This window comes from Saccharopolyspora sp. NPDC049426 (assembly GCF_040676935.1).
Lineage (GTDB): Bacteria > Actinomycetota > Actinomycetes > Mycobacteriales > Pseudonocardiaceae > Saccharopolyspora.
This window is the reverse complement of the sequence record NZ_JBFAPZ010000025.1, coordinates 1-46,776: the sequence shown is the minus strand read 5'-3', so window position 1 is coordinate 46,776 and position 46,776 is coordinate 1. Positions and strand designations below refer to the sequence as shown.

Here is a 46,776-nt window from a genome sequence, read left to right as displayed (position 1 = left end):
TTTCGCGCGAAATTCGAATGGCCCCGTGCCGCGAGAAGGGCCCGCGACGCGAGACGGGCGCTCGGCCGGGGTGGCCGAGCGCCCGTTCGGAGCGTGGTTCTGGCTGGTCAGTCGCGGAAGATGAGGAGCTTGAGCATGATGAAGTTGATCATCGTGCCGAGCCCCTGGGCGATGACCCAGAACAGCGTGAACTGCCATGCCTCCTGCGCGTTGAACAGCACGCACAGCAGCTGGTTGGAACCCATGTTCACGAAGAACGTCGTGGTGTAGAGCACGACGAAGGCGCCGGCCTTCGCGGTGGTGTTGCCCTGGCCCGCGCCCTGGAAGGTGAACTTGCGGTTGATCACGTAGGACGCCGTGGTGCCCAGGATGAACGAGATGGACTTCGACAACCAGATCGGCCAGCCGAGCACGCCCAGCAGCAGCGAGTAGGTGCCGAAGTCGATGACGGCGCAGCCGCCGCCGATGATGATGAAGCGCGCCAGCTGGTTGAACACGCCCAATTTCTTGGGCTCGGTGTTGGCTGCGGTATCGGCCACTGTCACAGGTTCACCCTTACGAAACGACGGCAGGACCAGACGCCCTCCGACCCCGCAGCTGGAGTTGCCGGGACCGTGGCACACACGTCCCCCGAGAGTGTAGCGATGACGCTTCGAGATCCGCTGGGGACCGCTCGTACCCGGCGGTAGAAGAACCCGATGCGCGGATAGACTCGGCTGGGTGGGATCGGTAAGGGACGAGCTTCAGACGCTGACCGGCTGGGGGCGCACGGCGCCCACCAGGGCTCACGTCGTCAGCACTCCGGACGTCGAGGCCATCGCCGACGCGGTCCGGAAGGCGGGCGAGCGAGGCGTCATCGCGCGCGGCCTGGGTCGCAGCTACGGCGACCCGTCTCAGAACGCGGGGGGCGCGGTCATCGACATGACCGCCCTGGACCGCGTGCACAAGATCGACGTCGACGAGGCCGTGGTGGACGTCGACGCAGGGGTTTCGCTGGACACCCTGATGCGCCGCCTCCTGCCGCACGGGCTGTGGATCCCGGTGCTGCCGGGCACCCGCCAGGTCACCGTCGGCGGTGCCATCGGATCCGACATCCACGGCAAGAACCACCACTCGCAGGGCAGCTTCGGCAGCCACGTGCTGTCGCTGGACCTGCTCACCGCGGACGGCCAGGTCCGCACGCTCAAGCCCGAGGGCGACACCTCGGAGCTGTTCTGGGCGACCGTCGGGGGCATGGGCCTGACCGGCATCATCGTCAGGGCCGCGGTGAAGCTCAAGCGCGTCGAGACCGCGTACTTCGTGGTCGACAACGTGCGGACGAAGAACCTGGACGAGCTGATCGAGCACTTCACCGACGGCTCCGACGCCAACTACGTGTACTCGGTGGCCTGGTTCGACTCGCTCGCCCGGGGCGACAGCCTGGGCCGCGCGCTGCTGACCCGGGGCAACTCGGCGAAGCTGGAGGACCTGCCGAAGAAGCTGCGCAAGGACCCGTTGAAGTTCAACGCGCCGCAGCTGATGACCGCCCCACCGATCTTCCCCAACGGGCTGGTCAACAAGTACACGATCACCGCGTTCAACGAGGTCTGGTACCGCAAGGCGCCGACCAAGTTCGGCGCGGTGCAGAACATCACCCAGTTCTTCCACCCGCTGGACCTGGTCGGCGAGTGGAACCGCATCTACGGCCCGAACGGCTTCCTGCAGTACCAGTTCATGGTGCCGTTCGGGCAGGAAACGATGTTCCGCCGGTCCATCGACAAGATCAGCGCCTCGGGCCACGTGTCGTTCCTGAACGTCCTCAAGACCTTCGGCCCGGGCAACGACGCCCCGATGTCCTTCCCCCGGGAAGGCTGGACGCTGACAGTCGACATCCCGATCACCCCGGGGCTGGACCGGCTCTGCCAGGAGCTTGACGAGATGGTCCTCGACGCAGGTGGCCGGTTGTACCTGGCCAAGGAGTCGCGGACCAATGCCGAGATGATCGAGAAGATGTACCCGCGAATCGACGAGTGGCGCAAGATCCGCGCTTCGGTCGACCCGCAGGGCATCTTCGTCTCCGACCTTTCGCGAAGGCTGGGCCTGTGACCGCAGCAATGGAGTACCGCACGCTGACCGGTTGGGCACGAACCGCACCGTCCCGGGTGCGCGTGCTCAGCACGACCGACGTCGACGCCATCGCCGAGGCGGTGCGCACCGCCGACGAGCGGGGCGTCATCGCCCGCGGCTTGGGCCGCAGCTACGGCGACGTCGCGCAGAACGCCGGTGGCGTGGTCGTCGACATGACCGCGCTCAACCGCGTTCACGACATCAACCCGGACACCGCCATCGTCGACGTCGACGCGGGCGTGAGCCTGGAAGAGCTGATGAAGGCCGCGCTGCCCTACGGCCTGTGGGTCCCGGTGCTGCCGGGCACCCGGCAGGTCACGGTGGGTGGCGCGATCGCCAACGACATCCACGGCAAGAACCACCACAGCGCGGGCAGCTTCGGCAACCACGTGGTGGCGATGGACCTGCTCACCGCCGACGGCGAGATCCGCACGATCACGCCCAACGGCCCGGACGCCGACCTGTTCTGGTCGACGGTGGCGGGCATCGGCCTGACCGGCATCATCCTGCGCGCTTCGATCCGGATGACCCGGACCGAGACCGCGTACTTCATCGCCGACGCCGACCGGACCGCGAACCTCGACGAGACGATCGAGCTGTTCAACGACGGCTCGGACGACAGGTACACCTACTCGTCGGCGTGGTTCGACTCGATGTCCACCGGGTCGAAGCTGGGTCGCGGCGCGTTCGGCCGCGGCTCGCTGGCCACGCTCGACCAGCTGCCGCCGAAGCTGCGGGCAGACCCGCTGAAGTTCGACGCGCCGCAGCTGCTGACGCTGCCGGACGTCTTCCCGCCGCGGCTGGCCAACAAGCTGACCTTCGGCACGATCGGCGAGCTGTACTACTGGAAGACGCCGAAGCGCGGCCGCGACCTGATCCAGAACCTGACGGCCTTCTACCACCCGCTGGACCTGATCGGCGAGTGGAGCCGGGCCTACGGTTCGCAGGGTTTCCTGCAGTACCAGTTCTCGCTCCCCTACGGCAAGGACGAGGACCTCAAGCGGATCATCCGCAAGGTGGCCCAGTCCGGCAACGTGTCGTTCCTCAACGTCATCAAGAAGATGGGCGAGGGCAACCGGTCCCCGCTGTCCTACCCGCACCCCGGCTGGCTGGTGTGCCTGGACTTCCCGATCGTCGACGGTCTGGGCAAGTTCTGCACCGAGCTGGACGAGGACGTGCTCTCCCTCGGCGGCCGGCTGTACACCGCCAAGGACTCGCGGACGTCCGCGGAGACCTTCCACCAGATGTACCCGCGGGTGGACGAGTTCAAGAAGATCCGCCAGACCATTGACCCCGAAGGCAAATTCGCCTCAGACATGAGCCGGAGGCTTGAGCTGTGATCGACGCTGTTGGCAACCCCCAATCCCTGCTGGTGCTCGGCGGCACCTCGGACATCGCGCTGACCACCGCGAAGCAGTACGCGCAGACCCGCGCGCTGCGCATCGTGCTGGCCGACCGCCCCGAGGAGTCCGAGCGCCTCGAAGCCGCTGCCGAGGAGCTGCGCAAGACCGGCAGCACGGTGTCGATCCTGCACTTCGACGCCCGCAAGCCGGAGACGCACGCCGAGGTCATCGACAAGGCGTTCGCCGACGGCGACGTCGACGTCACGCTGATCGCCTTCGGCATCCAGGGCGACAACGAGAAGGGCTGGACGGACTTCGAGGCCGCCCGCGCCGTCGCCGACATCAACTACGTCGCCCCGGTGGGCCTGGGCGTGCTGCTGGCCAACAAGCTCAAGAAGCAGGGCCACGGCAGCATCGCGGTGATGGCCTCCCCGGCCGGTGAGCGCGCTCGCCGCTCGAACTTCGTCTACGGCTCCTCCAAGGGCGGCCTGGACATCTTCTACACCGGTCTCACCTACGCGCTGGAGGAGCACGGTGTGAAGGTCACCGTGATCCGCCCGAACTTCGTGCACACGAAGCTCACCGCGGGCATGAAGCCGCCGCCCATGTCGCAGACCCCGGACCAGGTCGCCGCGGCGATCATCGACGGCGTCCGCAAGGGCAAGGAAGAGGTCTACGCGCCCGGCCAGATGCGCTGGGTCATGTTCGTGCTCAAGCACGTTCCGCGCTTCATCTTCAAGAAGCTGCCGTTCTAGGTTCCGGGGTCGGTTCGCCGCGCGGGTACCGCCCGGCGAACCGGCCCTGAGATCGAGCGCTTCGGCCGAACGGGGTCGTCGGGTGAATCCCGGCGGCCCCTTTCGCATTTCCCGGGTTGACCGCGGATCCCGCGGAGGTCCAGAATTCGATCTCGGCCGCCCGGTTTGTCCAGACCACTGGAACGGAATTCTCGATCGGGACAATTTTGCCGCGAACGGGCAACGTTTCGCCCTCTCGCAGCGATCTGTAACTGTGCGGGCGTCGCGACGCCCGCCGAGCTTCCAGACGCGCGGCGCGCATCGGGAAGCGCGGATGCCCGGAGAAGTGGGGTTCACCAGGCATCCGCGTCCGTGGGTCCTCCGCCTGCCCTCACTACCCGGGGGACCCACGGAACGTCCGCGAGCGGACTTCCATTGGACGCCCGGGGCGGTTCCGAGGTTTCTCCACCCACGCGGAATCGAAAGCGCAAAGGCACTTTTCGCCCGTTCGGCCTATCAAGGAAGAACTTCTCAGGACTGCGTGTGAACGACTGGACGCCCCCAGTAACCTGATCATTCGTGGACGACTTCGAGACGGCCATCGCCGAGTACTACCGGCTCGGTCCGGAGCGGGATCGCCTCAGCACCTGGGGTTACTTGGAGGCGCTGCGCACCGCCGAACTGCTGGGTCGACACCTGCCGCCTGCGCCGGGCATCATCTACGACATCGGCGGCGCCGAGGGCGCCTACGCCCTTCCGCTGGCCCGCGACGGCTACGCGGTGCACCTGGTCGACGCCTGGGCTCCGCACGTGACGGCCGCGGCCGAGGCGTCCGCCGCCCAGCCCGCCGCACCGCTGGCCGGCTGCACCGTCGGCGACGCGCGGGACCTCCCCTTCGCCGACGGCACCGCCGACGCGGTGCTGCTGCTCGGTCCCCTCTACCACCTGCTGGAACGCGCCGACCGATTGCGCGCGCTGCGCGAAGCGCAGCGGGTGCTCAAGCCGGGAGGCGTGCTGCTCGCGGCGGCGGTGTCGCGCTACGCGTCGACCTTCGACGGCGTGGCGATGGGCGACATCGTCAACCCGGACTTCCAGGAGCTCGTCCAGGGCGCGCTGCGCGACGGCCTGCACCGCAACACCAGGCCCGACGAGTTCCCGCACTGGTTCACCCTCACCTACTTCCACCGGCCCGCCGACCTGCGCGACGAGGTCGCCGACGCGGGTTTCCGGGCGATCGAGCTGGTGGCGGTGGAGAGCGTGGCGGCCTGGGCCGCCGACACCCGCCGGCTGAGCGAACCGGAGTACCGGGACGCGACGCTGCGGGCGATCCGCCGGGTCGAGTCGGCGCCCGAGCTGCTCGGGGCCAGCCCCCATCTCATGGCCGTCGCACGCAGGTCCCACTGACGTCTCTTCCCTGGAGTTCGGCGTGTCGGACAACCCGGAGCGCGGTGGATGTCGTGAAACTGCATGAAACTCAACGCGGTTCCCTCACCGGCATCGCCCCGACCACCCCGGGAGAACGAGCAGGGTGAAGTACCTGACGAGCACGGCACCGGTCGAAGCGCCCGCTGAACCGCGGGTCGACGACGTCCCTCGGCGTTCGCACCGGGGCAAGTGGCTGGCGCACGTGATCGCGCTGTGCCTGGGAGTCGCGGGACTGTGCTGCGCGATCGCGCTTCCGCTGGCGCCGGTGCTGCTCGACCGCACCGAGGTGCACTGGCCGGCGGCGACGGACGAGAACCCCACGACGACGGCGTTCATCACGCCCTACCGGCCCGCCGAGTTCCACGCGACCGTGCCCTGCGCGACCATGCGCGCCGCGCTGGGGGGCAACGGCTCGACGACGGTGCTCAGCACCCTTCCGCCGGGCAGCGACCGCGACGGGCTCGTGCTGTCCACCCAGGACGGACGTCCCCGGCTGCTGCTGGGTGAGCGCGAGGTGGAACTTCCCGCCGGGTCCTGCGGTCTGACGGTGCGCGGTGATGGCGCGGGCTCGGTCGTCGAACCCGCCGGACGTGCGCCGGTCACGCTTCCCGGCGTGCCCGCACCCGAGGTGTTCACCTTCGCGACCTCGTTGGAACCCGACCAGCTGCACGGGCTTTCGGTCACCGCGCGCACCTACTCGTGGGCCGACACCTCCCCCACCGAGACCAAGAGGAGCCTGATCGAGGCGGCGCTGCTGCTCGGACTGTGCTCGCTGCTGCTGCTGTTCGCCCACACCCCGCCCGCGCTGCGCGGGTTCCGCCCGAACCCGCTGCTGTGGCCGGTGGACGCCGGGGTCATCGCGGTGATCTGGGTGTGGCTCTTCGTCGGACCGCTCACCGACGACGACGGCTTCGCGATGATGACCGTCCGCAACTACGCCGAGACCGGCGACGTCGGCAACTACTACCGCTGGTTCAACGCCTCCGAGGCGCCGTTCACGCTGGTGCAGCACTTCATGCGCTGGTGGTCGGCCGACGGCCTGGAGCCGTTCTGGCTGCGGATGCCCAGCGCCGCAGCCGGTCTGCTGACTTGGCTGGTGGTCAGCCGCGGCATCGTCGCCCCGATCTGCCGGGGGCGCAGGCCGTTCCCGCTGCACCTGGTGACAGCGGTGTTCTTCCTCGCCTGCTGGCTGCCCTACGGTCTGGGAATCCGCCCGGAGCCGTTCCTGGCGCTGGGCACGTCGATCCTGGTCGCGTCGTTGCTGCGGGCCTCGCGCAGCAGCGCGCCGTTCGGCTGGCTGGGGGTGGCCGCGCTGGTGTGCGGGTTGACGCTGGCGATCACGCCGACCGGGGTCAGCGCGGTGCTGATGGTGCTGGTGTTCGCGCCGCGCATCTGGTCGCTGTTGATGCGTCCCGGAGCGCTGCCGCGCTGGGCAGTGGTACCGGTCCGCGTCGTGCTGCTGGCGAGCCTGGGCTCGGTCGGTCTGGTGGCGATGTTCGCCGACTCGTCCTGGAACGGGGTGCTCCACGCGACCGAGGTGCACGACGAGTTCGGGCCGAGCCTGGGCTGGTACCAGGAGATCGACCGCTACTCGAAGCTGCTCGGCACCAGCATGTGGGGCGTCGCCGGCAAGCGGCTCGTCGTGTTCCTGGTGATCACGGCCGTGCTGATCGCCGCAGCGTGCGCGATGCGCCGACTGCACCGCACCACGGCCGTGCCCGATCTGCCGGTGCTGCTGGGCTCGGTGGCCGCGGTGCTGGCCGCGCTGTGGCTGACGCCGTCGAAGTGGACGCACCACTTCGGTGCGCTGATCGGTGTCGGTCCGGCGCTGGTGGCGGTGACCGTGGTGCTGCTGGTGCGGGTAGGCGCGCTGGCCGACGGGCACCGGGAAGCCCGGTTGCTGGGCGTTTTCGGCACCGTGGCGGCGTCGGTGGCGGCGGGTCTGGCGTTCATGGGCCCGAACGCCTGGCCGTGGCAGTCGAACCTGGCGATGCCGTGGGCGGACACCCCGGTCCGGCCGGACCTGCCGCTGGACAGCCCCGTGCTGTGGATGCTCGTCGGGCTCGTCGCCGGGCTGCTGACGCTCGTCGGGCTGCTGATCCGGATGCGGCTGCGGTCCCGCGCCCTCGGCGGTCTGATGTGGACGGTCGCTCCCGTCTCGGTGCTCACCGGGTCGGCGCTGGCGATGGCGCTGGTGCTGCTGGGCTCGTTCCTGTCGGTGCCGGAGACGATGGGCGACCGCTTCTCGGTGGCCCGGATGAACCGGCTCAGCCACGAGGCGTCCAGCTGCGGGCTGGAGGACGAGGTGCAGGCGATGCCCATCGCCGAGCCCCTCGCCCCGATCGACCCCGACGACACCGGCGAGCTGGACGGGTTCACCACCGGCGGAGGTCTGCCGCAGGAGCCGGACCTGCGCCTGGAGAACCCCGGCGAGCCGCTGCGGCTCCCCGATCCCGACGATCCCGACGATCCGCGCGCCGACGAGCCCACCGCGCGCCGGGCCAGCGATTTCGCCTGGACCAGCCGGGACGGCGGTCCGCAGGACACCGGCACGCTGATCACCCCGTGGTTCGGCCTGCCGCAGGTGAACGCGCAGCAGGTCCTGTCGATGTGGGTGTCCGGCCGTCCCGAGCAGGGCAACTCGCTGACCTTGGAGTTCGCCGCCGGGAACCGTCCGCTGGGACGCGAGGTGCTCCGCGATCCGCCGCCGGTGGACCTGCCGTTCAAGGACCCGCGGCACGGCCGCGACGACGACTGGCGGGACTTCACCGCGTGGCGCTCGATGACCGTCGAGCCCGGTGACGTCCCGGCGGGCGCGGACCGAGTCCGGGTGCTGGCCACCGACCGCAGCACCGACCGGCAGGGCTGGTTGAGCCTCAGCGGCCCGGTGGTGCGCGACGTCGTCGGGCTGCGGCAGGCCCTGGACGCGCAGGGACCGCTGCTGATCGACTGGCCGATGAGCTTCGTGTTCCCCTGCCGGACCGACTACCCGCAGGTCGGCCACGGGGTCGCGGCGAGCCCCCGGATGCTGATCACGCCCCCTGAGGGCGAGGGCTCGATGGCCTACGACCCGACCCTCGGCGGGGTGTTCGCCGGGGTGCCGATGCTGTCGCAGCGCATGGAGCTGCCCACCCGGTTGCACGGAACGCCGGGCTACGACTGGGGTCACCTGCTCGTGGTCCGCTACGAACGCGAACGCGATTCCTACACCACGACTCGCCAGCGGGAACGCGTCCGCGGAGCCGACGGCGATGGGACCTACCCCTTCGAACAGGAGTGATCGTTTGTGCGAGTCACCGCCGGATGCCCGAAACTGACGTTCCCGGGACCGATTTGCGGCTGACCCGCTGAACACCGCTGAGCTGGGGGAACGTTGCTGGACGGGATCGAGCGAACCGCGGACGCCTCTCCTCCGATGCCCGCCGCGCCCACGCCGCGCCGCCGTCTCGCGAACGCCCTCGGCCTGGTGGTCGGCGTCCTGGCGGTGCTGGCCGCGGTCGCCGTGCCGTTCGCGCCGGTCGTCGGCGACCGGGTCACGGTCACCTGGCCGATGGCCGGGCAGTCGGCGGAGAGCACGCTCGCCTTCGTTGTCCCGTACCACCCGGACGAGGTACACGTGCGGGTCCCGTGCGAGGTCGTTCGCGCAGGTCAGGACCGCGGCGAGCCGACGACGCTGGTGTCCTCCCGCCCGCCCGGTCAGCCCACCGAGGGCTTCGCCGTCACCACCGCCCAGGACCACGTGATCGCCCTGGTCGCGGGGCGGGAGGCGTTGCGCGCGCCGATCGGGGAAGGCTGCGACGTCGCCATCGACGGTGGCCCGGCCGGGGCCACCGCCCGCATCGGCGACCAGACCGCCTCGGTGCCCTCCGGGATCCGCGACATCGTCGCGTTCACCACCCAGCTCTCCCCCGCCGAGGCGACCGGCACCGAGGTCCAGGTGGTCACCGCCAACTGGTTCGAAACATCCCCCACACAGGGCAAGCTGCGGCTCATCGCCGCCCAGCTGCTGCTGGTGGCGGCCGGTTTCGCGATCCTGGCGACGCTGGACCGCCGACGCCGCGGAGCGGTCGAACGCCCGGTCCCACGGCTGGCGCAGCGGCTGTCCGGCTACGTGATCGACCTGGGGCTGCTGGCCGTGCTCGCGGGCTGGTGGCTGCTGGGCCCGAACAGCCCGGACGACTCGTTCGCCTCGGTGACCGTGCAGAACGGGCTGCGCACCGGAGACATCGGCAACTACTACCGCTGGGAGAACGCCTCCGAATCACCGTTCACGCTGGTCCAGCAGCTGCTGATGCACGTCGCCGAGTGGAACCAGAACCCGCTGGCCATGCGCATACCCAGCATCCTCGCCGCCGTGCTCACCTGGCTGGTGCTCAGCCGGGGCGTGCTCGGCGCGGCCATCCCCGGACAGCACCACCGGCCGCTGGTCCGGGTCCTGGCCGCGGTGGCCTTCCTGTCCTGGTGGCTGCCGTTCGGGATGGGCGTGCGACCGGAGGCGTTCGAGGCGCTGGGGCTGACCGCCGTGCTGGCGGCGGTGCTGCAGGCCGCCCGCACCGAGCGGCGGGTGTGGCTGGGCGTGGCAGCGCTGGCGGCAGGGCTGTCGATCGCGGTCAACCCGATGGGCATCACGGCGATCGCCCCGTTCCTGGTGCTCGCGCCGCGCCTGTGGCGGATGGCCGGGGTCGGGCTGGCCGCGCTGCTGGCCGGGATCGCCTCGGTCGGCGTGGTGGCGATGTTCGCCGACCAGTCGCTGTTCGGCGCCGCGAAGGCCACCGACCTGCACAGCTACTACGGGCCGAACGTGTCGTGGTTCCAGGAGGTCATGCGCTGGCAGTACCTGCTCGGCTTCGACCTGCAGGGCGACGTCGCGCGCCGCGCCGCCGTCCTGCTCACCCTCGTCGTCGCGGCGTTCAGCGTCGTGGTGCTGCTGCGCCACCGGAGGGCCGGCCGTGCCGACGGCCTGCGCCTGGCGCACGTCCCGGCGGCATCGCTGCTGCTCAGCATGGCCTTGATGACCCTCACGCCGTCGAAGTGGACGCACTACTTCGGCGCGCTCGCCGGCGTCGGAGCGGCTACTGTGACCGCGGGCATCGTGCTGGTCGGCGTCGCCGCGGTCACCGCGAGCCGGGACCGGGTGGTGCTCGTCGCCGGTCTGGTGGGAACCGTGCTCGCCGGTGGCGCGGCCGCGCTCGTCTTCTCCGGCAAGAACAACTGGTTCCTGCACTCGCAGTACGGGGTGCCCTGGGGAGAAGGTCCGGTCCGGCCGCTGAACAACCCGCTGGTCTGGTTGCTGGTCGCCGGTCTGCTGATGGCCGCATCCGCGCTGTTCAGGAGAGGAGACGACCGGGTGCGGCGGGCGTTGATCCGCACACCCGCTCTGGTGTGCGTCACGGCGATGGGGGTGGCGGTGACGATCGTGCTCGGTTCCTTCGTGGCGGCGCCGATCAGGCAGGGCGACGCCTACTCGATCGGCGCGCAGGGCATCGCCGCCGCGCGCGGAGGCAGCTGCGGCATCGCCGACAAGATCGTCGTCACCCCGGACGTGGCGGGGCTGCGCGGTGGCGACGGCGCCGAGATGGCCGGGTTCACCGAGGGCACCGGTTTCGCACCGGGTTTCACCCCGCCCGCCGACGTCCCGGTGTGGGGGAGCCTGACCGGCGGTCAGATCAACACCGGCACGCTGACCACCGGCTGGTTCCCGCTGCCGGCGCTGGCCCCCGACCAGGAGCTCGCCTTCGGTGTGGCCGGGCGCAGCGGCGACGGCAACCGGGTCGCTCTGGAGTTCTCCGGGCCCGGCGGGACGCGCGAGGTCGTGCTCGACGACACCTGGATGGACTCCGACGAGCGCGAGGCCTACCCGACCGACCACGTCATCGAGGACGAGGCGCAGGACCACCCCGGCTGGCGGGACATGCACCTGTCCCCGGCGCAGATCCCGGCCGGCGCCGACCGGGTCCGCATCACCGCCAGCGACAGCACCACCGACCCCGCGGGTTGGGTCGCGGTCAGCGGACCGCGGATCCGGCAGGTCATCCCGCTGACGGAGTACATGCAGGACAAGGCCCCGACGTACGTGGACTGGTCGATGACCTGGAACGTGCCGTGCCTGCGGGACCTGCCGCAGGTCGGCAGCGGTCTCATCCAAGCCCCCGCGTACCTGATCACCCCGCCGAACTCGATGGGGTTCGGCGGCACCGCAGCGTTCGAACGCGGAATCGGCGGGGCGTTCGCCGGAGTTCGGGACGTCGGTGTTCAAGAAGAGATCCCGACAAGGCTCAACGGTTACGAGAAAACACCCGAATACTCCGAGTGGGGCCACCTCATCGAGGTGCAATACCCCTACCCGGGCAACCGATTCGACGTCCAACGCGTTGAAGCTCCACGGTGGGGTTGGCGAGGGGAGTGACCATGTCCGACACGATCCGCCACGAGGTCGGAATCCCGGTTCCGCAGCAGGCGCGGAACTCCGAGGCCGAATCACCGCAACTGATCTCGTACGTGCTGCCGGTCTACAACGAGGCCGAGGGGATCAAGCACTTCCACACCGAGCTCACCGACGCCGTCGCCACGCGACCCGAATTCGACTACGAGTTCGTCTACGTCAACGACGGTTCCGCCGACGGATCGCTGCGCGTCCTGCACGACATCGCGAAGAACGATTCCCGCGTGCGGGTCGTCGACTTCGCGCGCAACTTCGGCCACCAGATCGCCATCACCGCGGGCCTGGACTACGCCGCCGGAGAGGCGGTGATCGTGATGGACACCGACCTGCAGGACCCGCCTCGGGTCAGCCTGGAGATGATCGACGCGTGGCTGGCCGGCGCCGAGGTCGTGCAGGCGCGGCGGCGGTCCCGGCGCGACAGCCCGTTCAAGCGGGCCACCGCGCACACCTACTACCGGCTGCTGCGCAGCTGCTCCGACGTCGACATCCCGGTGGACACCGGCGATTTCCGGCTGCTCAACCGGCGCGCCGCCGAGGAGCTGCGGACGTTCCGGGAACGCAGCCGGTTCATCCGGGGCATGGTCGCCTCGATGGGGTTCAACCAGCAGGAACTGCTCTTCGACCGGGACGAGCGGGTCGCGGGCGAGACCAAGTACCCGATGCGCAAGATGCTGCGGCTGGCCGCCGACGGCGTCACCGGGTTCTCCACCGCCCCGCTCAAGCTGATCACCCGGATGGGGTTCGCGGCACTGGCCCTGGCGCTGCTGGGCATCATCTACTCGGTGACGCTGCGGCTCTTCTTCCCCGAAGTCACCGTCTCGGGGTGGACGATGCTGATGGTCGTGATGCTGTTCCTGGGCGGGCTGCAGATGCTGTCGCTGGGGGTCATCGGCAGCTACATCGGCCGCATCTACAGCGAAGTGCAACAACGCCCCCTCTACATCGTCCGGGATGTGATCCGGCATGACGAAGCTTGAGCCGCGTTCCCGGCTGATCAGCCGGGAACTGCTGCTCTACGCCGTGATCGGCGGCAGCGGCGTGCTGCTGGACTACCTGCTCTTCCTAGTGCTGTTCAACCACTTCGGGATGCACCACCAGCTGGCCAACGCCCTGAGCACGACTGCGGGGATCACCAACAACTTCGTGCTCAACTCGCTGTTCAACTTCCGCAAGACCGACCGGATCCTGGTGCGGTTCCTGCGCTTCTACGCGGTGGGCATCGCCGGGATCGTGCTGACGTTCCTGCTGCTGGCGGTGTTCTCCACGTGGCTCGGGATCGACGCGAACCTGGTCAAGCTCGCCAGCCTGCCGGTGGTCCTGCTGTTCCAGTACACGATCAACAAGAGGTGGAGTTTCGGATGAGAGTGGGGATCGTCGGCGCCGGTGCGACCGGGCTGACCGCGGCCTTCGACGCGGTGCGCGCCGGGCACGAGGTGACGGTGCTGGAAGCCTCCGCCGAGCTCGGCGGGCTCGCGGCGTCCATCGAGGTCGGCGGCACACCGCTGGAGCGCTTCTACCACCACAGCTTCCGCAGCGACGAGGCGATGATCGAGCTCATCGAGGACCTCGGGCTCAGCGACCGGCTGCGGTTCCACAAGCCGACCACCGGCGTGTACTTCAAGGGCCGGCTGCACGACTTCGGCACACCGGTGGAGATGCTGAAGTTCTCCGAGTTCTCGATGCTGGACCGGTTCCGGTTCGGCGCGTCCTCGGCCGCGCTGAAGGTGATCCGCAACGGCTCCCGGTTCAACGGGGTCCGCGCGCTGGACTGGATGCGGCGCTGGGCGGGGAAGAAGGTCACCTCGACCATCTGGGAACCGCTGCTGAAGGGCAAGTTCGGCGATCGCGCCGAGGAGATCTCGATGGCGTGGCTGTGGGCGCGGATCCACTGCCGCACGTTCGAACTCGGTTACGTCCACGGCGGTTTCGACCAGGTCTACCGGGCGCTGACCGACGCGGTGACCGAACGCGGCGGGAAGATCGAGTTCAGCAAGCCGGTCTCGTCCATCACCCAGCCGTCGGAGGCGGTTCAGGTGCGGACCTCGGACGGCAGCAGCTACGAGTTCGACCACCTCATCGTCACGGTCCCGCAGCCCGCGTTCGCCAAGGCCGCCGACATCGAATCCGACGACGTGCTGTGGCGGAACCAGTACCTGGGCGCGACCTGCTTCATCCTCGAGGTCGACCGCAGCGTCATCCCGTACTACTGGCTCAACATCAACGACCCGGAGTTCCCGTTCCTGGCGGTCGTGGAGCACACCAACATGGTCGACAAGCAGGAGTACGGCGGGAACCACGTCGTCTACGTGGGCAACTACGTGCCGCGCGACGACTGGCGCTTCACCACCGACCCGGCCGAGCTGCTGCGGAACTACATCCCCTGGCTCAAGCGGCTCAACCCGGAGTTCGACGAGTCCTGGATCAAGGAGTGGCACTTCTCCAAGGCCGGGTTCGCCCAGCCCATCGTCACCCCGACGTACCGCTCGCTGATCCCGCCGCACAAGACCCACATGCCCGGCGTCACGCTGGCCACGATGTCCCAGATCTACCCGCAGGACCGAGGCCAGTCCTACGCCATCGGCATGGCGCACGAGATCACCGAGAGCCTCGGCCTCCGCTGAGCACCAACACCGGAGTCGGACGCGCGCTCCGAGCCGACCACGGAGTGTGGCTCCCGGGTGGCCAGCCACGCGGCCGGGTGAAGAATTCAAATTTCGCGCGAAATTCGAACCCCGAACTCCCGAGTCGAACTTCGCGCGAAATTCGAAACTCGGGCGTCAGGCCTCGTTGAGGCCCGGGGTGCCGTCCGGGATGGTGAAGGTGGCGAGGTCTTCGACCGGGGCACCGGGCTTGGAGACGTAGGGCAGGACCTTGTAGGTCGCCGTCATCTCCGTTTCGGTGATCTTGGTGGAGATGTAGCCGCGCTGGTTGTTGTAGAGGCGGACGTGGGGGTTCTCGGCCAGGTAGGCCTTCTCCTTGTCCTTCAGCTCGGCCGAGCCGTCGCCGCCGCTGGTGATCGAGGTGGCCGTCAGCTCGGTGGCCACCACGTCCTCACCGTCGTGGATCTCGTTCGCCCAGTGGGTGTGGACGTCGCCGGTCAGCACCACCGGGTTGCGGGTCCCGGCCTGCTTCCAGCCCTCGATGACCCGCTGCCGGGAACCGACGTAGCCGTCCCAGGCGTCGGGGTTGTAGGCCTTGTCGTCCCCGTTGAGGTAGTCGATCTCGGCGAACATGACCTGCTGGCCCAGCACGTCCCAGCGGGCCCGCGACGAGCGCAGGCCCTGCAGCAGCCAGCGCTCCTGCTCGGCGCCGGTGAGGCTGCGCTTGGGGTCCAGCCGGGCCGGGTCCTGGGTCGGGAACTCGTCGTTGCCGACCTGGTCGTCGCGGTACTGGCGGGTGTCGAGCATGTGGAACGTCGCCAGCGAACCCCATTCGACCCGCCGGAACAGCCGCAGGTCGATGCCCTGCGGGACCTGGGCGCGGCGCAGCGGCATGTTCTCGTAGTACGCCTGGAAGGCGGCCTTGCGGCGCTCCAGGAAGTTCGGCTGCGGCTCGTCGGGGTGCTCGTAGACCTCGTCGGCCCAGTTGTTGTCCAGCTCGTGGTCGTCCCAGACCACGACCCACGGGGCCGCGGCGTGCGCGTGCTGCAGGTCGAGGTCGGCCTTGTACTGGGCGTGCCGCTGCCGGTAGTTGGCCAGAGTCTCGGTCTCCGGGCCGGCGTGATCGCGCGGGTTGCCGCCCGGCGCCACGTAATCGCCCGCCTGGTACTCGTACTGGTAGTCGCCCAGGTGCAGGATCAGGTCCGGACGCTCGTCGCCGAGGTGGCGGTAGGCGGTGAAGTAACCGTGCTCGTACTGCGAGCAGGAGGCGAAGGCCATCGACAGCTCGCCCATCGTGCCGGGCAGCGGCGCCGTCCGGGTGCGCCCCGCGGGCGAGACGGAGCCCTCCGCGCGGAACCGGTAGAAGTAGTCGCGGCCCGGCCGCAGGCCCTCCAGCTCGACATGCACGCTGTGGCCCATCTCGGGAGCGGCCGGAGCCTCACCCCGGCGCACCACGCGCGTGAAGAGCTCGTCCTCGGCGACCTCCCACTCCACCGGGATCGTCTTGGTCGGCATGCCGCCCATGCCGTCCTCGGCGAGCGGGTCGGCGGCCAGGCGCGTCCACAGCACGAAACCGTCCGGCAGCGGATCGCCGGAGGCCACGCCGAGGCTGAAGACCTCGCCCCTGCGGGCCGCACCGGCACCCGGCAACGACAGCGCGGACGGCGCCCCGGCGACGGTCAGCGCCGCGGCACCGGCGGCACCGCCGATCAGCACGCTGCGGCGGGAGAGCAACGAATCGGACTTGTCCATGAGCGTCGGGTCCTCCATCGATTCGGGAACTCCGACCACTCTCACCGGACCGGGTGAACGCGTCGGTGATCGACGATGAACAAACCGTGCAGAACGTCGAAGCCCCCGGCCACTCGGACCGGGGGCTTCGACGAAAGGCGCTGCCTACAGGTAGAACGCCAGGAACAGGCAGCCGGCGAGGATCACGCCGAGCACCATCAGGACCTTGTCCTTGAGGACCACTTCCTCCGGCTCACCGGCGACACCCTTGTCGATGTCCACCGCGTACCGCAGGATCGCGATCACCATCGGCACGATGGAGATCAGGCCCCAGCGCGACATCTCGAACTCGCGGATGTCGTAGGCCCACAGCGAGTAGGTCATGATCGTGATCGCGGCCGCGATGGCCCACACGAACCGCAGGTAGGACGGCGAGTACGCCTTCAGCGACTTGCGGATCTTCGCGCCGGTCTCGGCGGCCAGCTTCACCTCGGCGTAGCGCTTGCCCGCCACCATGAACAGCGAGCCGAACGCCACGATCAGGTAGAACCACTGGGTGATCACCAGGTTCGCCGCCGCACCACCGGCGATGGCGCGCAGCAGGAACCCGGAGGCCACGATGCACAGGTCGATCACCGGCTGGTGCTTGAGGCCGAAGCAGTAGCCCAGCTGCACCGCGATGTAGAGCGCCATCACCGCCAGCAGCTGCATGCTCGTCAGACCCGAGATCAGCAGCGAACCGCCCAGCAGCAGCACGCACACCACGTAGGCGATCGGCACCGGGATCAGGCCGGCCGCGATCGGGCGGTTGCGCTTGGTCGGGTGCTGCCGGTCCGCCTCGACGTCGATCGCGTCGTTGACGAAGTAGATGCCCGAAGCGGCCATCGAGAACACCACGAACGCGATCACCGCGTCGAGCAGGATGGCCGGGTCCAGGATCTCGCCCGCCGCGAACGGCACGGCCAGCACCAGGACGTTCTTCACCCACTGCTTCGGGCGAAGCTCCTTGATCAGACCGGTCGCCAGACCGGCAGGCGTGCCCGCCTTGGCGGTCACCTTCGCGTGGTAGGCGTCCGACGACTTGTCCTTCTCGTCGTCGGTCTTCTTCGCCTCCGGCTCCAGCACCTCGTCGCCGAACTCGGCGCCGATGGTGCCTTCCGCGTCGGACTCGACCTCGGTCTTCTTCGAGCCGTTGGAGGCCTCGGCGGTGTCGACTGCCTCGGCGGCCTCGGCCGTGTCAGTCGAAGCTTGCTTGTTGTCAGGCACGGTTCCTCCGCCGTCTCATGAACCGCCGGGTGACCAGTGCAACGGCACCGCCGAGCACCGAACCGGCGACCACATCGCTCGGGTAATGAACCCCCAGGACAAGTCGGCTGACCATCATGGGCGGCACGATCGCCGGGGTCAGCTTCTTGCCGGTCAACCCGCCGTAGAGCACCGCGGCGGCCGTCGTGGACGTCGCGTGCGAGGACGGGAAGCTCAGCTGGCTCGGCGTACCGACCAGCACCTGGATCTCGGGGTCTTTCGGACGCGGGCGGCGGACCACCCGCTTGACCGCGATCGACGCCGCGTGCGCGGCGGCGACCCCTGCCGCGGCGGTGACCCACTCACCGCGGCGCTTGCGGTCGACCAGCGCACCGACCGCGCCGATGGCCAGCCACCCTGCGGCGTGCTCACCGAACAGCGACATCGCGTGCGCCGTCTTGACGACCGCGGGCTTGGCCAACGCGCCCTGCACCTTGCGCAGCGCGATGGTCTCGGCCGTGACCTGCTCGTCCTGCTTGAGGTCGGTCACGTCCTCGGGGGCGATCAGCGTAGTCAGCTCTGCCACTTCGTCTCCGGGAAAGTCGGCGTCATTTGGGATCAAAGACTTGCTTCCAGGACTCAGCGCTGGTCAGCTCCGGCAGCGCGGCGCGGTACTCCTCGCGCAGCCGCGCCCACTCCTGGCCGAGCCGCTTGTAGTTGGCCAAGGACTCCAAGCCCAGCCGGCGGAACGTCTCCGGGTCGCGGCGGCGGAACGCCACCCCGCTGCCGTCGGCGTTGGACACAGTGGCGCTGTCCAGGTTGCCCAGCAGGAACCAGCGGGCGGCGGCGGCCGGAACGTTGAGCTGCGGCCGGTCCGACGCGTCGTGCGCGGGCTCCTTGAGGTTGTGCAGCAGCGCCTTGGACGCGCGCGCCGCGATCACCGCCGGGTTCACCGGCGGGTTGAGCAGGCCCTCGGCCATGATCGGGTCCGCGCTCGGCGGCGGGAACTCCCGCGCCGACGGGAGCGTCTTGGCGTCGTCGTAGTCCTTGCGCAGCTCGCGCACCTCGGGCAACGCCGTGCGCAGGCTGTCGAACAGGCCCGACGGGCCCTTCAGGAAGTCCTCGATGGCCTTCTGCTGGACCGCGACCGTGGAGTACTCCATCGACAGCAGGTGCCGCAGCGTGAGCTTGAGGCCCTGCTTGACGATGTTGTTCTTGACCTCTTCCGGGCTGTGCAGCGCGGCCAGGATCAGCCGGTTGCGGGTGTGGAAGTAGGCGGTCCAGTCCGTGGCGTCGTTCTTGTCGGTCCACGGCATGTGCCAGATCGCCGCACCCGGCAGCGTCACCGTCGGGTAGCCGTGGCCGCCCGCGCGCAGCGAGTACTCCGAGTCGTCGTGCTTGATGAACAGCGGCAGCGGCAGCCCGGTGCGCTCGATGATCTCGCGCGGGAACAGGCACATCCACCAGCCGTTGTAGGTGGAGTGGACGCGCTGGTGCAGCTTCTTGGTCTTGCGCAGCGGCTTCTTGGCGAAGTCGTGGTCGGTGACCGCGCCCGGCGCCGCGCGCCAGATGCCCTGGCCGAGGTCGACGACCTCGCCCATGGTGTGCAGCCGCGAGCGGGCCTGCAGGTTGAGCATCTGACCACCGACGATGACCGGGTGGGTGGCGGCGCGCGCGAAGGCGTTGGCCCGCAGCACACCGTCCGGCTCCAGGGCGATGTCATCGTCGATGACCATCACCTGGGCGGCGTTGGAGTTGTGGATGCCCTCGTACATGACCCGGCCGAAACCGCCGGACCCACCGAGGTTGTCCTGCTCGATGACGTGCAGCTTGTCGCCGATGGCCTTGGCGGCCTCGTCGAAGCCCTCGACCTCGTGGATCTTCTGCGGGCCCTGATCGGCCACGATGACCCGCTCCACCACGGCCATGACCTGCGGGTCTTCCCCGAGGGTCTTGAGCGCTTCGATGCACTCCGATGGCCGGATGGTGGTGGTGCCGACCACGACCTGCTGCTTGGGCATCGGCTGGTCGGTGGTCCACGCGGCGTCGCTGATCTCCAGCGCGACGTCGTTGGTGAACAGGTCGAACCAGATCCAGCCGCCGTCCTCGAACGGCTGCAGCGACACCTTGAACTCCAGCGACGTCCAGTCCTCGCTGGAGACCTTGGAGCCCTGCAGGTGAACGCTGTCGCCGTTGGACTTCGAGCGGTAGACGTCGAGCCGACCGGACCCCTTGACCTGCAGCCGCAGCACGATCTCGTCGATCTTGGTCCAACGCTTCCAATAACTGGCCGGGAAGGCGTTGAAGTAGGACGCGAGCGAGATCTTGCTGTGCGCGGGCACGCGCAGGTTGCGCCGGGAGACCACCGTGGCCGTGCTGGCCAGCGCCTCGGGTTCGTCGATGTAGAGCGGACGCACGTCCAGCGGGTCCTCGCCGCGCGGGAACACGATCCGCTGCAGCACCTGCTCGGGCGCCACGTCCGAGGTCCCGGCGCGCACCGAAGTGACGTCGCTGAGCTTGCTCTCCCCAGCGGCGTTGGGCTCTCGGGGGGTCCGGTCGGTCACGTCAGTCCTCCAGCGAGCCGTCCAGCGAACGGCCCTCGGTGAAGTATGGAGCGATCTTGTTGTCGAACATGCTCAGCGCCGAGCCGATGGCCATGTGCATGTCCAGGTACTTGTAGGTGCCCAGTCGACCACCGAAGATGACCTTGCGCTCCTTGGCCTCGTTCTTGGCCAGTTCGCGGTAGGCCTCCAGCTTGCGCCGGTCCTCCGGGGTGTTGATCGGGTAGTAGGGCTCGTCCCCGCTCTCCGCGGACCGCGAGTACTCGCGCACGACCACCGTCTTGTCCGTCGGGTAGTAGTCCCGCTCGGGGTGGAAGTGCCGGAACTCGTGGATCCGGGTGTAGGGGACTTCCTCGTCGGCGTAGTTCATCACCGACGTGCCCTGGAAGTCGCCGGTGCTGACGACCTCGGTCTCGAAGTCCAGGGTGCGCCAGCCCAGCTCGCCCTCGGCGTAGTCGAAGTACTGGTCCAGCGGACCGGTGTAGACGACCGGGACGTCGGTGGGCAGCTCACCGCGAACGTCGAAGAAGTCGGTCGCCAACCGGACCTCGATGTTCGGGTTCTCCGCCATCTTCTCCAACCACGCGGTGTAGCCCTCGACGGGCAGCCCCTCGAAGTCGTCGTTGAAGTAGCGGTTGTTGAGGTTGTAGCGAACCGGCAGCCGGCTGATGATCGCCGCGGGCAGCTCCTTGGGGTCGGTCTGCCACTGCTTGGCCGTGTAACCGCGCACGAATGCCTCGTACAGCGGGCGGCCGATCAGGGAGATCGCCTTCTCCTCAAGGTTCTGCGCGTCCGCGGTGTCGATCTCGGCCGCCTGCTCGGCGACCAGCGCCTTCGCCTCGTCCGGGGTGAACGCACGACCGAAGAACTGGGACAGCAGCCCCAAGTTCATCGGGAACGAGTAAATCTGCCCCTGGTGCTTGGTGAACACCCGGTGCTGATAGTTGGTGAATTCGGTGAACTGGTTTACGTAATCCCACACGCGTTTGTTCGAGGTGTGGAAAAGGTGCGCGCCGTAGCGATGCACCTCGATACCGGTTTCAGGCTCCGCCTCCGAGTAGGCGTTGCCCCCGATGTGGTCACGTCGGTCCAGCACCAGCACCCGCTTGTCCAGCTGGGTGGCGGCGCGCTCTGCGATCGTGAGGCCGAAGAATCCGGAACCAACAACGATCAGGTCATAGCCTGCGAAGCTCACAGTCGTCGAGGGTAGCTGTAGCGCGATGCCACCCCGAAACCGCGTTGACGTTATTGGCTACATATGACCACGAAGAGTGTCGATATCACTCCCCAAGACCGCCCATTCCTCGTTGTCCAGGCATTTCATCACTCGTCGGGGGTGACTGCCGCGACACCGGCGGCGACTATTCGTGGCTGTTAATACCCGTTAGGCGACCCGCCCGGCGAGTCGTGCGGGGGCTACCATCGCGCCGTATCGACGCGCCGGTGAAACCCTTTCACGCAGGTCCGAGACTCCGGGACGGGCGCGCAACACTGGGTGGTGAGCTGTGGGGTCGACCCGCGCCCGTGACGGGCGTCACTTGCTGATCGCGGCGATCGTGCTCGAGGTGCTGGCGGTCTGGTTCGTGCACTGGATCGACACCCGCGGCTACATGGACACCGAGATTTACCGGCTTGGTGCGCGCGCGTGGCTCAACGGTTACCAGGTCTACGGCGACGATCTGACCCCCGAATCACCGGACTCCGCGACGTTGCCCTTCATCTACCCGCCGTTCGCCGCGCTGTTGTTCGTCCCGCTGACCTGGATGTCCGAGACGGCCGCCGTCGTGGTCGTGGCGCTGTGCTCGCACCTGGCGATCCTGCTGACCGCCTACTCGCTGGCCCGCTCCTCGCGATACCTCGCGCCCCACGCCGGCCGGGTCGCCGTGGCCACCGCGCTGCTGCTGCCGTGGCTGACGCTGATCGAACCGGCCCGCGAAACCCTCAACTACGGCCAGATCAACCTGGTGCTCATGAGCCTGGTCGCCGCCGACTGCCTGCTGCCGCGCACCCGCTGGCCGCGCGGGATGCTGGTCGGCATCGCCGCCGCGATCAAGCTGACCCCGCTGGGCTTCCTGCTGTTCTTCCTGCTGCGCAGGGACTACCGGGCCATGTCGATCACCGGCGTCACCTTCGCCTCCACCGTGTTCCTGGGACTGCTGGCCGCGCCGCACGACTCGGCGGACTGGTGGCTGGACAAGATGCTGTCCACCGGTGACTCCTTCGGCACCGTCTACGCGGGCAACCTGACGCTGCGCAGCCTGCTGGCCAAGCAGGAGCTCACCGGGTTCGCGCTCGACTCGCTGTGGGTCACCGGCTCGCTGCTGCTGCTCGCGCTGGCCGTGATGGGCATCCGCTACGCGCTGAGCGTGCGCGACGTGCCGCTGGCGCTGGTGCTCAACGCGGTGTGGGTCCTGCTGGTCTCGCCGATCTCCTGGTCGCACCACTGGGTGTGGGCCGGTCCCGCGCTGGCGCTGGTGTTCATGATGTCGCTGCGCAACCGCTGGCACGGGATGACCATCGCGGTCGTGATCTCGGCGATCACGGTTCTGGCCGGGCCGCAGTGGTACCTGCCCAACACCGGTGATCGCGAACTCGACTGGACTTTCTCGCAGCAGATCGTCGGCAACGCCTACACGTTGATCGGGATCGGATTCCTGGTGTGCGCGGCGGTGGCTTATGTGCGATTCGGGCGGCGGCCGGTGAATTCCCCGGAATTCCCGAACGGCTCTCTCATTCCGGGACGCTGAATCCCGACCCGCGGATTCGGGCATAACGGAGTTCCGGAAGGCGAGTGATCTGTTTCGGACCCATACTCGTTCTTCGCCAGGAAGCGCGTGTCGAAAAAGGACGCTCGCCCTCCAGTCGAAGCGAGGTATCGCCCATGCGTTTTCGGTCCGCACGTCCGAGGCTGGTGGCCACCGCACTGCTGACCATGGCCGTTCTTCCGATCTCAGGGCCTCCCGGCGCCGCCGGTCCGACCCCCGAACCGCCCGAGGCGCAGACCGTCCGAATCCCGCTCCACGACGTGGCCACCTCGCGGGCCGCGGTCCGCGAGGTGCACAGCGAGAAGGCCTTCGAACTGGTCGGATTCACCTGGCGAGGACCGGCCCCGGACCGCATCGAGGTGCGCACTCGCACCTCGGAGGGCTGGAGCTCGTGGACTCCGCTGGAAGCCGAGGAGGGCGGCAGCGAGCCGATGTGGACCGGCCGCAGCAACGACGTGCAGGTCCGCGCGGACGAGCGCGGTCAGGACGTCACCGACCGGCTGCAGTTCATCGGCATCGACCCCGGCGAGCAGGCCGCCGCGCCCAAGGCGAGCACGCCTGTCGCGGGCGCTCCGCCGGTGGTCACGCGCGCGCAGTGGGGCGCTGACGAGTCGAAGATGACCTGGCCGGTCGAGCGGACCACCACCAAGGCCGCCGTCGTGCACCACACCGCGGGCACCAACGGCTACACCTGCGGCGAGTCCGCCAAGATCGTGCGCGGCATCTACCAGTACCACGCGGTCGAGCTGGGCTGGGGCGACATCGGCTACCACGCGCTGGTCGACAAGTGCGGCACCGTCTTCGAGGGCCGCACGGGCGGTCTCGCGGGCGAGGTGATCGGCGGTCACGTGCGCGGGTTCAACGACCACACCTTCGGCATCTCGATGATGGGCAACCACGACGGCGTGACGCCCGCGTCGCAGACGATTCGCTCGGTGGCGAACGTGGCCGCCTGGAAGCTCAAGACCAAGGGCGTTCCGGCCGAGGGCACCACCCGCCTGGTCTCAAAAGCGCCCCAGGGCTCGAAGTACCCGGCGGGCACGGAGGTCACGCTGCCCACGATCTTCGGCCACCGCGACGCCGGCCACACGGCCTGCCCCGGCAAACGCGGCTACGACCAGCTCGGAGCCATCCGGTCCCAGGCGTCCGAGGCCCAACTCTCCACCCAACCCTGAACCCACCGGGAAGACACGGATTTCCACTGAAACCCGGGGCCCGACTTCCACTGAAACCCGGGGCCTGATTTCCACTGAAATCCGGGACCACCCACCGCTGAGCGGCGCCTGCCCGGAACGGGGGAGGCGCCGCTGGAGTGTTCACCACCAGCGTTCGAGGACCTGGGCGACGCCGTCCTCCGCGTTGGTCGTGGTGACCTCGTCAGCCGCCGCGAGGGCGTCCGGGTGGGCGTTGCGCATGGCCACGCCGTGACCGGCCCAGGTGAGCATCGGGACGTCGTTGGGCATGTCGCCGAAGGCGATCACCTCCGACCGCGCGATGCCGAGATCCGCCGCCACGGCGGCCAGTCCCGCCGCCTTGTCCACGCCCGGCGCGGAGAACTCGATCAGGCCCGATTCCGTCGAGTAGGTGGACTGGAGCCGGTCGCCGATGATCTCGGCGGAGGCCGCCGACAGCTCGGCGCTGTTCATCCCCGGGTGCATCACCAGCAGCTTCATCGCGGGCTTGCCGGTCACCTCGTCGGTGGGCGCGACGCGGATGTCGGTGTTCATCCAGCCGCGGTGGAACTCGGCCTCGGCGAGGAACTGCTCGCGCAGGTCGTCGTGGGCGGTGCGGGTCGCGCGCTCGACCGCGAACGCGCAGCCGGTCAGCTCGTGCCGCAGCTCCCGGACCACGTCGTGCAGCGTCACCGGATCGATGTCGTGGCTGTGCAGCACCCGGTCGGCGGCGGTGTCGTAGGTGACCGCGCCGTTGGCGCACACCGCGATGCCGGACACCCCGAGAGCGGCGACCACGCGCGGCATCCACCTCGGCGGACGACCGGTGACCAGCACGAACGGCGTTCCCGACGAGACGACCCGGCCAGCAGTGGCCGCTGTCCGGGCGGACACCTCCTCCATCGGGTCGAGCAGGGTTCCGTCCACGTCTGATGCCACCAGGCCAGGTTCACGCACGCGCCCCATCATGCCCGCCGCACCACCGCTCGCGGGCGTCGTGGCTGGTAAGAGGACGAAGGGACGTTCGTCACCTGATCGGGTCGAACGCCCTTGAGCGGGACCAGTACCGTCTACCCGTGCGCGTTGGGATCGTGATCTTGCCCGAACACCGTTGGTGGGCTGCCGAGCCGCTGTGGCGGATGGCCGAGGAGTACGGCTTCGCCCACGCCTGGACCTACGACCACCTCGGCTGGCGTTCCCTGGTGGACAAGGCCTGGTACGACGCGGTGCCCACGTTGACCGCTGCCGCCACCGTCACCTCGACGATCCGGCTCGGCACGCTGGTCGCTTCCCCGAACTTCCGGCACCCGGTGCACTTCGCCCGCGAGCTGACCGCCCTGGACGACATCGCCGACGGCCGCATCACCCTCGGCATCGGCGCGGGCGGAACCGGGTTCGACGCGAACGTGCTGGGACAGCCCGAGCTCACGCCGCCGGAGCGCTCCGACCGCTTCGCGGAGTTCCTCGAACTCCTCGACCACGTGCTGCGCTTCGACGTCACCGACTACGACGGCACCTACTACTCGGCGGTGGAGGCGCGCCGCGCGCCCGGCTGCGTGCAGCTGCCGCGCATCCCGTTCGTGGTGGCCGCCAACGGCACCCGCTCGATGGAGCTGGCCGCGCAGCACGGCCAGGGCTGGGTGACCACCGGTCGAGGCGGGGACGACCTGGAGAGCTGGTGGCGCGCGGTCGCGGAGCTGTCGCTGCGCTTCACCGACATCTGCCACCAGCAGGGCCGCGACCCGGCGAAGGTGCACCGGTACCTGCAGGTCGACGCCGCACCGGAGTTCTCACTGTCCAGTGTGGAGCACTTCCGCGACGTGGTCGGCCGCGCCGACGAACTCGGCTTCACCGACGTCATCACCCACTGGCCCCGAGCCGACAGCCCGTACGCGGGCAAGGAGTCCACAGTCGAGGAGATCGCCACCGAGGTCCTCCCCGAGCTGTAGGTGTGCCACCCCGTCGACGTGGGTATCCGTCGTCGGCAGGAGGTGGTGACGATGTCGGTGCGGACCAAGGTGCAGACCCTGCTCGACGAGGCGGGGACCAGCTTCGCCAGCGAAGCCGGGATCACGCTGACCAACAAGCCCTCACCGCTGTACCGGCTGGCGGTGCTCTCGGTGCTGCTGTCGACGCGGATCAAGGCGGGCATCGCGGTGGACGCCGCCCGGGAGCTGGCGCAGTGGAACAGCCCGCAGAAGATGTTCGACGCCACCTGGCAGCAGCGCGTCGACGCCCTCGGCCGCGCGCATTACCGGCGCTACGACGAGAGCACGTCCACCGCCCTGGGTGAAGGCGCCGAGATGCTCCTCGACCGCTACCACGGTGACCTGCGGAAACTCCGGGCCAAGGCCGACGGCGATCCGGAGGAGCTGCGCAGGCTCCTGATGGATCTGCCGCGCCTGGGCCCGGTCGGCGCCGACATCTTCTGCCGCGAGGCCCAGCTCGTCTGGCCCGAACTGCGCCCCCACTTCGACGGCAAGGCCCTCAGCGGCGCGAAGAAGCTGGGTCTGCCCACCGACCCGGACAAGCTCGCAGACCTGGTCGAGGGCCACGACCTCGCGAGGCTCGCCGCCGCCCTGGTCCGCAGCACCCTCGACCGCAAGCTCGCCTCCGCCGTGCGGTGAGAGGTTCAGCCGAGAGGAGACGAGACCCCGGCGGAACCGGGGTCTCGTCGACGTTTCAGCCTGCGGTCACTTGGGTTCGAGGACCTCGAGGCCGCCCAGGAACGGGCGCATCGCCTCGGGAACCCGCACGGAACCGTCGGCCTGCTGGTGGTTCTCCAGGATCGCCACGATCCAGCGGGTGGTCGCCAGGGTGCCGTTGAGGGTCGCCGCGAAGCGCGTCTTGCCGTCGGCGTCGCGGTAGCGGGTGTTGAGCCGTCGCGCCTGGAACGTGGTGCAGTTCGAGGTCGACGTCAACTCGCGGTAGGTCCCCTGGCTGGGCACCCACGCCTCGCAGTCGAACTTGCGCGCCGCGCTGGAACCGAGGTCCCCGGCCGCGGTGTCGATCACCCGGTAGGGCACCTCGATCTTGGCCAGCATCTCCTCTTCCCAGGCCAGCAGGCGCTGGTGCTCGTCGCGGGAGTCCTCTTCCCGGCAGTAGACGAACATCTCCAGCTTGTTGAACTGGTGCACGCGGATGATGCCGCGGGTGTCCTTGCCGTAGGAGCCGGCCTCGCGGCGGAAGCAGGTCGACCAGCCCGCGTAGCGCGCGGGACCGTCGGCGAAGTCGAGGATCTCGCCCGAGTGGTAGCCCGCCAGCGGAACCTCGGAGGTGCCCACCAGGTAGGCGTCGTCCTCCTCCAGCCGGTACACCTCGCTGGAGTGGGCGCCGAGGAACCCGGTGCCGTCCATGATCTCCGGACGCACCAGGACCGGCGGCACGACCAGCGTGAACCCGGCGGCGGTCGCCTGGGCGGCGGCCATGTTCAGCAGCGCCAGCTCCAGCTGCGCGCCGATGCCGGTGAGGAAGTAGAAGCGAGCGCCGGAGACCTTCGCCCCGCGCTCCATGTCGAACGCGCCCAGCGCGTTGCCCAGCTCCAGGTGGTCGGAGACCTCGAAGTCGAACTCCGGCGGGACGCCCACGTGCTTGAGCACCGCGAAGTCGTCCTCGCCACCCGGCGGTACGTCGGGCTCGACGACGTTCGAGACGGCCTTCTGCAGCCGCAGCAGCTCGGCGTCGGTCTCGGACTGCTCGGCCTCGGCCTCCTTGACCTGCGCGGCCAGCTCCTTGGCCTGGGCCAGCAGCGCGTCGCGCTCCTCGCCCTTGGCCTTGCCAACCTGCTTGCCGAACTGCTTCTGCTCGGCGCGCAGGTTGTCCGCCCGGGACACCGCGGACCTGCGACGCTCGTCGGCGGACAGCAGCGCGTCCACCAGGGACGCGTCCTCACCACGTGCGCGCTGCGACGCGCGCACCGCTTCCGGATCATCGCGTAGCGTCTTCAGGTCGATCACAGCTGGTCAGCGTAGTCGCAAACAGAAACGACGCCACGCCCAGGGTGCCCACAAACCAAGCGACACCATTTCCCCAGGCAACACCGTCAGGCAACCGGCGAAGCCGGTTTCTCACCACCCCACCTGAGCAACCGGCACCGCCGCGGGTTCTGAGCGGCTCTCTGGTGAGGACAGCCGTAGCGCCGTGTATTGGACATACACAAGTCTCGGATCCCGGAGCCAGAGAGCCGCTCAGGTTCCGCTACCCGCACCGCGAAGCAAAGAGACCACTGAGCAGTGGCAGTAAAAGTCTCGAACTCCAGAAGCCGGCCCCGCCACCCGCACCGCGCCCAGCCAAAAATCTCAGAGCAGCAAGGATCAACTCTGAGGAATCCGGTGCGGTACGAACGCCGCCCCATCATCGGTGATCAACCCAGCCGTCTCCCGAATCCCCAACCCGGCGGACTCGTCCCCGACGACCCAAGCCCCGAGCGCAGGCCGCATCCCGTCGAACTCGGGCAGCGGGTCGAACGCCTGGTAGACGAATCCCTCTTCGCCGTAGAACCCGCCGGTCTCGGTCTCCCAGCCGGGCGCGGCGATGGTGATGTTGTTGCCCTCGCGCCCGAGCCGCGGCTTGCGCACGTACTCGGTGAGCAGTCCGGGCTGGTCCAGGTAGGTGGGCAGCAGGTTGGGGTGCCCGGGGTGCATCTCCCAGAGGATCGCCAGCAGCGCCTTGTTGGACAGCAGCATCTTCCACAGCGGCTCGACCCACTGGGTGGCCGGCAGCGTGGTGATCGCGTGCTTGCCGAACTCGTCGTCAACCATCCACTCCCAGGGGTAGATCTTGGCGACGGAGTTCATCGGCGCCTCTTCGAGGTCGACGAAGCGCTCCAGCAGGCTGTCCCAGCCGATCTCCTCGATGGCCAGCCCGACTGTGTTCAGGCCCGCCTCGGCGGCGGTCTCCTGCAGGTAGGCGGCGGTGAGGTTGTCCTCACCGGTGTGCTCCTGGGCGGACCAGGTGAAGTGCACCTCGTTGGTCGCCAGCTGCGGCTTGATCTCGCCCCAGCGCTCCACGAGCTTCTCGTGGATGGAGTTCCACTGGTCGTCGCCGTCGTGGACCTCGGTGAGCCAGTGCCACTGCACGACCGCGGCTTCCAGCAGCGAGGTCGGCGTGTCGGCGTTGTACTCCAGCAGCTTGGCGGGGCCGGAGCCGTCGTAGCGCAGGTCGAAGCGCCCGTAGAGGTGCGGGTCGCGACGGCGCCAGGACTCGGCGATGTGCGGCCACACCCACTCGGGGATGCCGAAGTCCTTGTACCGCTCGGTGGTGATCACGTGATCGACGGCGTCCAGGCACATCGAGTGCAGCAGTTCGACGTCGGCCTCCAGCGAGAGGACCTCGTCGAGGCTGAACTCGTAGTGCACGCCCTCGTCCCAGTAGGGCCGGTTGCTGCCGTCGGCGGCGCGCGCCGGGGTCCCGAAGACGAGCCCGAGCTCTTCGACCTTCGACTGCCAGTCCGGGCGCCGGGCCCCGGTCGTGCGCTTCACTCGTCAGCTCCCGCTGCTACCGGACTTGCTGGAGATCCCGAACCCACCGCGCTGGATGGTCGAGCCCTTGGAGTCCTTGATCGTGGTGCCCGACGGCTTGGTGAACGACGAGCTCGACACGGGCGAACCGACGCGCGGCGGAGCCGCTCCCGCCGGGGTGTAGGCGTAGCGGTAGGAGGGCGTCGGCGACATCGGACCACCGAGGAACAGCGGCATGAACACGAAGCCGGAGTGGTGGTCGATGTGCCCGCCTTGGCTGCGCACGTAGTTCTCGTCGCAGTTCTCCGGAGGCGCGGCCACCGCCTGGCCGGGCTGCTGCTCCTGCGCGCAGTACTGCTGCGAGGCGTTCGCGGATGCGCTGACCTCGGAAGCGGAGTACATGGCGGCCACCAGCGCCACGACGCCGACGGTCGCGCCGCCGCCGATCATCGCCTTCCGGCGCTTGGCCGTCTTCGCAGCGGCCGCCGCCTGCTCGGCGCGTTCGGCCTCGGCACGACGCTGCTCGGCCATCTGCCTGGCCTTCTGCTCGGCGAGCGTGGGCTCGCGCGGCGTCGTGCTCTGCGGGTCCTGGTAGCGGATCCGCCCCTGGGCGTCCGCCGGCATCTGCTGGGTCGGCTCGTCCGGGGAGGAGCCCCCCTGCGGCCGCTCGTTGTCTGACACTGGCTTGCCATTCTCCGTCATTGCCCCACTCCCAAGCGCCACACTACTCAATGAATGGACGCTCACGGCAACGAATGAGTTCCTTTCCTCTCCACTTCCGGCGCGGACAGCTGCCAGCCCACAACTGCGCCAGGCATGATGGGTTCGATGGTCCAGCCCGAGCGCACACCCGAATCCCGCCGCAAGCCGCCCAACGCCAAGCTGGTGATGGTCGCGGCCGCGATCGGTGCACTGCTGATCCTGACGGTCAGCATCCTGCTGAACTGGCCGATGGAGTCCGGCAAGGTCGGCGGCCCGGCGGGGATCGGTGAGGCGCCCGCGCCCGAGGTCGTCTTCGAGACGCGCGCCGGTGAGTGCCTGAACTGGACCGAGCCGGACGCCGCGGACATCCGCAAGGTCACCTGCGCCGAACCGCACCTGTTCGAGGTCACCGGCCCGTACGACCTGCGGGAGTTCGGCCCGACCGCGCCGTTCCCGAGCACCCAGCAGTGGCAGGAGGTCAAGCAGCAGCGCTGCATCGAGGTCTCCGACCAGTACCTGGGCGGCAGGTTCGACAAGGAGGGCCGCTTCACCGTCGGCGCCTTCACCCCCAGCCAGGAGGGCTGGGCCGACGGCGACCGCACGCTGCACTGCGGCCTGCAGCAGCCGGGACCGTCCGGGAAGTTGTTCCCGATCACCGGCGAGGCCTCGAAGATGGACCAGTCGAACGTCTACCCGGCGGGCCGCTGCCTGGGCATCAACGGCACCCAGGTCTGGGACCCGGTCGACTGCGCGCGGCCGCACGCGGTGGAGCTCAGCGCCGTGATCAACCTGGCCGATCAGTTCCAGGGCGACTTCCCGTCGGAGAACGACCAGGACGGCTTCCTGGCCACCAGGTGCTTGGACCTGACCGCGGCCTACGCGGGCGGACCGACGGCGGCCAAGGACAAGGGCCTGATCGTCTACTGGGACACCCTGTCCGAGGAGAGCTGGGCGGCCGGTTCGCGGCAGGTCAACTGCAAGCTCAGCGCGCAGCTGCCCGACGGCAGCGGGCTCGCGCCCGTGAGCGGCAGCATCAAGGGCCGGGTGCAGGTCGGCACGGCCCCGGCCGGCGACACGGCACCGACCGAGCCGGGTGCCCCCGCCACCGAGCAGCCGCGCTGACATGCCGGTGGAGATGACCCGCGCCCGCTTCGAGGAGCTGGTGGGCGACGCCCTGGACCGGCTCCCGCCGGAGTTCGCGACCGCGATGAACAACGTGGTGGTGCTGGTCGAGGACGCCCACCCCGAGGACCCCGAGCTGCTGGGCCTCTACGAGGGCATCGCGCTGACCGAACGCGACCACACCTACAGCGGCGTCCTGCCGGACACGATCACGATCTTCCGCGATCCGCTGCTGGCGATGTGCGAGGACGAGGAGGAGGTGGTCGACGAGGTGGCCATCACCGTCGTCCACGAGATCGCCCACCACTTCGGCATCGATGACGACAAGCTCCACGAACTCGGCTGGGGCTGAACCCCGCTCGAGAACTGCAGGTGTGGGACCCAGCTCGCACCGCCGAGCAACGCGTCCCTGAGCAACTCCTAGTCCACGGAGCGGCCGAGGTGGGCCATGAGGCGCTCGGTCGAGGTCGCCCGCTCGGGCGCGGTCTTGGCGGGGGCGAAGCCACCCGGCCGCCGCATGGCCTGCTCCGGCACGGACTCGATCAACGCCCGGCAGAAGGCCTCTAGGTCCGCGGGCAGCTCGACCGAACGCCCGCAGCTGCGGTGCAGGTCCCAGCCGTGCATGGCGAGGTCCGCGACCGGGAACGCCAGCGCCTGCCGCAGCGGCACCTCCCCCGCCGGTGAGGGCCGCGGCGCCTCCAGATCGACACCGGGCAGCGCGCGGCGGATCCGCTCGGCGATCTCGCGGAGCTCCCCAGTGGGGTCCGCGCACACCCAGTCGGCCGGCTCGGACGGGGTGTTCCAGACCTCCCCGTCCTCCAGCAGCGTCGCGATCTTCGTCGCGCTGCCGGTGACGTGCCCGACGAGGTCGCGCACGCTCCAGCCGTCGAGGTTGGAGGGCTCGTTCCAGCGATCGGCCGGAACCCGCTGCACCGCTCCGACGAAGAACTCCAGGGATTCGGCGGCCAGCACGCCGATCTGCGCATTCGCGTCGACCATGAGCGGCACCGTAGGGCTCACCACCGACACCCGCCCGCTGACCGGTCTAGAGCAGGCCGTCCCAGGTGAGGCAGCGCCAGCCGGTGCCGGTCGTCGGGTCGGACTCGATCACGATCAGGCCGGTGTTGGGCAGGTGCAGCGAGTCGGCCTCGGCACCCGTGACCTCCTCGACCAGCACGCCCGCGACCAGCCGCAGCATCGCGCCGTGGCTGACCATCACCACCGTGCCCTCGGACACGCCCTCCAGGGCGGCGCGGGCACCGATGAGGAACCGGGTGATCGCGTCGCGGCCGGATTCCCCGCCACCGGGCATCGGCACGTCAAGGTCGTGGCCGTGCCACTGGGCGTAGACGTCGTCGAAGACCTCCAGCGCCGGACCGCCCAGCCCCTCCAGCTCACCCACGAACACCTCGTGCGTGCCCTCCGCCAGCTGCAACGGCAGGCCCAGCCGCCGCGCGACCGGCTCGGCGGTCTCCTGCGCACGACGCGCCCCGCTGGCGTGCACCGCGACGATCTTGTCCTCGCGCGCGGCCAACCGCTCGGCGAGCTCCTCGGCCTGCTGCTGCCCGAGCTCGGTCAGCCCCGGGCCGGGCGGAAGGGTGTCGAGCAGCTTGGCGACGTTCGCCGGGGTCTGCCCGTGACGGGCCAGCACCAGCCGCACGCCCTCCGGCGCCGCCAACTCGAAATCACTCACGCGAGCCTCCCCGCACGCACGGCGGCCAACCACTCGGCCGCGTTCCGGAACGCTTGCTCCGACGAAGCCGGCCGCACCGACGCGGGCTTCCGGTCCGCCTTCGGGTACGAGCCGAGGAAGCGCACCGAGTCGCAGCGGCGCTGCAGCGCCGCCATCGCCTCGCCGATCCGCGCGTCGGCCACGTGCCCGTCGAAGTCCAGGTAGAAGCGGTAGTGCCCGAAGTGGTCCTTGACCGGCCGGGACTCGATCCGGCTCAGGTTGATGCCGCGCAGCGACAGCTCGGCCAGCATGTCCGACAGCGTGCCGACCTCGTCGCCGATCACCGCGCAGATCGACGTCCGGTCCGCGCCGGTCGGCTCCGGCAGCGTCCCCGGCCTGCGGAGCAGCAAGAACCGGGTGACCGCGTCGCGGACGTCGGCGATGCCGGTCGCCAGGCGGTGCAGCGACGAGTAGTGATCACCGGCCACCGGCGCGGAGATCGCCGCGTCGTACTCGCCATCGGCGACGGCGGCGGCAGCAGCGGCGGTCGAGCTGACCGCGCGGACGTCGGCCTTCGGCAGCGCCTCGGCAAGCCAGCCGCGCACCTGCGCCAGCGCGTGCGGATGGCTGGCCACGGTCCCGACCTCCCCCAGCGTCATGCCCGGCTGGGCGAACACGTCGAACTGGACCGGGATCACGGCCTCCTTGACCGCGACCAGCGGATCGTCCACGGTCAGCGCGTCGAGCGTGGCCGGAACGGAGCCCTCCACGGAGTTCTCCACCGGGACCCCGGCGGCCAGCACCTCCCCCGAGCGCACCGCGGCCAGCGCCACCGGCACGGTTTCGCAGGGCACGAGTTCGGCGTCGAAGTCGGCGGTCAGCAGCCGAGTCGCTTGCTCGGTGAAGGTTCCCGGCGGACCGAGGTAGGCGATTTCTGGCACCCGCCCAGGTTACGGGCCGCGCAAGGCCGCCCGGGTTGGGCCACATGAACGTTTTTCAACGGCTACTGAGGGGTTTCCACGCTCCGTGACCGTTCCGGCCTCGCTCCGCGGGGCTAAACGCCACGTCGTCGCGGATGTGACCTACCCAATGCCACTACGCGGTGCATTCCTGCGATGCTGTGGGGCGTGACCGCAGATTCGGGGCGCTCATCGGCAGAAGGAGCGGAGCCGGAGCTGCAGCTCGTCCTGTGCGCGTTGGACGAGCCGCTGGCCGCTGCATGGCAGGAGATCGCGGAAAGCCGTCCCGGCATTTCCGTTCATCAAGGCTCGGTTCTCGACGTTCAGGTGGACGCCGTCGTCAGCCCCGCCAACTCCTACGGCTGGATGCGCGGTGGCATCGACGCGGTGTACGCCCGCGCCTTCCCAGAAGTCGAGGAGCAGGTGCGCAGCGCCGTGCTCGCCTACCACGGCGGCGAGCTGCCGGTGGGCGAAGCGCTGCTGGTCCCCACCGGTGTCCCCAGCCCGATCTGGCTGATCAGCGCACCGACGATGCGTGAGCCCGGCGAGACGCTGCCCGCCGACACCGTGCACCCCTACCTCGCGGCGCGCGCGATGATGCGGCTGTGGGCGAGCGCGGTGCTCGACAACGGCGCCCCGGTGCACCAGGTGGTGCACTCGATCGCGATGCCCGGCCTGGGCACGGGGATCGGCGGCGCGGCCCCCCAGTTGTGCGCCCGCCAGGTCGCGGCCGCATGGGACGAAGTGTTCGCCCAGGTCGATCTGCACTGACGCCCGCTGCCAGGCGGAACGGGGCCCTGAAAAGTACGGTCAGGCTCAAGACGACCCATCTAGGAGGTTCCCCCGATGCTGATCCGCCGTCTGGCTCGTCCGATGCTGGCTTCGATCTTCATCATGGGTGGGATCGGTGCCCTCAAGGACACCCCGAACCACGCCAAGGGCGCTGCGCCGCTGCTGGAGAAGGCGACCGGCCCCGTGCGCGACGTGCTGCCCGAGCAGGTACCGACCGACCCCGAGACCCTGGTGCGCATCGACGCCGCCGTGAAGATCGGCGCGGGTGCGCTGCTGGCGCTGGGCAAGTTCCCGCGAATGGCATCGCTGCTGCTGGCGGGCAGCATCGTCCCGACCACGCTGGCCGCGCACCGCTTCTGGGAGGAGCACGACCCGCAGCTGCGCTCCGAGCAGCAGATCCACCTTTTGAAGAACCTGGGTCTGCTCGGCGGCGTGCTGCTGGCGGCGGTCGACACCGGCGGCAAGCCCAGCGTCGGCTACCGAGCCCGCAAGAGCGCCCGCATCGCCAAGAAGACCGCGAAGAAGACCGGCGCGAAGAACGCGAAGAAGACGGGTGCGAAGAAGAAGTAGCCCGAAACGCGGCACTGCTGCGCGGACCGCCACCGGCGCCCATTAGCGTGGGCGTCGTGGCGGTCAGGGTGCTGTTGGTCGATGATCACGAGGTCGTCCGGCGAGGTCTGCGGGACCTGCTGGACACCGAACCCGACGTCGAGATCGTCGCCGAGGCCGGTGGCGTCAACGAGGCGCTGACGCGCGCTCAGGCCACCGCGCCGGACGTCGCGGTCATCGACATGCGGTTGCCCGACGGCGACGGACTGGAGCTGTGCCGCAAGCTGCGGGCCTTGGACGACGCGCCGTACTGCCTGGTCCTGACGGCCTTCGACGACGAGCAGGCGCTGGTCGGCGCGATCAACGCGGGAGCGTCCGGCTACCTGCTCAAGCAGGTGCGCGGCCAAGACCTGGTCAACGCCGTCCGCGAGGTCGCCGCCGGCCGCTCGCTGCTGGACCCGGTCACCACCGGGCGGGTGCTCGACCACCTGCGCCAGACCACCAGCCCGGAACCGGATGAGCTCGCCGCCCTCACCGAGCGCGAGCGCAAGGTGCTGGAGCTGATCGGCGAGGGCCTGACCAACCGCCAGATCGCAGAGCGCCTGTTCCTGGCGGAGAAGACCGTCAAGAACTACGTGACCTCAGTCCTGGCCAAGCTCGGCATGGAACGCAGGACCCAAGCAGCGGCCTGGGTAGCCCGCAGGGAGAAGACCTGAGGAAACAGCGGGCAAGCGCCGTAGGCGCTTTCTCCTTGCCCCACCTGAGCACCCGGCACCCGCGCGGGTTCTGACACGTCGCCTGGCGAGGACGCCGCGACGACGTGCATTGGCATACATGAGGAGTGGCGCCCGAAGTCCAGGCGGCGCGTCAGGTTCCGCTACCCGCACCGATGAGCAAGGCGACCACGAACGATGATCACTTCTTCGCTCGGACCTCTACCGAGGTTCCTTCTGGCCCGTGCTCGACGGTGATCTCGGCCTTGCTCAGGACCGCTTCGCGGATCGACGAGCGCAGGCGGTCCTTGAGCTCCGTGGGAGCGTGCTCACCGCTGCACTTGCGCTGCAGCAACGCCTTCAGGTGTTCCTCGATGCCGAAGTGCTCCAGGCACGTTCCGCAACCATCGAGGTGACGCTGCACGGCTTCGCGCCGCGCCTGGTCGCACTCGTTGTCCAGGAACAGCCACACCTCGGCGAGCGCGTCCTGGCAGGATGCCTCGTCCGGCTCACCGCAATTCATGAAGTGCTCACCTCCTGCTGGGTCTCCCGCATGAAGCCTCGATCACGGGCGACGTCGGTGAGCATCTCACGCAGCTGCCTGCGACCACGGTGCAACCTCGACATGACGGTGCCGATGGGAGTGCCCATGATCTCGGCGATCTCCTTGTACGCAAAACCTTCCACGTCCGCGAGGTACACGACCATGCGGAACTCCTCGGCCAGCAGCTGCAGCGCGGCCTTCACGTCGGTGTCGGGCAGCCGGTCCAGCGCCTCGACCTCGGCCGAGCGCAGTCCCGTCGACGTGTGGTTCTCGGCCTGCGCGAGCTGCCAGTCGGCGATCTCATCGGTCGGCTGCTGCTGCGGCTGTCGCTGCCGCTTGCGGTAACCGTTGATGTAGGTGTTGGTGAGGATCCGGTACAACCAGGCCTTCAGGTTCGTGCCCTGGGTGAAGGACTTGAACGCCGAGAACGCCTTCAGGTAGGTCTCCTGAACGAGGTCTTCGGCGTCCTGGGCGTTGCGGGTCATCCGCAGCGCCGCACCGTAGAGCTGGTCCAGCAGCGGCATCGCGTCCCGCTCGAAGCGGGCCGCGCGCTGCGCGTCGGTCTCCTCCGCCCGCTCGACGTCCTGCGTGGTGACAGCGTCGGTGCGCGCGGTGTTGGCAGAGTCCTCTGGGGTGCTCGGCACCAGGCTCCTTTCCCGCCGCCCGGACGACGTGGCGGCAGACGACGAACCCATGCACTCCTTCGCATGGTCCGTGTTCGAGGATACCCGCGCTGTCCTGCCATTTCCTGGCGGCGACAGCTGCGGGCGCGGTGGGCGGTCCAGCACGCAGGTGTTCGTCGAATCCATCGTCACGCTGGGTTCAACACCACCTCCGGAGACGCTATTCCGGGCTCTAGAGTGACGTGCGTGGCAGGCAAGGGAACCCAGGCGACGGCGCTGTTGACCAAGAAGGGCGTGACGCACCGCGTGCACGCCTACGACCACGACCCGCGTGCCGAGTCGTTCGGACTCGAAGCCGCCGAAGCACTCGGCCAATCACCCGATCGAGTGTTCAAGACGCTGGTCGCGGACGTCGACGGCAATCTCACGGTCGGTGTGGTCCCCGTCACCGGCCAACTCGACCTGAAAGCCCTGGCCGCTGCCGCCGGCGGCAAGAAGGCCAAGATGGCCGAGATCGCCGCGGCGGAACGGGCCACCGGCTACGTCGCAGGCGGCATCTCCCCGCTGGGCCAGAAGAAGCGCCTGCCGGTCGTCATCGACACCTCCGCTCAGGGCTTCGACACGATCTTCTGCAGCGCCGGACGCCGGGGACTGGAGATCGAGCTGTCCCCGAACGAACTGGCGGACCTGCTGAGCGCGACCTTCGCCGAGATCTCGGCCTGAGCGGGCCCGAGGGGAGCGACCCCGGAGGACCGCTCCCCTCGGCACCTGGTGCCGCTGCCGCGCAACAGCCGCACCCCGCGCCGGACAAGATCGGGTACTCGCCCTGTCCGGTTGCACGAGCTCGGGGGCCCAGCGCCGACCGATGTTGAGGTCTCCGGACGCGGAAGAGCAAGGCCGCGAATTTCAGATGGTGATCACGCCCCGGCGCCAGGCCTCCCACCTGCGCAGGAAGAAATCGCAGCGCACGGCTCCACATCGGAAGTCACTCGCCCGAGCGAGGTCAGTCGATCAGCCGCAGCACCCGCGTCAGCCACTCCGACGTCGCCCGGTGCACGGCATCGACGTCGGCCTTGAGCGAGTGATCCCCGGCCACGAGCACGACCTCGCGGTTGTGCGCAGGCTCGGGCCTGCCGAACGCGTCGCGCTCACCCTGCACGACCAGCACCGGGTTCTCCACCGCGTCGATCTCCGACGCCCGAGACTTCTCCGGCTTGCCCGGCGGGTGCAGCGGGAACGCCAGGCACAGCACCGCCTCCGCCTCACCCGCATCCGCGGTGCGGCAGGCCACCCTCGCCCCGGAGGAACGCCCTCCGAAGATCAGCGGCAGATCGGCGAACCAGCGCTCGCCGAGGTCCTCGACCACCGCCAGCCACGCCGCGTCCAGCTGCTTGGCCGGTGCCGGAGCCCTGCGGCCGGCCACCCGGTAGGGCTGCTCGACCAGCGCCACGTGCACCCCGGCATCGGTGGCCGCGCGAGTCGCCGCCACCAGATCGGGCGCGTTGATCCCGCCACCCGCGCCGTGCCCCAGCAGCAGCGCGGCACGACCTTCCTCAGCGCAGTGCAGCTCGGCCCGTGCCGGGCCGTGCGGGGTGTCGACCTCGATGCTGGTCATGACTCGAACAACGCCGCTTGCTCAGCCGGCTCGGGCACCGGATCGGCAGGTTCCAGCAGGTCAGGATGGTTGTTGCGCATGCTGTTCACCTCGGTCGACACGGTGTGGAGCGCCAACTCGCCGAGCGCGCCGGGATCGGGGCGCAGCAACTCGTCGATCTCGCTGCGCGTGGGATCCAGCCAGTCCGCCCAGCGCTCCTCGGGCAGCACCAGCGGCATCCGGTGGTGGACGTCGGCCAGCTCGCCGACCGCGTCGGTGGTGACCACCGCGCACGTCACCAGCGGCTCACCGGCAGTTCTCGGGTCCCACCACGCGGAGAACACCGCGGCCATCGCCATGCTCGCGCCGTCTCGACGCCGGCACAGGTAGGGCTGACGCCGCTTGTCCCCGGGCTTCCACTCGTACCAACCCGTCGCCGGCATCAGGCAGCGGCGCCGCCGCGCGGACTCCGCGTAGGCCGGTTTGGCGGTGATCGTCTCCGCCCGCGCGTTGATCATCGGCGGCCCGCCGTCGGCCTCCTTGGCCCAGGTCGGCACCAGGCCCCAGCGCACCGGCCGCACGCTGCGCTCCTCACCGCGCTGCACCACGATCGGAACCGTCTTGGTGGGCGTGATGTTGAAGTCCGCGCCGGTCGCGCCCTCCGTGCGATCAGCGGCCGCGAACTCCTCGGCCAACGCCGCCGGGTCCCGCCGCACGGCGTAGCGACCACACATCCGCTCTCACCTCGACTCGACTACTTCTCCCGGTCCAAACCTACCGCCTTCTCCCCCGCGTCGAGAGACACGCGATCGAGCAGTTCCACACCGTTGTTGCGGACGCTGTTGACGGCCGTGGAAACCGGCCTGACCTCCAGCGATTCCGCGATCTCCAGCGACGGCGGCGCGAGCAGGTCCGACACGTCCGGCTGATCGGGATCCAGCCACTGCGACCACGCCCGCTTCGGCAGCAGCAGCGGCATCCGGTCGTGCACGTCGGTCAGCGGGCCGACCGCCGCCGCCGTCAGCACCGAGCAGGTCACCAGCGGCTCGGCCTCGTCGTTCTCCCGCCAGGTCGAGTAGATGCCCGCCATCGCCAGGCTCGAACCGTCCGGCGGGGTCATGAAGTACGGCTGCTTCGCAGCACCCTCGCGCTTCCACTCGTACCAACCGTCCGCCGGGACCAGGCAGCGGTAGCGCTTGATCGAGCTCCGGAACGCAGGCTTGCTGGTCACCGTCTCCGACTTGGCGTTGATCATCCGGCTGCCGATGGACTTGTCCTTCGCCCAGAACGGCACCAGACCCCACCGCATCACCCGGATCGACCGCTCGGTCCGCTCCAGATCGGCTTCCCCGGTCTCGTCCTGCGGATGCCGCTGGACCACCGTCAGCACCCGCTTGGTGGGGGCGACGTTGAAGTCCGCGCCCGGCGCCGCACCGCCGGTGGCGTCCAAGGCCGCGAACTCCGCCGCGAGCTTCCCGGGATCCTTGCTGGAGGCATATCGGCCGCACATCCGGAGTCCAACCTCCCGCGAGTCGACGGCGTGTCCACTTCATCCTGGCAGTCCCGTTCATCCCAGGCGAGCGTCCTGACCGCCCCGGCGCTGAAATACCCGGGTGGAATGCGGGATCATTGGGGCATGACCCAGCTCTGGCCTGCTCCCGCCGCCACCGGCGCGGTGCGCGCGACCGTCCCGCTGCCCGGATCCAAGTCGATCACCAACCGGGCTCTGGTGCTCGCCGCGCTCGCGGACGGGCCCTCCGCGCTGCGCGCGCCGCTGCGCAGCCGGGACACCGAGCTGATGGCCTCAGCACTGCGCTCGCTGGGCGCCACGATCGCCGACGGACCGGACGGATCGTGGCAGGTCACCCCGGCCGACCTGCGCGGACCGGCGGAGGTCGACTGCGGCCTGGCCGGAACCGTGATGCGCTTCCTGCCCCCGGTCGCCGCACTCGCCACCGACCGGATCTCCTTCGACGGCGACCCGCAGGCCCGCGCACGACCGCTGGGCACCGTGCTCGACGCGCTGCGCGAGCTCGGCGCCGACATCACCGGCGACTCCCTGCCCTTCGAGGTGCGCGGCAGCGGCAACCTGACCGGCGGCACGGTCACCATCGACGCCTCGGCGTCGTCGCAGTTCGTCTCCGGCCTGCTGCTGTCCGGCCCGCGCTTCGACAAGGGCGTCACCGTCCGGCACTCCGGCCCTCCGCTGCCGTCGCTGCCGCACATCGAGATGACCGTCGCGATGCTGCGCGACGCCGGAGTCATCGTCGACGCCTCCCAGCGCAACACCTGGCGCGTCGAACCCGGCCCGATCAGCCCGCTCGACGCGGACGTCGAACCGGACCTGTCCAACGCGACCCCGTTCCTGGCCGCCGCGGCCGTCACCGGCGGCACCGTCACCGTGCCCGGCTGGCCCGCCCGGACCACCCAGCCCGGCGACGCGATCCGCGACATCCTCACCAAGATGGGCGCCGACGTCCGCCTCGACTCCGACGGCCTGACCGTCACCGGCCCCGACGAGCTGGCACCGGTCGACATCGACCTGCGCGCCGTCGGCGAACTCACCCCCACCGTCGCAGCGCTGGCCGCGCTGGCCACCGGCCGGTCCCACCTGCGCGGCATCGCGCACCTGCGCGGCCACGAGACCGACCGGCTCGCCGCCCTGGAGACCGAGCTGAACAACCTCGGCGGCAACGCCCAGCAGACCGAGGACGGCCTGATCATCGACGCCCGCCCGCTGACCGGCGCCGAATGGCACTCCTACGCCGACCACCGGATGGCCACCGCGGGCGCGATCCTCGGCCTCGAGGTGCCCGGCGTGCTGGTCGAGGACATCGCCACCACCAGCAAGACCATCCCGGACTTCCCCGGGATGTGGACCGCGATGCTCGGGGAGCCCGCATGATCCCGGGGGCCCGCAGATGAGCAAGCGCGGCTGGCGGAACCTCGACGAGTCCGACGTGCGGGTGCGCCCCGGGAGGGGCAGCAGGCCGCGCAGCAAGCAGCGGCCCAAGCACTCCGACGCCGCCGAAGCCATGGTCATCGCCGTCGACCGAGGCCGGTGGACCGTCGCCCTCGACGGCGACCCGGGCCGCGTCGTCACCGCCATGCGAGCCCGCGAGCTCGGACGCACCCCGGTCGTCGTCGGCGACCTGGTGGGCGTCGTCGGCGACGTCTCCGGCAAACCCGACACGCTCGCGCGCATCGTCCGCGTCGCCGACCGCGCCAGCGTGCTGCGCCGCACCGCCGACGACACCGACCCCTACGAACGAGTGGTCGTCGCCAACGCGGAGCAGCTGATCATCGTCACCGCGCTCGCCGACCCGCCACCGCGCCCCGGATTCATCGACCGCTGCCTGGTCGCCGCCTACGCGGGCGGCTTGGCCCCGGTGCTGTGCCTGACCAAGGCCGACCTGGCCGACCCCGGCGAGTGGATCGCCACCTACTCCTCGCTGGACATGCCGATCACCATCACCAGCCTCGACGCCGAACCCGACGAGCTCCGCGACATGCTCTCCGGCCGGGTCTCCGCGCTCGTCGGCCACTCCGGCGTCGGCAAGTCCACGCTGGTCAACAAGCTGGTCCCGGCAGCCGAACGAGCAACGGGCGAGGTCAGCGGCGTCGGCAAGGGCCGCCACACCTCGACCTCCGCGGTCGCGCTGGCGCTGCCCGGCGACGGTTGGGTCGTCGACACACCCGGCATCCGCTCCTTCGGCCTGGCCCACGTCACCGCCGACGACGTGATCGCCCCGTTCGAGGGTTTCGCCGAAGCCGCCGAGGAGTGCCCGCCGAACTGCGGCCACCTCGGCGGGACCGACGACCCCGACTGCTACCTCGACACCTACGCCGAGCAGGAAGGCGGCAGCTCCGACCAGCTCGCCTCGCTCCGCCGCCTCCTGCGCTCCCGAGCCGGTCTCGACGAGGCTTGACGGTGCGGCGCGCGGCCCCCTGAACGAGGCGGCCGCGGGCACTCAATCCATCCCTCTAATGGGGAATCGCGTTCCCGGTGGGTTTGGAACTTCGTTGCTAGCGTTGGCCAGCGACGACGTCCAAGCCATCCGCCACCCGTCGAGGAGCACGTCCGATGCCCCGTGCCCGCACCAGGACTGCGGTGCTGTCCGCTGGTCTCGCCCTTGCCGCAACGCTCAACGCCTGCACCAGCGCGCCACCCCAACCACACGCGGCACTGCCGATGGCCCGTCCCGATCCGCGTCCGGTCGCCGAAGCCGTTCTCGCAGACACGATCAACAAGATCAACGCGCGCGGCACCGCGCACGCCACCATGACCGGGAGCCTCGGCGTGGTCGGGCAGCTCAACGCCGACGGAGCCGTCCGGTACCGGGGCCCGCAGGCCGACCTCGCGCTCGACGGCAAGACCCGCAACGCGCGCACCGAGAAGCTCGCCGTGTCCATCGTGGACGAGGTCGGCTACCTCAACACCCCGCTGGCCCGGCCGGACGCGACCAAGCCGTGGCTGAAGATCTCCCATGACGGCTCGGACTTCGGCTCGAAGCTGCTCAGCCCTGCCCTGGACCAGCTGCACGAATCCGTCGACCCGCGCGCCACGTTCAGCGGCGTCGAGCAGGCCACCCGCATCCAGGGGTCGGCGCCCGACACCGTCGAAGGCCGCCCCACCACCCGCTACGACCTGCGGATCCTCACCGAGGAAGCCGCCAGGACGGCCCCCGACGAGCAGCAGCGCGAACGCTTCCAGCGGGCCGCCGACGACGGCGAGCGCGAGCTCGGCTTCCAGCTGTGGCTCGACGAGCAGGGCCTTCCCGCCAAGTTCGCCTCCACCACCAACATCGCCCAGGCAGGCGAGGTCTCGCTCACCTCCACCTACCGCGACTGGGGAACCCCGGTGGACATCCAGCTGCCCCCGGCCGCCCAGGTCGGAGTCTTCGACGACCTCCCACCGATGGCGCAGCCGCCGCGCTGATCACATGAGTTCGAGCAGGAACGGGACTTCCTGCGGCGCGTACCAGGCGAGTTCGTGATCCTCGGCGTCGCCGAGGGCGAACTCCGCGTCCGGATCTCCCAGGTCGGCGGCGTCGATGACCTCGGCCGCCGACCGGACCGCGTCCTCGGCCTCGGTGGTGTCCACGTGCACGGCCGCGAGCTGCTTCCAGATCACCGGGCCTGACACCTTCACCACCGCGTGGTCGAGGTCCGGCCGCAGCGTCACGTCGTCCACGTCGGCGGAGATCACCACCCGCCGCTGCTCGATCTTGCCTTCCTCGTCAGCGGCCAGGAGCCGCAACGAGGCACGAGCGGCCTCCCGCATCGCGGCGTACTCCAGCTCTTCGGTGTCGCCGGTCGCGTAGGACTCGCGAAGCGCCGGAGTCAGCGCGAACGCCGTCCCGCCCAGCGGCTGCATCTGCTTGTCCGCCACCAGTTGCTGCAGCATCGGCAGCGTGGCAGGCAGGTAAATCCTCATGCGTCGACCGTCCCGATCATCTCGTCTACAGCTTCACCGATCATCGCCGCCAGCACGCCGACGTCGGGCATCGCATCCCGATCCGCGTTCAGCCCGAAGTACACCGCGCCGTTGTACGAGGTGACACCGACCGACAGCGACTGGTTCTTGGCCAGCGGCACCACCGGGAACATCTCCATCATCCTCGCCCCAGCCGCGTACAGCGGCACCTGCGGCCCCGGGACGTTGGTGACCAGCACGTTGAACAACCGGTCCGAGAACCCGTTGGCCACCCGCGCGCCCAGCGCGTGCAGCGTCGGCGGAGCGAAACCGCTGACCTTCACCAGGGCGTCCGCGGCCACCGACTGGCCGGACTCGGCGTGCGCCCGCATGGCATGGCTGACCTGGTGCAACCGCATCGTCGGATTGCCCTCGCCCACCGGCAGGTCCACCAGGTACGCCGACACCTTGTTGCCCACGGTGCCGACCGGCAGGCTCGCCGTGTCCTGGTAAGCGGCGTCCGCTTCCGCGTCGTCGTCCCGGACCGACACCGGCACCATCGCCCGCAACGTCGTCGACGGGGTGACCACCTCGCCTCGCGAGAGCAACCAGTTCCGCAGGGCGCCGGCGACCACCGCCAGCACCACGTCGTTGACCGTGCTGCCGTGCGCCCGTCGCACCGCCCGCAGATCGTCCAGCTTCGCCTTCGCCACGGCGAACCGCCGCTGCGTCGACGTCGGCGCGTTCAGCGGGCCGCTGGGTGCGGGCACCACGGCCGCCCGGACCGCCGAAGCGACGCCGCCGAGAGCGCGCGTCACCTTCTGCACCGTCGCCGAGGCGTCGACCATGGCCGCCCGGACGTTCTCCACGACCTCGCCCGGCCGCTGCACCGCGTCCGTTGCCGCCTCCACCAGCAGCTGCGCCACGGTCGGAGCCGGTCGCGGCATCCAGAGCGCGTCCACGTCCTCGATCTCGCGGTTGCGCTGCAGGTCGAAGATGACCTGCCCGATGTCGATCGCACCGATGCCGTCGATCATCGCCTGATGGGTCTTGGTGATGATCGCGACCCGGTTCTTCGACAGGCCTTCGACGAGGTACAGCTCCCACAGCGGCCGGGTGTGGTCGAGCTTGCGGGACATCAGCCGCGCCACGAGGTCGTGCAGCTGATCGTCGTTGCCCGGTTTCGGCAGCGCCGACCGGCGAACGTGGTACGTGAGGTCGAAGTCCTGGTCGTCCACCCACACCGGTCGCGCCAGGCTGCCCGGAACCTCCATCACCCGCTGCCGGTAGCGGGGCACCAGACCGAGCCGCCGATCCACCATCGACAACAGGTGCTCGTAGTCGAAATCGCTGCGAGGCCGGCGGAAAACCGCGACACCGCCGACGTGCATCGGCGTCGTGTAGTCCTCCAGGTAGAGGAAGGAGGCGTCGACGGCGGAAAGGCGATCGGGCATGCGGAGATCCTGGCACACATCCCGGCCAGACCGAGGGGTTCACCCGCCGGGCCACAACGCGGGCATGTGACACTTGATGGTGTGACCAGCGAAGTTTCCCCGAAGGACCGATTCGTCACCGTCTACGGCCGCAAGCCCGTGTTGGAGGCGTTGGCCGACTACGACCTGCGTGTCGACAAGGTGATCGTCGCGGAAGGACTCCGCGGTGGGCCCATCGCGGAAATCGAGGAGGCGGCCGCGGACCGCGCCGTGAAGGTGCAGCGCGCGAGCGCTCATCGGGTGAAGGTGCTGGCCGGCAACGGGCGTCACGACCAGGGCGTCGTGGCCGACGTCGTCGCCCGCAAGATGCGGCCGCTCGCCGACGCGCTCGCCGACCACGCCACCGCCCCGCGCACCATCCTGCTGCTGGACGGCCTGACCACTCCCGCCAACGTCGGCATGATCCTGCGGACCGCCACCGCCTCCGGCATCGACGGCATCGTCGTGCCGCACCGCGGTGTCGCCGGACTGGACCCGCTGGTCATCAAGGCTTCCGCCGGAGTCGCCTTCCACGCGCCCGTGCTGCGCAGCCGCACCGCGGCCGAAGCGGCCGAGATGCTCACCGAGGCCGGCTACCCGCTCTACGCGCTCGACGCCGGCTCGGAGCACAGCCTCTACAACACCGACTTCGGTGACCGCGCCGTGTTCGTGCTCGGCAGTGAAACCGCCGGTCTCTCCACAGAGGTGGAGGAGCGCATCGCCCAGCCGCTGTCGATCCCGATGGCCAACGAGGTCGAATCCCTCAACGTCGCCAGCGCCGCGGCGGTCCTCTGCTTCGAACTCCGCCGCCGCAGCCTCAGCTGACCCGCTCGGAACGGGCACCGCAGTTCTCGCCGTTGCGACTACTGCGGTGTTCGTCGGCCGGCTGATCCGGAACTGGATTTCCCCACGAGGTTTTTCGGGCATGAAAAATGGGGTGGGCAGAAGAATTTCTTCTCCTGCCCACCCCACATAAGGATTGTGTCGGCGGTGTCTTACTCTCCCACACCCTAGCGAGTGCAGTACCATCAGCGC

The 46,776-nt window shown here is 69.5% G+C and carries 43 protein-coding genes; 23 read left to right on the top strand and 20 right to left on the bottom strand.

Annotated features, from left to right (window positions below; all coding sequences use genetic code 11):
- Positions 1–107 precede the first annotated feature (107 nt).
- The gene (locus AB0J78_RS32720; RefSeq protein ID WP_235876593.1) at positions 108–545 is read right to left on the bottom strand and encodes a GtrA family protein; all 438 of its coding nucleotides are present in this window, start codon (positions 543–545) and stop codon (positions 108–110) included.
- Positions 546–720: 175 nt separating this feature from the next.
- Here AB0J78_RS32720 and AB0J78_RS32715 point away from each other — a divergent pair, with 175 nt between their 5' ends.
- The 9 genes from AB0J78_RS32715 to AB0J78_RS32675 all read left to right on the top strand — a co-directional run bounded on the left by AB0J78_RS32715 (position 721) and on the right by AB0J78_RS32675 (position 14,671).
- A complete protein-coding gene (locus AB0J78_RS32715) occupies positions 721–2,085 on the top strand; it encodes an FAD-binding oxidoreductase (protein WP_363795823.1) in 1,365 nt (454 codons plus the stop codon).
- Between the two features lie 8 nt (positions 2,086–2,093).
- A complete protein-coding gene (locus tag AB0J78_RS32710; RefSeq protein ID WP_363795825.1) occupies positions 2,094–3,446 on the top strand; it encodes an FAD-binding oxidoreductase in 1,353 nt (450 codons plus the stop codon).
- On the top strand, positions 3,443–4,204 hold the full coding sequence (locus tag AB0J78_RS32705) for a decaprenylphospho-beta-D-erythro-pentofuranosid-2-ulose 2-reductase (protein WP_132673265.1): 762 nt from the start codon (positions 3,443–3,445) through the stop codon (positions 4,202–4,204). Before AB0J78_RS32710 ends, AB0J78_RS32705 begins: the two co-directional genes overlap by 4 nt.
- Positions 4,205–4,762: 558 nt before the next feature.
- The gene (locus AB0J78_RS32700) at positions 4,763–5,587 is read left to right on the top strand and encodes a class I SAM-dependent methyltransferase (protein ID WP_363795821.1); all 825 of its coding nucleotides are present in this window, start codon (positions 4,763–4,765) and stop codon (positions 5,585–5,587) included.
- A 124-nt stretch (positions 5,588–5,711) separates the two neighbouring features.
- Positions 5,712–8,888 carry an arabinosyltransferase domain-containing protein gene (locus tag AB0J78_RS32695; RefSeq protein WP_363795819.1) on the top strand — a complete coding sequence of 1,059 codons (3,177 nt, stop codon included), beginning with the start codon at positions 5,712–5,714 and terminating at the stop codon, positions 8,886–8,888.
- 135 nt (positions 8,889–9,023) lie between these two features.
- A complete protein-coding gene (locus AB0J78_RS32690) occupies positions 9,024–12,014 on the top strand; it encodes an arabinosyltransferase domain-containing protein (protein WP_363795817.1) in 2,991 nt (996 codons plus the stop codon).
- A gap of 2 nt (positions 12,015–12,016) precedes the next feature.
- Positions 12,017–13,027 carry a glycosyltransferase family 2 protein gene (locus AB0J78_RS32685; RefSeq protein ID WP_363795815.1) on the top strand — a complete coding sequence of 337 codons (1,011 nt, stop codon included), beginning with the start codon at positions 12,017–12,019 and terminating at the stop codon, positions 13,025–13,027.
- Entirely contained in the window at positions 13,014–13,412 is a 399-nt protein-coding gene (locus tag AB0J78_RS32680; protein ID WP_363795813.1) for a GtrA family protein, read from the top strand. The genes AB0J78_RS32685 and AB0J78_RS32680 overlap by 14 nt, the downstream gene beginning before the upstream one ends.
- Positions 13,409–14,671 carry an NAD(P)/FAD-dependent oxidoreductase gene (locus tag AB0J78_RS32675; RefSeq protein ID WP_363795811.1) on the top strand — a complete coding sequence of 421 codons (1,263 nt, stop codon included), beginning with the start codon at positions 13,409–13,411 and terminating at the stop codon, positions 14,669–14,671. The genes AB0J78_RS32680 and AB0J78_RS32675 overlap by 4 nt, the downstream gene beginning before the upstream one ends.
- Before the next feature lie 156 nt (positions 14,672–14,827).
- Here AB0J78_RS32675 and AB0J78_RS32670 read toward each other — a convergent pair whose 3' ends face one another.
- The 5 genes from AB0J78_RS32670 to glf all read right to left on the bottom strand — a co-directional run bounded on the left by AB0J78_RS32670 (position 14,828) and on the right by glf (position 21,382).
- On the bottom strand, positions 14,828–16,402 hold the full coding sequence (locus tag AB0J78_RS32670) for an alkaline phosphatase D family protein (RefSeq protein ID WP_363795809.1): 1,575 nt from the start codon (positions 16,400–16,402) through the stop codon (positions 14,828–14,830).
- A 144-nt stretch (positions 16,403–16,546) separates the two neighbouring features.
- On the bottom strand, positions 16,547–17,647 hold the full coding sequence (locus AB0J78_RS32665) for a decaprenyl-phosphate phosphoribosyltransferase (RefSeq protein WP_363795807.1): 1,101 nt from the start codon (positions 17,645–17,647) through the stop codon (positions 16,547–16,549).
- Positions 17,640–18,212 carry a phosphatase PAP2 family protein gene (locus AB0J78_RS32660; protein ID WP_363795805.1) on the bottom strand — a complete coding sequence of 191 codons (573 nt, stop codon included), beginning with the start codon at positions 18,210–18,212 and terminating at the stop codon, positions 17,640–17,642. Before AB0J78_RS32660 ends, AB0J78_RS32665 begins: the two co-directional genes overlap by 8 nt.
- 22 nt (positions 18,213–18,234) lie before the next feature.
- The gene (locus AB0J78_RS32655) at positions 18,235–20,190 is read right to left on the bottom strand and encodes a glycosyltransferase (protein ID WP_363795803.1); all 1,956 of its coding nucleotides are present in this window, start codon (positions 20,188–20,190) and stop codon (positions 18,235–18,237) included.
- 1 nt (position 20,191) lies between these two features.
- A complete protein-coding gene (glf, locus tag AB0J78_RS32650; RefSeq protein ID WP_363795801.1) occupies positions 20,192–21,382 on the bottom strand; it encodes a UDP-galactopyranose mutase in 1,191 nt (396 codons plus the stop codon).
- 310 nt (positions 21,383–21,692) lie between these two features.
- Between glf and AB0J78_RS32645 the strand changes: the two genes are divergently transcribed.
- The gene (locus AB0J78_RS32645; RefSeq protein WP_363795799.1) at positions 21,693–22,934 is read left to right on the top strand and encodes a glycosyltransferase 87 family protein; all 1,242 of its coding nucleotides are present in this window, start codon (positions 21,693–21,695) and stop codon (positions 22,932–22,934) included.
- Positions 22,935–23,068: 134 nt separating this feature from the next.
- Complete coding sequence (locus AB0J78_RS32640) at positions 23,069–24,127, top strand: N-acetylmuramoyl-L-alanine amidase (RefSeq protein ID WP_363795797.1); 1,059 nt, start codon at positions 23,069–23,071, stop codon at positions 24,125–24,127.
- Between the two features lie 141 nt (positions 24,128–24,268).
- On the opposite strand, the gene AB0J78_RS32635 is transcribed toward AB0J78_RS32640, so the two are convergent.
- Positions 24,269–25,081, bottom strand: coding sequence for an HAD family hydrolase (locus tag AB0J78_RS32635; RefSeq protein ID WP_363795795.1), 813 nt, complete (start codon positions 25,079–25,081; stop codon positions 24,269–24,271).
- 119 nt (positions 25,082–25,200) lie between these two features.
- On the opposite strand from AB0J78_RS32635, the gene AB0J78_RS32630 reads away from it, so the two are divergent.
- Entirely contained in the window at positions 25,201–26,073 is an 873-nt protein-coding gene (locus tag AB0J78_RS32630) for an LLM class flavin-dependent oxidoreductase (protein ID WP_363795793.1), read from the top strand.
- Positions 26,074–26,124: 51 nt separating this feature from the next.
- Positions 26,125–26,751 carry an endonuclease gene (locus AB0J78_RS32625; RefSeq protein WP_363795791.1) on the top strand — a complete coding sequence of 209 codons (627 nt, stop codon included), beginning with the start codon at positions 26,125–26,127 and terminating at the stop codon, positions 26,749–26,751.
- Between the two features lie 66 nt (positions 26,752–26,817).
- On the opposite strand, the gene serS is transcribed toward AB0J78_RS32625, so the two are convergent.
- The 3 genes from serS to AB0J78_RS32610 form a co-directional block, all read right to left on the bottom strand.
- Positions 26,818–28,080 carry a serine--tRNA ligase gene (gene serS / locus AB0J78_RS32620; RefSeq protein ID WP_363795789.1) on the bottom strand — a complete coding sequence of 421 codons (1,263 nt, stop codon included), beginning with the start codon at positions 28,078–28,080 and terminating at the stop codon, positions 26,818–26,820.
- Positions 28,081–28,437: 357 nt separating this feature from the next.
- The gene (locus AB0J78_RS32615; RefSeq protein ID WP_363795787.1) at positions 28,438–29,604 is read right to left on the bottom strand and encodes a glutathionylspermidine synthase family protein; all 1,167 of its coding nucleotides are present in this window, start codon (positions 29,602–29,604) and stop codon (positions 28,438–28,440) included.
- A 3-nt stretch (positions 29,605–29,607) separates the two neighbouring features.
- Positions 29,608–30,264 carry a hypothetical protein gene (locus AB0J78_RS32610; protein WP_363795785.1) on the bottom strand — a complete coding sequence of 219 codons (657 nt, stop codon included), beginning with the start codon at positions 30,262–30,264 and terminating at the stop codon, positions 29,608–29,610.
- A 147-nt stretch (positions 30,265–30,411) separates the two neighbouring features.
- Here AB0J78_RS32610 and AB0J78_RS32605 point away from each other — a divergent pair, with 147 nt between their 5' ends.
- Together AB0J78_RS32605 and AB0J78_RS32600 are read left to right on the top strand one after the other, a co-directional pair.
- Positions 30,412–31,407: a septum formation family protein gene (locus AB0J78_RS32605; RefSeq protein ID WP_363795783.1), complete on the top strand. Its 996-nt coding sequence runs from the start codon at positions 30,412–30,414 to the stop codon at positions 31,405–31,407.
- Between the two features lies 1 nt (position 31,408).
- Positions 31,409–31,759, top strand: a complete 351-nt coding sequence (locus tag AB0J78_RS32600) for a metallopeptidase family protein (RefSeq protein ID WP_363795781.1) — start codon at positions 31,409–31,411, stop codon at positions 31,757–31,759.
- Between the two features lie 68 nt (positions 31,760–31,827).
- On the opposite strand, the gene AB0J78_RS32595 is transcribed toward AB0J78_RS32600, so the two are convergent.
- The 3 genes from AB0J78_RS32595 to pheA are packed head-to-tail and all read right to left on the bottom strand — an operon-like array spanning position 31,828 to position 34,020.
- Positions 31,828–32,406, bottom strand: coding sequence for a TIGR03086 family metal-binding protein (locus AB0J78_RS32595; protein WP_363795779.1), 579 nt, complete (start codon positions 32,404–32,406; stop codon positions 31,828–31,830).
- Between the two features lie 46 nt (positions 32,407–32,452).
- On the bottom strand, positions 32,453–33,100 hold the full coding sequence (locus AB0J78_RS32590; protein ID WP_363795777.1) for a histidine phosphatase family protein: 648 nt from the start codon (positions 33,098–33,100) through the stop codon (positions 32,453–32,455).
- Complete coding sequence (pheA, locus tag AB0J78_RS32585) at positions 33,097–34,020, bottom strand: prephenate dehydratase (protein WP_363795775.1); 924 nt, start codon at positions 34,018–34,020, stop codon at positions 33,097–33,099. Before pheA ends, AB0J78_RS32590 begins: the two co-directional genes overlap by 4 nt.
- Before the next feature lie 174 nt (positions 34,021–34,194).
- Between pheA and AB0J78_RS32580 the strand changes: the two genes are divergently transcribed.
- From AB0J78_RS32580 to AB0J78_RS32570, 3 genes are all read left to right on the top strand, one after another.
- A complete protein-coding gene (locus AB0J78_RS32580; RefSeq protein ID WP_363795774.1) occupies positions 34,195–34,809 on the top strand; it encodes a macro domain-containing protein in 615 nt (204 codons plus the stop codon).
- A gap of 75 nt (positions 34,810–34,884) precedes the next feature.
- Positions 34,885–35,400 (top strand): DoxX family protein, encoded by a 516-nt coding sequence (locus AB0J78_RS32575; protein ID WP_363795772.1) that lies wholly within the window; start codon positions 34,885–34,887, stop codon positions 35,398–35,400.
- A 56-nt stretch (positions 35,401–35,456) separates the two neighbouring features.
- Complete coding sequence (locus tag AB0J78_RS32570) at positions 35,457–36,095, top strand: response regulator transcription factor (protein ID WP_363795770.1); 639 nt, start codon at positions 35,457–35,459, stop codon at positions 36,093–36,095.
- Positions 36,096–36,294: 199 nt separating this feature from the next.
- On the opposite strand, the gene rsrA is transcribed toward AB0J78_RS32570, so the two are convergent.
- Together rsrA and AB0J78_RS32560 are read right to left on the bottom strand one after the other, a co-directional pair.
- On the bottom strand, positions 36,295–36,615 hold the full coding sequence (rsrA, locus tag AB0J78_RS32565; RefSeq protein ID WP_132682204.1) for a mycothiol system anti-sigma-R factor: 321 nt from the start codon (positions 36,613–36,615) through the stop codon (positions 36,295–36,297).
- Positions 36,612–37,331 (bottom strand): sigma-70 family RNA polymerase sigma factor, encoded by a 720-nt coding sequence (locus AB0J78_RS32560; RefSeq protein WP_363795768.1) that lies wholly within the window; start codon positions 37,329–37,331, stop codon positions 36,612–36,614. Before AB0J78_RS32560 ends, rsrA begins: the two co-directional genes overlap by 4 nt.
- A gap of 174 nt (positions 37,332–37,505) precedes the next feature.
- Here AB0J78_RS32560 and ybaK point away from each other — a divergent pair, with 174 nt between their 5' ends.
- The gene (gene ybaK / locus AB0J78_RS32555; protein WP_363795766.1) at positions 37,506–37,982 is read left to right on the top strand and encodes a Cys-tRNA(Pro) deacylase; all 477 of its coding nucleotides are present in this window, start codon (positions 37,506–37,508) and stop codon (positions 37,980–37,982) included.
- A gap of 280 nt (positions 37,983–38,262) precedes the next feature.
- Here the strand turns inward: ybaK and AB0J78_RS32550 are convergent, their stop codons facing one another.
- The 3 genes from AB0J78_RS32550 to AB0J78_RS32540 are packed head-to-tail and all read right to left on the bottom strand — an operon-like array spanning position 38,263 to position 40,363.
- Complete coding sequence (locus AB0J78_RS32550; protein WP_363795764.1) at positions 38,263–38,874, bottom strand: alpha/beta family hydrolase; 612 nt, start codon at positions 38,872–38,874, stop codon at positions 38,263–38,265.
- On the bottom strand, positions 38,871–39,587 hold the full coding sequence (locus tag AB0J78_RS32545) for an SOS response-associated peptidase (protein WP_363795762.1): 717 nt from the start codon (positions 39,585–39,587) through the stop codon (positions 38,871–38,873). Before AB0J78_RS32545 ends, AB0J78_RS32550 begins: the two co-directional genes overlap by 4 nt.
- A 20-nt stretch (positions 39,588–39,607) precedes the next feature.
- Positions 39,608–40,363 carry an SOS response-associated peptidase gene (locus AB0J78_RS32540; protein WP_363795760.1) on the bottom strand — a complete coding sequence of 252 codons (756 nt, stop codon included), beginning with the start codon at positions 40,361–40,363 and terminating at the stop codon, positions 39,608–39,610.
- Between the two features lie 126 nt (positions 40,364–40,489).
- On the opposite strand from AB0J78_RS32540, the gene aroA reads away from it, so the two are divergent.
- The 3 genes from aroA to AB0J78_RS32525 all read left to right on the top strand — a co-directional run bounded on the left by aroA (position 40,490) and on the right by AB0J78_RS32525 (position 43,792).
- Complete coding sequence (gene aroA, locus AB0J78_RS32535) at positions 40,490–41,758, top strand: 3-phosphoshikimate 1-carboxyvinyltransferase (RefSeq protein WP_363795758.1); 1,269 nt, start codon at positions 40,490–40,492, stop codon at positions 41,756–41,758.
- A 16-nt stretch (positions 41,759–41,774) separates the two neighbouring features.
- Positions 41,775–42,782 (top strand): ribosome small subunit-dependent GTPase A, encoded by a 1,008-nt coding sequence (rsgA, locus tag AB0J78_RS32530; RefSeq protein WP_363795756.1) that lies wholly within the window; start codon positions 41,775–41,777, stop codon positions 42,780–42,782.
- 155 nt (positions 42,783–42,937) lie between these two features.
- Positions 42,938–43,792, top strand: coding sequence for a hypothetical protein (locus tag AB0J78_RS32525; protein WP_363795754.1), 855 nt, complete (start codon positions 42,938–42,940; stop codon positions 43,790–43,792).
- On the opposite strand, the gene AB0J78_RS32520 is transcribed toward AB0J78_RS32525, so the two are convergent.
- On the bottom strand, positions 43,793–44,290 hold the full coding sequence (locus tag AB0J78_RS32520; RefSeq protein ID WP_132673233.1) for a hypothetical protein: 498 nt from the start codon (positions 44,288–44,290) through the stop codon (positions 43,793–43,795).
- Positions 44,287–45,723 carry a wax ester/triacylglycerol synthase family O-acyltransferase gene (locus tag AB0J78_RS32515; RefSeq protein ID WP_363795752.1) on the bottom strand — a complete coding sequence of 479 codons (1,437 nt, stop codon included), beginning with the start codon at positions 45,721–45,723 and terminating at the stop codon, positions 44,287–44,289. Before AB0J78_RS32515 ends, AB0J78_RS32520 begins: the two co-directional genes overlap by 4 nt.
- A gap of 81 nt (positions 45,724–45,804) precedes the next feature.
- Between AB0J78_RS32515 and AB0J78_RS32510 the strand changes: the two genes are divergently transcribed.
- Positions 45,805–46,566, top strand: coding sequence for an RNA methyltransferase (locus AB0J78_RS32510; RefSeq protein ID WP_363795750.1), 762 nt, complete (start codon positions 45,805–45,807; stop codon positions 46,564–46,566).
- Positions 46,567–46,776: the final 210 nt, after the last annotated feature.

Excerpts from the sequence above, each read along its gene's own strand:
- AB0J78_RS32575 (WP_363795772.1), top strand. The coding sequence starts at position 34,885 with ATGCTGATCCGCCGTCTGGCTCGTCCGATGCTGGCTTCGATCTTCATC.
- AB0J78_RS32525 (WP_363795754.1), top strand. The coding sequence starts at position 42,938 with ATGCCCCGTGCCCGCACCAGGACTGCGGTGCTGTCCGCTGGTCTCGCC.
- AB0J78_RS32680 (WP_363795813.1), top strand. The coding sequence starts at position 13,014 with ATGACGAAGCTTGAGCCGCGTTCCCGGCTGATCAGCCGGGAACTGCTG.
- AB0J78_RS32670 (WP_363795809.1), bottom strand. The coding sequence starts at position 16,402 with ATGGACAAGTCCGATTCGTTGCTCTCCCGCCGCAGCGTGCTGATCGGC.
- AB0J78_RS32690 (WP_363795817.1), top strand. The coding sequence starts at position 9,024 with ATGCCCGCCGCGCCCACGCCGCGCCGCCGTCTCGCGAACGCCCTCGGC.
- AB0J78_RS32640 (WP_363795797.1), top strand. The coding sequence starts at position 23,069 with ATGCGTTTTCGGTCCGCACGTCCGAGGCTGGTGGCCACCGCACTGCTG.
- AB0J78_RS32710 (WP_363795825.1), top strand. The coding sequence starts at position 2,094 with ATGGAGTACCGCACGCTGACCGGTTGGGCACGAACCGCACCGTCCCGG.
- AB0J78_RS32600 (WP_363795781.1), top strand. The coding sequence starts at position 31,409 with ATGCCGGTGGAGATGACCCGCGCCCGCTTCGAGGAGCTGGTGGGCGAC.
- AB0J78_RS32550 (WP_363795764.1), bottom strand. The coding sequence starts at position 38,874 with ATGACCAGCATCGAGGTCGACACCCCGCACGGCCCGGCACGGGCCGAG.
- AB0J78_RS32540 (WP_363795760.1), bottom strand. The coding sequence starts at position 40,363 with ATGTGCGGCCGATATGCCTCCAGCAAGGATCCCGGGAAGCTCGCGGCG.
- aroA (WP_363795758.1), top strand. The coding sequence starts at position 40,490 with ATGACCCAGCTCTGGCCTGCTCCCGCCGCCACCGGCGCGGTGCGCGCG.
- AB0J78_RS32675 (WP_363795811.1), top strand. The coding sequence starts at position 13,409 with ATGAGAGTGGGGATCGTCGGCGCCGGTGCGACCGGGCTGACCGCGGCC.
- AB0J78_RS32605 (WP_363795783.1), top strand. The coding sequence starts at position 30,412 with ATGGTCCAGCCCGAGCGCACACCCGAATCCCGCCGCAAGCCGCCCAAC.
- AB0J78_RS32520 (WP_132673233.1), bottom strand. The coding sequence starts at position 44,290 with ATGAGGATTTACCTGCCTGCCACGCTGCCGATGCTGCAGCAACTGGTG.
- AB0J78_RS32515 (WP_363795752.1), bottom strand. The coding sequence starts at position 45,723 with ATGCCCGATCGCCTTTCCGCCGTCGACGCCTCCTTCCTCTACCTGGAG.
- AB0J78_RS32685 (WP_363795815.1), top strand. The coding sequence starts at position 12,017 with ATGTCCGACACGATCCGCCACGAGGTCGGAATCCCGGTTCCGCAGCAG.
- AB0J78_RS32595 (WP_363795779.1), bottom strand. The coding sequence starts at position 32,406 with ATGGTCGACGCGAATGCGCAGATCGGCGTGCTGGCCGCCGAATCCCTG.
- AB0J78_RS32625 (WP_363795791.1), top strand. The coding sequence starts at position 26,125 with ATGTCGGTGCGGACCAAGGTGCAGACCCTGCTCGACGAGGCGGGGACC.
- AB0J78_RS32545 (WP_363795762.1), bottom strand. The coding sequence starts at position 39,587 with ATGTGTGGTCGCTACGCCGTGCGGCGGGACCCGGCGGCGTTGGCCGAG.
- AB0J78_RS32560 (WP_363795768.1), bottom strand. The coding sequence starts at position 37,331 with ATGGGTTCGTCGTCTGCCGCCACGTCGTCCGGGCGGCGGGAAAGGAGC.
- AB0J78_RS32580 (WP_363795774.1), top strand. The coding sequence starts at position 34,195 with ATGCTGTGGGGCGTGACCGCAGATTCGGGGCGCTCATCGGCAGAAGGA.
- rsrA (WP_132682204.1), bottom strand. The coding sequence starts at position 36,615 with ATGAATTGCGGTGAGCCGGACGAGGCATCCTGCCAGGACGCGCTCGCC.
- rsgA (WP_363795756.1), top strand. The coding sequence starts at position 41,775 with ATGAGCAAGCGCGGCTGGCGGAACCTCGACGAGTCCGACGTGCGGGTG.